A 52,500-nucleotide genomic window follows, 5' to 3' on the forward strand; every position below is an offset into this window, starting at 1 on the left:
TGAAACGCGTACGTTACACGCATCCGGAGCCCCCCACGAACGGTCGAACATCCCCAAATGTCCGGTTCCAAGTGCTCGAGTTCCGCTACTCCGTTCGGTGCGGCGACCCGGGTTCCGGCCGATTCCGGAATTGATCACACGGTGTGAGGATGACCGGCGGGGTGATCAATTCCGGAGCGCCCCGCTCATTCCTTCACGGGAAATACGCGATCACTATGGGAATGGCGTGGGAGTACGGCACCTAAGTGACCCAAGTGACTGGTGAGTCACTTGTGACTCATGAGGCCGGGAGGCTTCTGTCGCGACTCCTGCGTGACTCCCGCCGACCTCCGGGGAGGGAGTGACGCGCGGCCGGGGCAGGCCTTCCCGGGGGAACCACCGGCGTTCTGGGGAGGGTCGGGTGCGGCAGCGCGGGAACGGCTCGGTAACCTGAGGCCGCTGACAGACACTTAAGGCGGCTTTATCCGGGTCGCCCAACGCTCGAGTCAAGGAGTTGCCGCCGCCGTGAGCAGCAGCCTTCGACGCGGCGCCCTCGCCGCCGCCGCCATCACGTTCTCGCTCGCCTCGCTCTCCGCGTGCGCGGCCGGCAACAACGCCCAGACCCTGCAGATCCAGCCGGACAACGCGGCGACCACCGTCGGGGACATCAAGGTCCAGAACGCCGTGGTCATCACCCAGCCCGACCTGGAGTCGACGGGCCCGGCGGTGGTCTCGGCCACGCTGTTCAACGAGGGCCGCACCGACCAGACGCTGGAGTCGGTCACCATCCCCGGCACCGGCAAGTCCGCCGAGCTCAAGCCCGCGGAGGGCGGCAGCCTCACCGTCCCGGCCGGCGGCTCGCTGATCCTCGGCGGCGAGGGCAACGCCGCCGCCGTACTGCCCAGCAGCCGTGAGGCCGTCCGGGACGGCAACGCGCAGAAGGTCACCTTCACCTTCAGCGAGACCGGTGACGTGAGCCTGCGCGCGTTCGTCTACCCGGCCGAGCGCTTCTTCGAGAAGTGGGGCCCGAGCGACGTTCCGTCCGCGCCGGGCGCGGAGCAGTCGGCGGAGCCGTCCGAGGAGCCGTCGGAGGAGAGCTCCGAGGAGCCGGCCGCCGGCACCTCGGAGGACGCCACGCCCGGCGACTCCACGGAGACCCCGTCCGACGCGTCCTCCGCCAGCGCCTCCGCCAACGACTGACGCAGACACAGCCGAAGGGCGGGACCCCTGAGGGGTCCCGCCCTTCGGCACGTCGGGCAGCGCGATCACCCGCCGCCCAGCCCCCGCACGGGCGCACGCCGGCCTACGGCTCGAACTTGTACCCCAGCCCCCGCACCGTCACCAGATACCGCGGCGCCCCCGGATCCGGCTCGATCTTCGCCCGAAGCCGCTTCACATGGACGTCGAGCGTCTTGGTGTCACCGACGTAGTCCGCCCCCCACACCCGGTCGATGAGCTGCATCCGGGTCAGCACCCGCCCGGCGTTCCGCAGCAGCATCTCCAGCAGGTCGAACTCCTTCAGCGGCAGGTCGACCTTGGTGCCGCCCACGGTGACCACGTGCCGGTCGACGTCCATCCGCACCGGCCCGGCCTCGAGAGCCGCCGGAGTGACCTCCTCCGGCTCCCCGCGCCGCCGCAGCACCGCGCGGATACGGGCGACCAGCTCCCGCGAGGAGAACGGCTTGGTGACGTAGTCGTCGGCCCCTATCTCCAGGCCCACCACCTTGTCGATCTCGCTGTCCTTGGCGGTCACCATGATGACGGGGACATTGGAACGGCCGCGCAGCTGGCGGCAGACCTCGGTGCCCGGCAGCCCGGGCAGCATCAGGTCGAGGAGGACGAGGTCGGCGCCGTTGCGCTCGAACTCGTCGAGTCCGTCGGGCCCGGTGGTCGCGACCGCGACCTCGAAGCCCTCCTTGCGGAGCATGTACGACAGGGCGTCGGAGAAGGACTCCTCGTCCTCGACGACGAGCACTCGGGTCACGGAAGGACCTCCGGGGAGGGAATTTCGTACGCGGATGAATCGGAAGAGTGGGGGGATGAGTGGGACGCCCGTGCGGCCTCTCCGTCGAAGCCTCGGGTGTCGTCCCCGTGGGACAGGTCGTCCCCGTGGGACATCTGGGGGGTGCGGTCGCGGGCCGCACGGGCCTCCGGCAGCCGCAGGGTGAAGGTGGATCCCTGGCCCTCGGCGCTCCACACCGTGACCTCCCCGCCGTGCGAGGCGGCCACGTGCTTCACGATCGCGAGGCCCAGCCCCGTACCGCCGGTGGCACGGGAGCGGGCCGGGTCGACCCGGTAGAAGCGCTCGAAGACGCGCTCCTTGTCCTTCTCGGAGATGCCGATGCCCTGGTCGGTCACCGCGATCTCGATGAGGTCCCCGCCGGGCTGGGCGACCGTACGGGCCGCGATGCCCACGCGGGTGCGGGCGGGCGAGTAGTTGACCGCGTTCTCGACGAGGTTGCCGAGCGCGGCGGCGAGCTGGCCGCGGTTGCCCCAGACGCGCAGGTCGGCGGTGCCGCCCGCGGCCATGGTGATCTCCTTGGTGCCCGCCTGGTGCCGGCAGCGGTCGACGGCCTCGGCGACCAGTTCGTCGACGCGGACCGGCTCGGCGTCCTCCAGCGGGTCGTCGTTCTGGACCCGGGAGAGGTCGATGAGTTCCTGCACCAGGTTCGTCAGCCGGGTCGCCTCGATCTGCATACGGCCGGCGAAGCGTTCCACCGCCTCGGGGTCGTCGGAGGCGTCCATCACGGCCTCGGAGAGCAGGGAGAGCGCCCCGACGGGCGTCTTGAGCTCATGGCTGACGTTGGCGACGAAGTCGCGTCGTACGGCTTCTATGCGGCGGGCCTCGGTGAGGTCCTCGACGAGCAGCAGCACGAGCCGGGAGCCGAGCGGCGCCACCCGCGCGGACACCGCGAGGGCCTCGCCGCGTCCGGTCCCCCGGCGGGGCAGGTCCAGCTCGACCTGCCGTATCTCACCGTCGCGCCGGGTGTCGCGGGCCATCTGCATCATGGGTTCCACCGCGAGCTTGCCGCCCCGGACCAGTCCGAGCGCGTACGCGGCGGAGCTGGCCTTGACCACGCCGTCGGCCTCGTCGAGTACGACGGCGGACGAGCGCAGCACGGACAGCACGGTGTCCACACCCGGCGGGAGCACCGGGTCCGTGTGCAGGGAGGTGCGCGTGGGGCGCCGCTGTTCGCGCTCGCTGACGCGGAACGCCAGCATGGCGATGACGCCGGTGAGCACTCCGGCGATCGCTGCCACTGCGGCGACCGCCGCGTTCACGTCCATGCGTCCAGGTTAGGCATGGCGCGGGCGGTGCCCACAGCCGTCGGAGTGCGAGCTCGAACACTCGTCGCCCAGAGTTCACCTTGGAGCCAGGGATGGTTCATTTGGGGTGACGGAACCCGACGCGTACGGGTCGCACCGTGGGAGCGTGGGGAGGAGCCCAGGCCCCTGAAGCCCAGAAACGCACGAGATGAGGAACCCTGATGCGTGACGCGTACCACGAGGAACTTGATTCGATCGGCGACGGTCTGGTGGAGATGGCCCGACTGGTCGGGTCGGCGATCGGACGCGCCACGACCGCGATCCTGGACGCGGACCTGAAGCTGGCGGAGAGCGTCATCGAGGCCGACCAGAGGGTCGACGAACTCCAGCACGACCTGGAGGCGCGGGCCATCGCCCTGCTGGCCCGCCAGCAGCCGGTGGCGACCGACCTGCGGATAGTGGTCACCTCGCTGCGGATGTCGGCCGACCTGGAGCGCTCGGGCGACCTGGCCCAGCACGTCGCCAAGCTGACCCGGCTGCGCTACCCGGAGCGCGCGGTCCCGCACGACCTGCACGCCACCATCCTGGAGATGGGCCAGCTCGCGCAGCGCCTGATGGCGAAGGCCGCGGAGGTGATCACCACCAAGGACGTCGACCTGGCGCTCCAGCTGGAGCAGGACGACGACGCGATGGACCTGCTGCACCGCACGCTGTTCCAGCACCTGATGGACGACCGCTGGAAGCACGGCATCGAGACGGCCGTCGACGTCACCCTCCTGGGCCGCTACTACGAGCGCTTCGCCGACCACGCGGTCTCGGTCGCCAAGCGGGTGGTGTACCTGGTCACCGGCGAGCACGCGGACGAGATCCAGTCGGACCTGCAGGCGGTGCCGGGCGTCGAGGGAGCCTGAGGCGCGGCGCGGGCGGGCGTGCGGACGAACGACGGGCGTGCACACGTCCGACGGGCGTGCGCGCCTCCGCCCCCGGCCCGCGCGAGCCTCGATGCGCCGTTGATGCGCCCGGCCGGGCGGGCGTCCAATGGGGGCAGGTGTGCACTGGCGCCACCCCGAGGAGGGACCCATGGCCGAATCCCCCAGCACGACGCCCGACCCCACGCAGGAGCGCGAGACCGAGCAGCCCGCCGAGGTCAGGAACCTCACCCTGATCGCCGCCTGCGGCTGTGGCTCGGGCTGCGGCTGCGGCTGTCAGTCGGGCAACCCCTGCCAGTGCGGCTGACGCCGTACCCGCACCCGGCCCAGCGCGAGAACGGCGAAGGCCCCGTCGGCACCTGACTGCCGGCGGGGCCTTCGCCGTTCCGGGCGGAGGGTGACGGGGGCGCCTCAGACGGCGCTGGAGGCGCCGGCCTCCGCGGGCCGCTCCACCGCGCTTTGGGCCTTCTCCTCACCGCCTCCGGCCTTCTCCTCCCCGCCCGCCGGCAGCCCCCGCATCAGCAGCGCGTAGCCGAGGCCGGCCACCGTGCCGATGACGGCGCACAGTCCCCACAGCCACACGGACCCGAAGCGGTCGATGACGAACCCCGCCATCAGGGGGGCGACCAGCGCGGCCACGGCCCAGGACATGGTGTACATGCCCTGGTAGCGCCCGCGTCCGTGCACCGGGGAGAGCCGTACGACGAGGCCGGTCTGGGTCGGCGCGTTGACGATCTCGGCGAGGGTCCACACGCACACGGTGAGGGCGAAGACGCCGACCGACCCGGCGAAGGCGGTGAGGCCGAGGCCGTACCCGGCGAGCAGCGCCGAGATCACCAGCAGCCGCCCGGGGTCCCGGTGCTCGATGAACCGGGTGACCGGGATCTGCAGCACGACGATGAGGACGCCGTTGACGGCGATGGCCATGCCGTAGTCGGCGGGCGTGAACCCGGCCTCCCCCATCGCGATGGGCAGTCCGACGGACGCCTGCTGGAAGATCAGCGCGATGAGGAACGACAGCCCGACGACCCCCATGAACCGCCCGTCCCGCAGCACGGTCGTCAGCCTCACGCCGGCCTCCCGCGCGGCGGCCTCCGCGCTCCGCACCGGCTTCGACTCGGGCAGCTTCAGGAAGACGACGACGGCGCACACCAGCGTCATCACGGCCTCGATGAGGAACCCGGCGAGATAGCTGTACTCGGCGATGAAGCCCGCGGCCATGGAGGAGACGGCGAAACCGAGGTTGATGGCCCAGTAGTTGAGGGAGAAGGCGCGGATACGGTCCTCGGGCCGCACGATGTCCGCCATCATCGCCTGCACCGCGGGCCGGGAGGCGTTGGAGGCCATGCCGACGAGGAAGGCGACGCCGGCGATGGCGAGCGGGTCGCGCACGAACCCCAGGGCGGCCACGGAAAGGGCCGTGGCGACCTGCGCGACGAGCAGCGTGGGCCGCCGTCCGAGCCGGTCGGTCATCACTCCCGCGCCCAGCGAGGAGATCACCCCGCCGAGCCCGTGCAGGGCGGCGACGAGACCGGCGTACGTGGCGGAGTACCCGCGGTCGAGGGTCAGATAGAGCGCCATGAAGGTGGCGACGAAGGCACCGAGCCGGTTGACGAGGGTGCTGGTCCACAGCCACCAGAAGGCCGGCGGCAGCCCGGAGACGGTCTCCCGGACAGCGCGCCTCGCACGGACGACGGACGACATGGAAGGACCCCCCGGATGTAAGCGGCCAAAACGGCAGGCACAACTTACGAAGCGGGGGTCCCGGAGGGCCACTCGATTAACAGATCCCGTCAACCGTCCGCCCAGCGGGCAGGGCGCGCGGGCCGTGCGGCGCGTCGATTACGCTCGGGCTCATGGCCGACGCACCGTACAAGCTGATCCTCCTCCGCCACGGCGAGAGCGAGTGGAACGAGAAGAACCTGTTCACCGGCTGGGTGGACGTCAACCTCACCGCGAAGGGCGAGAAGGAGGCGACGCGCGGCGGCGAGCTGCTCAAGGACGCCGGCCTGCTGCCCGACGTGCTCCACACCTCCCTCCAGAAGCGCGCGATCCGCACCGCGCAGCTCGCGCTGGAGGCCGCCGACCGCCTGTGGATCCCGGTGAACCGCAGCTGGCGCCTGAACGAGCGTCACTACGGCGCCCTGCAGGGCAAGGACAAGGCGCAGACCCTCGCGGAGTTCGGCGAGGAGCAGTTCATGCTGTGGCGCCGCTCCTACGACACCCCGCCGCCCCCGCTCGCCAACGACGCCGAGTACTCCCAGTTCTCCGACCCGCGCTACGCGACCCTCCCGCCGGAGGTGCGCCCGCAGACGGAGTGTCTGAAGGACGTCGTCGTCCGGATGCTCCCGTACTGGTTCGACTCGATCGTCCCGGACCTGCTCACCGGCCGCACGGTCCTCGTCGCCGCCCACGGCAACAGCCTGCGCGCGCTGGTCAAGCACCTGGACGGCATCTCGGACGCCGACATCGCGGGCCTGAACATCCCCACGGGCATCCCCCTGTACTACGAACTCGACGCGGACTTCTCCCCGGTCACCCCGGGCGGCAAGTACCTCGACCCGGAGGCCGCCGCGGCAGCGATCGAGGCGGTCAAGAATCAGGGCAAGAAGAAGTAGGGCCCACGAGTAAGCCCCCTGCCTGCGGTTTCTCCGCCGGGAGGGGGCTTTTCGCTGCCTCCGGGCCGTCTCCGGGCGGCTCCGGCTCCTGTCTCCACTCCGCTCCGGCGCCGAAGGGACCTGAGGGGCCTGAGGGACCCCTGAAGAGGTTGCCTGAACAACGATGAGTTCCAGCACGGTTCCAGGTCTTCAGGTACATCCACCTTCCGCGCGTGAATCTGGAGGCACCTTGAAGCTCTTGCTTACGTCAGGCGGCGTCACGAACCCGAGCATCCACTCGGCACTCGTGGAGCTTCTCGGCAAGCCGATCGGCGAGTGCCACGCCCTCTGCGTCCCGACGGCACAGTGGGGCCATCCGATGTGTGGTCCGACATCGGTGCGGGGCTTCGCGGCCGCCGAGCCCACGTGGCAGCACTTGTCGGGCCTGGGCTGGGCGTCGCTCGGTGTCCTCGAGCTCACCGCACTGCCCACCATCGGCGCCGAGCGATACGTCCCCTGGATCCGGGAGGCCGACGTGCTCCTGGTCGACGGCGGCGACGCGACCTATCTGTGCCACTGGATGCGGGAGTCCGGGCTGGCCGATCTGCTGCCTTCGCTGCCCGACACGGTCTGGGTGGGAGTGAGTGCCGGAAGCATGGTGATGACACCCCGGATCGGAGCGTATTTCGTCGAGTGGCCGTCCGCACCGGACGACCGCACCCTGGGAGTCGTCGACTTCTCGATCTTCCCGCACCTGGACGCTTTCCCACAGAACACCCTGGCTGACGCGGAGCGGTGGGCCGCCGACATCGGCGTCCCGGCCTACGCCATCGACGAACAGACGGCCATCAAGGTCGTCGACGGCTCCGTCGAAGTGGTTTCCGAAGGGCAATGGACGAAGTTCGGGTCATAGCCGCCCGGCATTCGAAGGCGTCCCGATGAGCGGAAGGCCGGGCCGTCTCCGGGCCGTCCGAGGCCGCTCAACAGTGGCCGACGACGACCAACGACGTCGCGATATCTACCGTTAACTCTCTTTTAGTTCCCCCGTGCTACCCAACGCACCGAAATACACCCGCCAGTTGATCCCCAACACCATGACGGGGGACACTACCCGGCGGAAGCGTGTTCCCGGCCGAGTGGCACTCTCTTCAATACCCTCGCGTGCAGGCCATCAGGGGCCAATTGCCCGATGTTTACTGGGCAGTTGACCTCAGACTTTCATGATAGCGTCATTGCCCGGAGGGACAGTGCAACCTGAAAGGGAAATCGTGAACACGGAGAAGATTGCCGCTCGCCGCCTCTCGCTGGAAGAGGTGACGAAGCTCGGGGTGAAGGACAGGCTCTTCGTTTCCGCCGACACGGAAGAACTCAAACTTCCCGACTGCTACGTCCCTGCTTTTCTGACCAAGTCCGGTGGGGATTTCGAGGGCGGCTCGATCACGGCGAGGACCGTATTCCAGGAAGAGGTCTCCTGCCTTCCCGACGACGAGAACGAAGCCGGAATCTACCTGGCCGACGAGAACGGCCCGGTGACCATCGAGGTCCTCCAGTCCGCCGGTGTCGTGCTGGACCTGGCGCTCTTCGTCCCCGGTGGGGACAAGGGGGCCCTCTCGGCCCTTTACGCCGCGGCCCGGCAGGCGTTCGGCGCCGACGTCGTGCAGATCTGGCGCCAGGGCCTCAAGGAGGTCCCCGACGTGAAGGTCGACATCTTCGAGGAGCAGATTCCCCGCGGCCGCAAGGGGGGCGACAGCCCCAAGCGTGACCGTCGCGCGATCGACACCTACCCCACCCGTGCGGACTTCATCGAGTTCTCCGCGGGGTGGAAGCCGGTCGTCGAGATTCACAAGCCGGTTGTCGACGACACCCCGACCATCTGAGACGGCTTCACCTCGCGCGGCGAATGCCAATCCGCTTAGCTCGACGGCGTCAGCATTGCCGCCGTCGGGCTCACGGCGGCCTTCCTGTACGAACCCGCAGAACGCTCGCAGTGCGTCCTCGTCCAGTTCCATGGAGTCGAAGGGCAGGGCATACGGCTCCTCTTCGCCGGCCCAGTAGGGCATTTCGCAGACAGAACCGGGGATGCAGCTGCACTACAGAGCTGGGCACCTCGGATGCCGACCGCGCTCGTCCGACGCTAGCCGTGGCCACTGACAACGACCTGCCCACGAGAGGCCAGTGGGCGTCAGCTCCAGATCGTGAGCCGGCTCAGGCGACGGTGTACTCCGCGTCCCCGAAGTCCGCGACTACCCGCAGCCGGCCCCCCAGTGCTTCCACGTAGGCTCGGAGTGTCGCCACCTCGGCCCGGTCAAGTTCGCCGTGCTCGATCGCGGAGACGCGAGGTGCCGAAACACCCATGGATGCCGCTACTTGGCGCTGGGTCAACGCTTGTTCACGTCGGACCTCCGCGAGCTTGTGTGCGCGTACCTCCGCGGTCAGCCTGTCCATGGCTGCCTGCTTCTCCTCGACCGAACGCACCGGCAGCCCGGCGGCCTCGCGCCGCTCGCGTGCCCTGCGCTTGGTCTCCTCCCAGCCGACCGTGCTCATTCGTACTCCCTGGTCTCGGGATCAGTCACATGTGCCTGATAGCGCTTCTCGGCAATCGGGATATTGACGTCGTACCAGCGCTGCCAGTTTCCGGCCTTGTCACCGGCCACCAGCAGTACTGCCCTGCGCACCGGGTCGAAGGCGAAGAGGATCCGGATCTCGCTGCTACCAGTCGAACCCGGTCTCAGCTCCTTCAGGTGATGATTGTCGGCGCCTTTGATCCGGTCGACCAGCGGACGACCAAGCGTCGGTCCCGTGGCCGCCAACATGTCGATGGCGTCTTCCACCTGTTCGGCACTGTCCCAGTCATCCTCGGCCAGCGCCTCGAACCACGCCGCGACCTCGGTGACGAGGACTACTTCCCATTGAGCCACGTCCGCCATGTTAACGCAAGCGTTAACATGGGCCGCTCTGTTCATGTCCGGCTTGTCGACGTGATCTCGTGGGTCAGGGTGCGGACGCGTCGTTCGATCTCGTCGCGGATGGGGCGCACGGCGTCGATGCCCTGTCCGGTCGGGTCGGGGAGGTTCCCGTCGAGGTGGCGCGTGCCGGGGAAGACGGGGCAGGTGTCGCCGCAGCCCATCGTGAGGACCAGGGTTGACAGCAGGCCCGTTCGCTCGTCGAGCCCGGCCGCCGGCGGCTGGCCGGAGCTATCTGCGGCGGTGGACGTACCAGGCCACGGCGAGCACGACCAGGAGTGACAGCACGAACGCCCACACGGTCGTCGCCGTGTCGAGGGACCGGTACACGATGGCCAGCATGCGGGGGCGCATACCCTCAAACCGTCGCGGTGTGCTCGCTCACCGCGATCCGGGCCAGCTTCGTCAGCATCATGCCGTTGCGGACGCCGACGAAGTAGTCCACGGGGAGTCCGTGCATCCGTGTGCCGGGGCCTCGGAGGGGGTGCCAGTCGAGGGTGAAGAGGGTGTGCTCGCCCCAGGGGGTCAGCTTCATGGCGATGCGGGCCGCGCCGAAGGGGTCGGCCTTCGCTTCCAGTTCCAGGCGGCGCCGCGGTTCGCAGACGCGGACGACGCAGGTGTCGTCGAGGGTCAGCGGGCCGGCGCCGACGCGGACCTCCAGCCGGGCGCCCTCGTCCGGCCAGTGCGGGTCCACGGCGAGGACCCGCTGGGTTCCCGTCACCCACTCCCCGTAGCGGTGGCCGTCGGACAGCAGGCGCCAGACCTCGGACGGCGAGCTGAGGATCAGACAGCGGTTCCGGGCCATGGTCACGCTCCTGGAGGGTCGCCCCCGCGGCCGTCGCACGGGCTCGGCTTCCAGCGTCGTGCCGACCGCACCGCCCGCACAGTCCGGAGCAGCCGGACGGGTGAGCCGACGGCAGGGGCGAGCGCCGTTCGCGGGGAGCCCGTTACGGCTGGTGAGCGGTGTCGGGGGCGGCGGCGGTGACGAGGCCGGTCTCGTAGGCGACGATGACGGCCTGGACGCGGTCGCGGAGGCCGAGCTTGGCGAGGATGCGGGCGACGTGGGTCTTGACGGTCGTCTCGGCCAGATGGAGGCGGGCGGCGAGTTCGGCGTTGCTCAGGCCCCGGGCCAGGAGGCCGAGAACCTGGGATCGCCTTCACGGGACTGCCCGGCGACCCGGCGCTGACGGTGGTCGGGGTGGCCCGCTCGGTCACCCGGACCGCCGACGCCTGGGTGGTTCCGTCCCAGATGCCGGCGCTCACCGCGCCCGGCAGCAGCGGCGGCTACCAGATGCTGTACCGCTTCACCGGGGCCGGCACCCCGGCCGGGATCACCGCGGGCGGCGAGGCCGTGACCGCGTCCCTGCCGCCGGGGGCGGCCGTCGGCGAACAGTCCTGGCTCACCGTGCGCAAGTCCGCCGAGCGCGACACCGCCGTCTGTTTCCCGTGGGTTAGATTCGTGCGAGCCGACCCGTGGAGGATGTGCTCATGCCCGGTTACGACAGTTCGAGGTCACGGCTGCGGCTGGCCGACCGTCATGTCCGGGTGATCGCCCGCCTCGCCGCGGGGGAGACGCCGGACCCGGAGCTCTTCCCGTCGCTCGGGGAGCTGCAGGAACTCGGGCTGGTCGGCGAGGAGGGCGAACTGTCGCCGTTGCTGCGTGAGTTGGTGGGAGCCCTGAAGACTCCCGTGCTCAACATCAGCGTCGAGATCACCGGCGAGGCCGGGCCCGTGCACCATGGCGTCCTCGTCGGCGCGGAGACGGTGATCGCGCACGAGGGCTGGCCGGGTGACGAGGAGTCGGAGTACATCCCGATCGAGCCGAGCACGCTCGTCTTCGAGCTCGCCCGCATGGTCCGGCTGCGGCGCGGCGGCGAGGAGCAGCCGGCGGCGCGGCGCGTCGAATCGACCATGAAGGCCCTGGACGGCGCCTTCGCGGTACTGGCCGCTCCGGCCGGAGAGGCCGGAGACGCCGGGGATGCCGGGGAGGACCGGGACACCGTCCGCAAGGCCGTCACCGAGGCCGGCACCACCGGGGACATGGCGGACGCCCTGACGGAGCTGGTGCTCGCCCTGAACTCGTACTGGCGGGTCACCGTCGCCTGGGACGGACAGCACGACGGCGGGCACGCGCCGATGTTCCGCAGCCTCGCCGTCTGGGACTGCGGCTCCCGGGGTTACTGGATCCGGGAGCAGCCGGAGGAGCCGATCCTGCCCGGACAGGTCACGCCGGACAGCCCCCTGCACCTGGTGCGCTCGGACGCCGGGGAGATCTGGCGCGGGCTGACCGCTCTGATCCCGGAGAAGGAGGAGCTGGGCCCGCGCTGAATCGCGTCGGCGGCGTCCGTTACTCCGCCCCGTCCGAGAAGCGCTGCATGAGGGCGAAGGGGGAGGACAGGGCGGCGCCCGTCAGCGTGAGGACGTCGGTGTCCACTTCCTCCAGCAGGATGGCGATGGCGAGGTCGACCGCGTCCACCGGGCCGGTGGCCGTGCCGGCGCTGTAGGTCGTGGCCGGCGGGACGTGCCGGCCAGGTCCGATCGACACCCTGACGCCCTCCCTCGTCAAGGCCCTCACCCTGCCCAGGTCCTCGATGACGTAGACGTACTCCCGTCCCTCGTACCTGATGCGCAGGGCACGGTCCTGTTTGCGCAGGGCTCGAGAGTTGAACTCGAGCTCCGCGCGCCGACCGTCAAGCAAGAGTTCGGCCTTGAAGAGCGACGGCCGTCCTGACCGGCGTTTCCCTGTGAAGATCGCTTCCGGGAAGGCCGGACCGCTCAGCCGGGCATCGTCCATTCCCTTGCGCAGCGGCCGATGGATGGGGCAACGCTCGACGACGACCGGCCCGAAGTGCCCCACATCTCCCTTGACCCCCGCCGTCGGCAGCTGCTTCTTGGGCGCGGTCTTGTACGGCAGCAGCTCGAACTGCAGGCTTTCACTGCTCTTTTCCATGGTGATCAGGCTTTCATCTTCGGCGTTTCGCTAATCGAACGGGTTGAGCGCGCTGCCCAGCTTCTTGGCTCCGTCGGCGATCCCTTCGCCGATGTCGCTCGCCTTGTCGCCCACCCACTCGGCCGCCTTGTCGGCGCCCTCGGTGATGTCGTCCCAGTGCTCGACGACCTTCAGGCCGCCGTAGACGAGGCCGGTGCCCACGGCGAGGCCGATGGTGACCGGGTTGGGGGCGACCATCGCGGCGGTGAGGGAGGCGTTGAAGCCGACCTCCGCGTAGTTGGCCAGATAGCCGGCCTTGCTCTTCTCCCACTCCTTCGCGTGGTCCATGGTGGCGATGTTGGCGACGGAGAACGCCGTGGCGCCCGCCGAGCCGACGATGCCGGCGCCGCGCCACAGTCCCGCCGTCTTCGCCGCCGCGCTGAACCCGCCGGCCTTTCCGACGGTCAACAGGCTCGCCTGACCCGCACGGGTGACCGCCTGGCCGGAGTGGGTCGCCCCGCCGTACAGACGGGCCATGTCGTCCGAGCCGACGAAGAAGTTGATGGCCTGGTTGGGCGTGAAGCCCAGCAGCTTGGCGTTCATGAAGCCGCGCCCGCGCAGCGCGTCCCATCCGCTGCTCCAGCGGTCGCCCAGGAAGCCGGAGCTGAACGGAACGTGTGCGACCCTCTGGTACGTGGGGCTGCGGGAGGCCATGTTGCCGAGCTGCCCGGGGAGCCAGCTGCCGGGGGCGGCCAGCGAGCGAATGGGCGGATCGTATTTCTTGAGAGATTTGCCCGCCCAGTTCAGGATGGGGTTGCTGCCTGCCGCAGTCCAACGGGTCTCAAGGGCAGCCTTCATCGGCCCGAGCCTGCCCGTCTTCACGGCGTTGCCCAGCAGCACCTTGGTGCCCGAGAAACCGCTCACCAGCGAGACCTGTCCGGCGGCCACCACGTTGAACGCGTCGCTGCCGAACTTGATCATCTCGGTGAGGGTCTCCTCGTGCGGCTCCAGGCCGGGGATCTTCGACAGCGCGTGCCCCTCGAGCCGCGCGACCCAGTCGCCGAGCTTCTCCCCCGGCTGGCGTGCCAGGCTCTTCGCGTTCGGATCGCCGCTCGCCGCCACCGAGTTGGCCAGCAGCAGGGTCTCCGGTTTGATGCCCTCGCCCTGGTACTGCTCCAGGTCCTTCGCCGTGAAGCCGGCCCACAGCAGCCCGGCCAGCGGGTCGCCGTTCTCCAGCCTCAGGAGGACCGCGCGTTTGCGCAGGTCCTTCGCCTCGTCACGGGTCCAGGACCGCATCGGCTGCAGCGGCGCCAGATGCCCGCTCGCCCCCAGCCGGGAGGCCCGGGTGAAGGCCTCGTCGAGGCGGTCCTCCACACCACCGCGCCCGTCCAGGAGTTTCGCCAACTGCTCCAGGTCCTCGGGATTGGCCCCCCGAAACGACATGCTCGCCCCGTCCCTCGACAACCGCTCGCGGCTCAGAATAGGCCGCGGGAGGCGGATATGGCCGTCGTGAGCGCATCACGCCGGCCGCGCGGCCTCCGTCCCGCTGCCGGACTGAGGAAGCGGCGCCCTCACCCCGCCGCGGCGGTCAGGCGCAGGTACTGCCGCATGCCGTACGGGTACGGCCAGGGGCTGTGGCCGCCCGCGCGCAGCCGGTCGATCGCGATCAGCGCGTCGGACGCCGTCTTGCACCGTGGGTGCCGGGCGGCGAAGGCGGCGACGCGGGGGCGCTGGGTGGGGAGCCAGGCGGCCACGAGCCCGGGGTCGCCGTCGTACCACCAGGTGAACGTGAAGTCCTCCCAGAGCAGGTCGGTCGCCCAGTCGAAGGCGAGGCGGACCAGGCCGGCGTCGGCCGCCGGGCCGGGGAGGGCGGCCAGGTGGTCCAGCCAGGGCTCCAACTCCCCCGTGGCGTGGGCGATGCCCTCCACCAGGTCGGTGATGCCTCCCGGGAGCCGGTCGCCGGTCAGGGCGAGGGCGAGCAGGGCGCGGAACGCCCCCTCCACGGCGGCCCGTTCGGGCGCGGGCCAGTCGGTAAGACCGGCCCCGTGACGGCCCAGGTGACCGAGTTCCAGGGCCGCGTCGGAGCCCTCGCCGCCCGGGCCCCAGTGGCGCAGCGCGCGGGGCAGCAGACGGCGCCACAGGACGGGGTACTGGTCGCTCTCCCAGTGGGAGGCGGTCTCGCGCAGGAAGTGGCCGAGGACGTCCTCCGGCACGGCGCCGGGGTCGCCGCCGAGCAGGCGCAGGTCCGACTCGGGGGTGCAGTACGTGCAGCCGTCCACGGGACGGCCGAGCGCGGGCGGGTCGGCGAAGACCCGGTCGGCCTCGGCGAGCGCCAGCCGCCACATCTCGCGGGGATCGACGTCACGGGTGTCGGACACGGGGCGACCTGCCGGGGGGGACTCCGCGCGGCGGAACCGGCGAAGAGCGCGACATTACCAGCCGGAAGAGGCACCGGCCCCTCGTCAGTACGATCGCCGTCATGAACTGGGTCGAGCGCGCCGCCGAGTTGAGGCAGTGGAGCAGAGGCGGGGTCCGGGCCCCGCACAAGCCGCTGCTCCTGTTGTACGCCCTCGGCCGGTTCCAGCGGGACGCCGACGACGAGCTGGCGTACAGCGCCGTGGAGGACGACCTCAAGCGGCTGCTGGAGGAGTACGGCCCGACGAACCGGACCTCGCCCGCCTACCCCTTCCACCACCTGGTCGGTGACGGGGTGTGGGAGGTGCGCAGCGACCGCGGCTCCGGCAGTCCGGGGACCGGCGTGCGGGAGCTGCGGACGACCCACGCGGCGGGACGGCTCGCCCCGGAACTGCGGGCGGCGCTGCGGCGGGAGCGGTCGCTGCTCAGCCGTATGGCGCGGGCGCTGCTCGACGCGAACTTCCCGCCCTCGCTGCACGCCGAACTCTGCGAGGCCGTCGGCCTGGAGTCCGCGCCCGCGGAGGTCGCCCTCCGCACGACCGCCGGGCGCCGCCGGGACGGCCGGATGCGGGAGCTGGTGCTGACGGCGTACGAGTACCGGTGCGCGTTCTGCGGCTACGACGGCCGGATCGGGCCGGTGGCCGCCGGGCTGGAGGCCGCGCATGTGCGCTGGTGGGCGTTCGACGGCCCGGACGACGTCGACAACGGGCTGTGCCTGTGCTCCCTGCACCACAAGCTCTTCGACAAGGGCGTCCTCGGTGTCGGCGACGGCCACCGCGTCCTGGTCTCGCAGAGCTTCGTCGGACACAGCGCTGCGGCCCGCGCCCAGGTCACCGACCTCTCCGGCCGCCCCCTCCTCGGCCCCCAACCGGGTACCGCCCCCGTCGCCGCGTCGCACCGCGACTGGCACACCGCGCAGGTGTTCCGCGGCGCGCCCCGCCCGGCCCGCACCGCCCCGTCACCGGCGTGACCGCGCGGGTGCGCTACTGCAGGAAGTCCGACGAGACCGTGTCCTGGACGCCGGACGTGGTGATGCCGCCGGAGTGGCCGCGCAGACGGAGGTAGTCGGTGAAGAGGTCGGCGTGCCCGTCACGGTCGGAGTCGCGCAGCCGCAGGTAGTCGCCGAAGGACTCATTGGCCTCCAGGCCGCCCGGCACGCCCGAGGTGTTGCGGTCGAAGAACTGCGACTTGGCTCCGGTGAGCCCGGAGGGGCCGCCGCGCAGGATGTGCAGGGCGCCGGCGTCGGCGTGTCCGCCGATGTCCTCGCCGGGGGCGGCGACGGCCAGGTCGGGGTAGCCGTCGGCGTTGACGTCGCCCACGGAGATTCTCGCGCCGAAGCGGTCGCCGCTCTCCATGGCACCGGTGACGCCGGTGGTGTTCTGGTTGAGGCGGGTGACGCCGCCGGGCCCGGTGGAGCCGCCGCGCCAGACGAGGACGCCGCCCTTGCCCTGGGCGTTGGGGTGTCCGAGGGCGATGTCCCCGTAGCCGTCCTTGTTGAAGTCGGCGATCTGGGTGTCGACCTCCCAGCTGGTGTCCTCACCGGTGCCCAGCTCGTAGGTAGCGCCCCGGGTGAGCGTGCTGCCCCCGCGGATGAACCAGGCGCCGCTGACGGTGTGCCGGGTGCCGTCCACCCCGCCGACGACCACGAGGTCGGCGGCCGTGTCCTTGGTGACCCGCCCGGCGGCCAGGTGCTCGGCGAACATCTTGTCGTTGGTGAGCTTGGTGACCTTGCCGCTGAAACCGGACTTGGTGAACGAGCCGGCGTACACGTGCGCGGTGTGGTCGTTGATGAGGGCCAGATCGGGCCTGCCGTCGCCGTTGAAGTCCCCGGCGGCGAGGTCGAGACCCATCTGGTGCGACTTCCCCGGTGCCTTGTTGGGGACCGAGGTGGCACCGGACAGTCCCGACGCGGAACCCCAGACGATCATGACGGCGCCCTGTTCCGCGACCGTGCCGACGTCCTCGCCGTAGACGCCGACGGCCAGGTCGGCGTATCCGTCGCGGTTGAAGTCGGCGGCCGCCATCGCGTTGCCGAAACCGTCGTCCCACTCGTTGGCGCCGGGGATGCCCGCGCTGTTCTGCGTGAGGTTCTGCTTGCGCCCGTTCGGCCCGGTGGCCGTGCCGTAGATGACGCCGACGGTTCCGGAGCCGTCGCTGCCCGCGTCGGTGACGCTCCCGCTGTAGGCGTAGTCGCGGTAGCCGTCACCGTTGAAGTCGTCCGCGTACTTGGCGGGCGCGGCCGACGCCGCGGGGGCGGCGAGGAGCGGCGGGCAGAGCGCCACCGCGAGCACGGCGGCGGTGGCGAGGACGGTGCTGCGTGAGGAGGGCATGGTTCTCCGTGGTCCGAGAAACGTCCTGTGAACGGGCGCTTGAACTGTGATCTTGGACGCGCGGGGACCCCGCATGGTTGTACGTACGCCGTCACCGCTCCCTCACCGGATGCGGTGGGTGTCGGCGTATCAGGGGTGCATCCGGGCGCCCTTGAGGACCTTGTCGACCGCGTTCCGCGGGCCGTGGAGCGAGAGGCCGACCAGGTCCAGGCCGGCCGTGCCGACGGCGCGGACCGCTGCGCGGTTCGCCTCGTCGTGACCCGTGGCGAAGAGGTCCGAGGTGAAGACCGCGCGGGGCAGGGCGCGGGAGAGGGCCCGTGCATGGGCCGCCCCCAGGACTTCCTTGGTGCCCTGGAAGACCAGGACGGGCTGGCGGAACATCGGCAGGTACGGGACGCCGTCCGCGTCCTCGTACGGTTCCCCGACGACCTCGGGGACCTGGGTGCCCAGGCCGCTGACCAGGAACGCGGTGACGTTGAGGCGCTGCCAGGGCTCCAGGTCCTCGCGCAGCAGTACGGCGATCTTCGTGTCGAAGCGAGTGCTCATGCACCGAGACTGCCGACCGGGCCCGGCGGCGTCTTGTACGTTGTTTGCATGGCCGCGGAACGCCCCGAGCGGGCCGTTTCCGCCTGGCGGCCCCGCGTCCCGGGTGTCGTCGAGGTGTTCCACGCCCGCTACACCGAGTACGCCTACCCGATGCACGTCCACGACGCCTGGACGCTGCTCATCGTCGACGACGGCGCCGTGCGGTACGACCTGGACCGGCACGAGCACGGCACCCCGCACGACACGGTGTCGCTGCTGCCCCCGCACGTCCCCCACAACGGCGCCCCCGCCACCGCCGACGGCTTCCGCAAGCGGGTGCTCTACCTCGACACCAGCCGGCTCGGGGACGACCTCATCGGGGCCGCCGTCGACCGGCCCGATCTGCGGGACCCCGTGCTGCGGCGCCGCGTCGGGCAGGTCCACTCCGCGCTGGTACGGCCCGGTGACGAGCTGGAGGCCGAGAGCAGGCTGACCCTCGTCGGGGAGCGGCTGCGCGAGCATCTGCGGTCGCGGGACGCCGCCGGGCCGCCCCGGCGCGATCCCGTGCTGGCCCGGCGGCTGCGGGAGCTGCTCGACGCCCGGGTGGTCGACGGACTCACCCTGGAGGAGGCGGGCGCGCTGCTGTCCGCGCACCCCGCCCACCTCGTGCGGGCGTTCAGCGGCGCCTACGGCATCGCGCCGCACCAGTACCTGATGTCCCGCCGGGTGGGGCGCGCGCGCCGGCTGCTGCTGGAGGGGCGGGCGCCGGGCACGGTGGCCGTCGACACCGGGTTCTACGACCAGGCGCACCTCACCCGGCACTTCCGGAGGCTGGTCGGGGTCACGCCGGGGCGTTACCGCGCGGTGGGCCGGTAGCCGCTGCCACCGGCCCCGCGCGGGTCACTGCACGTCGACGTAGTCGCCCGCCGCCGTCGCGCCGCCCGTCGTGGACGTCTCGCCGAACGTCCAGCGCCAGTAGCCGTCGGTGGTGGCCGTCACCGTGGTCTTCAGGGAGCCGGTGGAATTCGCGCGTACGGTCTTGACCGTCGTGTACGTGCTGGTGCCCGCCTTGCGGAACTGGAGCTTGGCGAGCTTGTCGGGGTAGCCGACGTACGCCTCCCTGCCCCAGTCGGCGCGGGTCAGCTTGCCCGTCACGGTGAGGGTCTTGTTCTTGGCGACCGGTTCCGGCGAGGCGTTCACCGTGGCCCGCGCCGCGCGCTTGACCTGGACCGTGCCGAGGCCGGTCAGGGTCTCCTCGGCCTCGAGTTTGGTCTCGGAGCCGTGGGCCCAGCGGCGGACGTTGACCGCGATCTTCCAGGTGGTGGCGTCCTTGGTGGAGTCCAGGGTCCACCGGGGGTCGATGTAGAGCACTCCCTCGACGTTCGCGGAGCGGGGGGTGTCGTCGTAGTAGGTGACGTAGCCCGTGCGGATGCCGGTCTCCGCGCCCTTGGCGGCGGTGGTCTCGTGGTAGAGGTGCGGGAACGCGGTGATGTCGCCGGACGTGTAACCCGCGGGCCAGGTCATGCGGAAGGTGACGGCGGGTTCCTTCTCCTCGGTGATGCCCACGATGATGGGCTTGCCCTTGTTGACGACGATGTCCGACACCGTGACGCCGGTGTCCGCCGCCCGGGCGGGCGTCGCGGTGAACAGCCCCAGGGCGAGCGCCCCGGTGAGCACGGCCGTCAGGGTGGATCTGCCTGTGCGCATGCACGTCCTCTTCATGCACGGGACCCCTGAGAGGCGGGGTCCGGATCGCGGCAGATTAACAGCAGGGCGTCGTACGTCCGTTCGGGGCCCTGACGGTGCTCACTCGCCGGAGGGACGCTGCAGCAGATGGGCGAACGCGTCCAGGTTGCGGGTGGACTCGCCGCGCGACACCCGCCAGTCGTACTCCTTGCGGATCGCGGAGGCGAAACCGAGCTCCAGCAGCGTGTTGAAGCTGCCGTCGGCGGCCTCCAGGACCTGCCCGAGGAGCCGGTCGAGCTCCTCCGGGGTGACGGCGGAAAGGGGCAGGCGGCCGGTGACGTAGATGTCGCCGAGCGGGTCGACGGCGTAACTCACGCCGAACAGCTTGAGGTTGCGCTCCAGGAGCCAGCGGTGGACGGCGCCCTCGTTCTCGTCGGGGTGGCGGACGACGAAGGCGTTCAGGGAGAGCGTGTGCCGGCCGGCGATCAGGGAGACGGTGGTGGACAGCTTGCGGGTGCCGGGGAGCTTCACCACGTAACTGCCGGGTTCGGGACTCTCCCACTCCAGCTCGGCGTCCCTCAGGACGTCCTCGATGACCTGCGCTGCCTCCGCCGCCTTGTCAGCCATGGGTGGAGCGTACGTGACGGCGGTGGGCCTGGGTCGCGGCCGTGTACACGTCGGCGGTGGCCGCGGCCGCGGTGTCCCAGCCGAAGGACTGGGCGTGCCGTGCGGCGGCCTCGCCCATGCGGTCGGCGAGGTGCGGGTGGTCGGCGAAGTCGCGCAGCACCCGAGCGTAGGCGTCGGGGTCGTGGCCCTGCACGAGGAAGCCGGTGTGCCCGTCCCGTACGGCGACGGGGAGGCCGCCGACCGCTGCGGCGAGCACCGGGGTGCCGGCCGCCTGCGCCTCTATGGCGACCAGTCCGAAGGACTCGCTGTAGGAGGGCATGACGAGCACGGACGCCGCGCGGAACCAGTCCGCGAGCTGCTCCTGCCCGACCGGCGGGTGGAAGCGGACGACGTCCGCGACGCCGAGCCGCGCGGCGAGCTTCTGCAGGCCCTCGGGCTTGGCGAGGCCGCTGCCGCTGGGGCCGCCGACCACGGGGACGCAGATCCGTGAGCGCAGTTCGGGACGCTCGCCGAGGAGGGCGGCCACCGCGCGCAGGAGCACGTCGGGCGCCTTGAGGGGCTGGATGCGGCCGGCGAAGAGGGGGATCAGGGCGTCCTGGGGCAGGCCGAGGCGGGCCCGCGCGGCGGCCCGGCCGTCGGCGGGGCGGAAGCGGCCCAGGTTCACCCCGGGGTGGACGACGGCGACCTTGCCGGGGTCGGCGGCGTAGTGCCGGACGAGTTCGTCGGCCTCCTCGGCGGTGTTGGCGATCAGCCGGTCGGCGGCGTCGACGATCTGGGTCTCGCCGATGACGCGGGCGGCCGGCTCGGGGGTGTCGCCGTCGGCCAGGCTGGCGTTCTTGACCTTGGCCATGGTGTGCATGGCGTGCACCAGGGGGACGCCCCAGCGCTGGGCGGCGAGCCAGCCGACGTGGCCGGAGAGCCAGTAGTGCGAGTGGACCAGGTCGTAGTGGCCCGGGCGGTGGCCGGCCCAGGCCTGCATGACGCCGTGGGTGAAGGCGCACAGCTGGGCGGGGAGTTCCTCCTTGGCGAGGCCCTCGTAGGGGCCGGCGTCGACGTGCCGGACGAGGACGCCGGGGGCGAGCTCGACGGCGGGCGGGAGGGCGGCGGCGGTCGCGCGGGTGAAGATCTCGACCTCGATGTTGATCGCGGCGAGGCGCTGCGCGAGCTCCACGATGTAGACGTTCATGCCGCCCGCGTCGCCGGTGCCCGGCTGGTGCAGCGGTGAGGTGTGCACGGAGAGCATCGCCACGCGGCGGGGCCTGCGGTGCAGGCGCAGCCGCGCAGAGGGGGCGGGGGAGCGCCGCCCGAGCCTCGCGATGTACTGGCTCACGTGGCGTTCCTCCTCGCTGCGGGCATGACTGGTGGAGGGTGTGCGGACCCTCGGGGGCATCAACGCCGGAGGATTGCGTTCCCATTTCCGGACGACGTCCCCGGTTCGCGTTTTTGCCGAATCATTACCGGGTTTCGCTCAACCGTTCGAGAGTGGTCCACGTCACCACCGGCGGCGTCGGCCCCGGGTACCCGCATACTCGACCCCATGACAGTGCGCGCCCCCTCCCGCTCCCGCGTCGTGGGCACGGTGACGCGCGGGACGACCAATCCCAACCGGCTGCGCCGCATGGACCGCTGGATCGCGGCCGCGCACGGAGCGGAACTGCGCCGCGCGGGCGACCCCGTCGCCGTCGACCTCGGCTACGGCGCCGCCCCCTGGACGGCGGTCGAACTGCTGCACAGGCTGCGCACCGTGGCGCCCCGCACACGGGTGACGGGCGTCGAGATCGAACCGGTCCGGGTCGAGGCGGCCCGGCCGTACGAGCGCGAGGGGCTGGTCTTCCGGCACGGCGGCTTCGAGCTCCCGGTCGCCGGGCGGCCGGTGCTGGTCCGCGCGGCGAACGTGCTGCGCCAGTACGACGAGGCGGAGGTGGCCGCCGTGTGGCGGCGGCTGTGCGCCCGGCTGGCCCCGGCCGACCCGGCGACGGGCTCGCGCGGCGGACTGCTGGTCGAGGGGACCTGCGACGAGATCGGCCGCCGGCACGTGTGGGTCGCGCTCGGGCCCGAAGGGCCGCGCACCGTCACCTTCGCGACCCGCCTCGGTTCCCTGGAACGCCCCTCCGACCTGGCGGAACGCCTGCCGAAGGCGCTCATCCACCGCAATGTCCCCGGCGAGCCGGTGCACGCCTTCCTGCGCGACTTCGACCGCGCCTGGGCCGCCGCCGCGCCGTACGCCTCGTACGGCGCCCGGCAGCGCTGGATCCGGACGGTGCGGGACCTCACGGCCGACTGGCCGGTGACGGACGCGCCGGGGCGCTGGCGGCAGGGGGAGGTCACGGTGCGGTGGGAGGCGCTGGCGCCGCGGGGGTGACGACGCGCCCGGCGCCCGGTCCGCCGGGAGCGGTGACCCGTCCGGGGGAGGCCGGGCACGCCGGGAACGATCTCCGTGAGCCGTTCGTCACAACGGCGGGATGATCACCGTGCCGGGAATGCCCGGGACGAGGAGACGGGTGAGTACACCCTCTGTCGTTTCGCGCGCCGGCATGGCAGCATCCCCCGGGCGACCAGATGTTACTGGCGGTTAATCAAGCGGGGGTGCGTGACATGGGAACGGGAAAGCGCGGGTTGCTCACGGCGGCCGTGACCGTGGTCTGCGCGGTCACCGTGCTGGCACTGCCCGGCACGGCGTTCGCCGCGCCCACTCCCCCGCCGTCCCCGAACCCCACCACGAGCGCGAGCGTCACCCTGCCGGCCGACGAGGAACTCGAGATCGTGCGCGAGAAGCTCGACAAGCTCTACCGCGCGGCGGCCGTGGCCACCGACCAGTACAACGCCGCCGAGGAGAAGGCGCGGCACCAGTCCGCGGAGATCGTCCGGCTGGCGAAGAAGATCGTCAAGGGCCAGGAGAGGCTCGACGGGCTGAAGGCCCGGGCCGGCGCCGCGGCCGCCGCCCAGTACCGCGGCGGCGGGCTCCCGCCCGAGGCCCGTCTGGTGCTGAGCGACGACCCGCAGGACTTCCTCGACGGCGCGGGCCGGGTGCGCGCCGGCCAGCGCGCGACCCATGGACTGCTCGGGGAACTGACCCGGGCGCAGCAGGACTTGGAGCAGTACGCGCGGGACGCCGAAGCGCAGATGACGAAGCTGGAGGCGGGCCGCAAGGCCAAGGCCAAGGCGCAGAAGAAGATCGAGAAGCAGATCGAGGCGGCCGAGCAGGTCGAGTCCACGCTGGAGAAGGAGGAGAAGGAGCGTCTGGCCCTGCTGGAGCAGCAGGCCGCCGACGAGGCCCAGGCGTCGTGGCTGAGCTCCGGCATCCTCGACGAGATCAGGGGCAAGGCGACGGCGAAGGGCAAGAAGGCCGTCGCGTACGCCACCGCCCAGATCGGCAAGCCGTACCAGTGGGGCGCCGAGGGGCCGAAGTCATACGACTGCTCCGGGCTGACCTCACAGGCCTGGATCTCGGCCGGGCAGGGCATGCCGCGCACCTCGGAGGCGCAGTGGGCGCAGCTGGAGCGGATCGACATCAAGAACATGCGCCCCGGTGACCTGATCATCTACTTCGACGACGCCAGCCACGTGGGCATGTACATCGGGGACGGCACCATGGTGCACGCCCCCCGCCCGGGGCGGACGGTGACGACCGCGGGGGCCGGATCCATGCCGATCCTCGGGGTCGTACGGCCCGACGCGTGAGCGGACCGCGGGGTTTCGCGCGCTCCCTCCGGCCGCTCAACTGCCCCGTGACACAGGCCACGTGACCCAGCGCACGCCGTTCTCCCCGCCGCCTCGCCCGGGGAGTGACGTTCGTCATCCCGGTGGCGGTTCCGGCCTGTCCAACTGCGGTAGCAAACGCGGCATATGACAGCGGTGGATGGCCGAGCGGCGTGGTTCACACCATTCCGCTGCGGCGCCGTCAGCCGCTATCGTCCCCGTTCGAAAGGGGAACAGGGCCCAAGGCCGTCGCCCCCACCGTGCCCTCGGGGGGAGGGAAGGAACCCGGAACAATGCCCGCACCCGTACCGCGGCAGAGAGCGATCCCGGCCGCGGAAGGTGGTCAGGCGCCGGCCGCAGCACCGAACGGCGGCTCCGCCCAGGACTCCCCGGAGACCGGGGTCACCGCCGCACGCCCGGCGGACCCGTCCGAGCACGCCGCGGACCGGCCCGGCGCCGCGCCGGAGCGTACCGAGACGGCCGCCGCCACCAACCTCACCCTGCTGCTGATCGAGGACGATCCCGGCGGCTCACCGATCGTCCCGGACCTGCTCGACCAGTCCGGCAAGCCGATCCGCGTGCGCACCGCCCGCAACCTCACCGAGGCCGGGCGGCTGCTGACCGACGACGTGCACTGCATCCTGCTGGACCTCGCGCTCCCCGCGCCGGGCCGGGCGGGCGGCGGTGACGACGAGCTCGCCGTGCTCAAGCACGTGCTGGAGATCGCGCCCCGGCACGCCGTGCTCGCCCTCACCGGAGCCGACGACGCCGAGCGCGGCGCGGCGGCGGTACGCGTGGGCGCCCAGGACTACCTCGTCCGCGACGAGCTGGACGGGCGGCTGCTGAGCCGGGCGATCCGGTACGCCGTGGAGCGCAAGCGGTCCGACTCCGCCGAGCGGAGGCTCGCCGAGGGCCGGGTCCGCGCACAGGAGAACCGCCGGCTGGAGCGCGGCCTGCTGCCGACGCCGCTGCTGGACGGCTCCCCGCTGCGGTTCGCCGCCCGCTACCGGCCCGGCCGCTCCCGCGCCCTGCTCGGCGGGGACTTCTACGACGTCGTCCGCACCCCGGACGGCACCGTGCACGCCATGATCGGCGACGTCTGCGGACACGGCCCGGACGAGGCCGCGCTCGGCGTGGAGCTGCGCATCGCCTGGCGGGCGCTGACCCTGGCGGGGCTGTGCGGGGACCGGCTGCTGGGCACGCTGCAGGAGGTGCTGGAGCACGAGCGGTCGGACGACGAGATCTTCGCGACGCTGTGCACGGTGGACATCGCGCCGGACGGCCGGCAGGCCGGGCTGTGCCTGGCCGGGCACCCCTCGCCGCTGCTGGTCCGCCCGGGCGCGCCCGCCCGTCTGCTGCCGTACGACGACAACGGCCCCGCGCTCGGCATGCTGCCGGGCGCCCGCTGGCCGCGGATGCAGGTGGACCTGGGCGCCGAGTGGGGCCTGATGCTCTACACCGACGGCCTGATCGAGGGCCGGGTCGGCGACACCGGGGAACGGCTCGGCCAGGACGGCATGGTGGAGATGATCCGCCGCCAGCTCTCCGAGGGGCTGCGCGGGGAGGAACTGCTGCGGGCCGCGGTGCACGAGGTGCGGGCGCTCAACGGCGGCGAGCTGACGGACGACGTGGCGGTGCTGCTGCTGGACCGGGCGGGCTGACCGCGAGCCCGCCGCACGGCGCCGCTCCGGGTCAGCGGCCGCCGTTGTACGGGCCGTAGGGGCCGTCGCTGCTGGAGCCCCTGCGGGGGCGGCCGCCGCCGGGCAGGCCGCGGAGGGCCGGGCGGACGTCGACCATGTACACGATGGTCGCGATCAGGCCGATGACCGGCAGGAACGACAGGATGTTGAAGATCAGGTTCACCACGAAGGCGAGGCCCAGGATGATCAGCCAGAAGGGCTTGGTCTTCTTGTCGGCCGCGCGATAGGCGTCCTCACGGCGCGTGGCGGCGTCGATCAGCGCGAAGCCGCTGAACACAATCAGGGCCATGCTCAGCAACCACATGAACCCCTGGAAGCCCTGCATCAGCACGTACGTCCACCACCAGACTCGGCTCGTCCACTACGCCGTCGTTACGCCGTCACCGTACCCGCATCGGCCGGACGGCTACCCGGACAACGGGCCGGGCACCGCGTAAGTGCCCGGCCCGTCCGGTTCCGTCACCGCTACTTCGCGGGCGGGGTCGTCTTCTTCGCCGCGGGCTTGCGGACCGGGGCCTTCTTGGCGGCGGGCTTCTTCGCGGCGGCCTCCGTGCCGTTCGCGGCGGGCGCGGCGTCCTTGACGGCGACCGGCTCGGGGCGGGGCGCGGGCTTCGGCTCGGCCGCCGGCTCCACCGCGACGGCGATGTCCTCGATGCCCTCGGCGGCCTCGCCGCGCCAGGTCCGCACGGCGTGCTCGCCGTGCTCGGCGACCTTCTCGTAGGCCTCCCGGGCCTTGACCGCGTACTCGGCGGCGATGCCGACCCCGCGCAGGGCGAGGTCCTGGGCGTTCTCACCGAACTTCTTCAGGTCGGTGTCGAGCGAGCCGATGAGCTCCCCGACCTTGCTCTGCAGGTTCTCCTGCGTCTCCCGGACCCGGACGGTCGCCCGCTCCTGGACGGCCTTGGGGTCGGTGTTGCGGACCGCCTCGATACGGGCCGGGGCCTCGGTGCGCAGCTGCTCCACCAGGGCCGGCACCTTCTTGGCCTGCTGCAGCGCGAGGTCGGCGGTGCCGGCGGCGAAGTAGAGCGGGGTCGGGTCGCTGAGGGTCTTGCGCAGGTCGTCGGTGATGGCCATGGTGAGGGTCCTCCCGGATTCGTTTCGGCTGAGGGTTCGTAGGAGATCCGCGGTGGGCGGCCGGCGCCCTGGTCCGGCTCAGCCGGCCGTCCGCCGCGGATCCGTGTCGCTGCCGTCGACCACGCGGGGGCGGGGCTCGGCGGACGGGGCGTCGACGGCTTCGGGAGCCGGGGCACCCCCCGGCGTCGCCTGACCGTCCTCGGCGCCCGCAAACCCGTTCTCCTTGCGGAACGACTCGTAGATCTGGAGCAGCACCTGCTTCTGACGCTCGGTCAGCGTGGGGTCGGCGAGCACGACGGCACGGGTCTCGACCTCGTCCCGGTCCCGCTCGGCGTCGAGGATGCCGGCCCGTACGTACAGCGTCTCGGCGGAGATCCGCAGCGCCTTGGCGACCTGCTGCAGCACCTCCGCGCTCGGCTTGCGCAGCCCGCGCTCGATCTGGCTGAGGTACGGGTTGGACACCCCGGCGGCGTCGGCGAGCTGCCGCAGCGACAACTGCGCACTGCGCCGCTGCTCGCGCAGGTACTCACCGAGATTGCCGACGTTGAGCGATGCCATGCCTCCACCCTGCCGCACTCCGCTAACTATTGCAAGCACCTGCTTGCAAAAGTGCGCCACGCGTCGGGGGCGTTGTCAGTGGCATCGGCGAGGATCCCGGCATGACTGCGACCGCCTCCGACGCACGCGGCCTCCTGGACGACGTGCGCACCAGCGCCACCCGGATCGCCCGGGCCCTCGAACGCTCCGGCTACCGGGCGGACTTCACCCCCGCGAGCCTGCGGGACCTCGAGCGCTTCATGGCCGAGCACAGCGACCGCGGCGTCGCGGTGGCCGGGGGCCTCCTCGCCACGGACCAGGGCTCCCGCCTGTTCGCTCTCGGCGCCTACCTCGGGGAGACCGTCCGGCGCAGCGCCGGCGGCGCCTGGGAGACCGACGGCGCGGATCCCCACAGCGAGCCGGGCCCCGCGCTCCGCCTCTCCGACGGATCACTGGTCTGGCCCGTCCAGCGCATGGTCAAACGCTTCCGCCACGGCCACGAGGACAGCATCGCCGGCTACGCGACGGCCCTCGGCCTGCACCTCTCCACCCGGCCCCGCCGCCGCTCCTGGCGATGGCGCCGCTGACCGGGGAAAAGCCGTCGGCTCGGGGGGCCCAGGGCGGCAGACTGGGCGCATGACCGCATCCGACGGCACGGCCAAGTCCGACCTCCGCCGCTATCTCCAGTCGGCCCGCGACGCCCTGTTGTGGAAGCTCGACGGGCTCCCGGAGTACGACGTGCGCCGGCCGATGACGCCGACCGGCACCAATCTGCTCGGCCTGGTGAAGCACGCGGCCGGCGTGGAGCTGGGGTACCTCGGCGACACCTTCGGCCGGCCGGCCGGTGAGCCGTTGCCCTGGACCGAGGAGTCGGCGGCGGGCAACGCCGACATGTGGGCCACGGCCGAGGAGTCACGGGAGTACATCACCGGCCTGTACCGCCGGGCGTGGGCGCACGCCGACGCGACGCTGGAGGCGCTGCCCCTGGACACCACCGGCAGGGTGCCGTGGTGGCCGGACGGCAGGGACGAGCTGACGCTGCACCACGCCGTGGTCCGGGTGATCGCCGACACGCAGCGGCACGCGGGCCACGCCGACATCCTCCGGGAACTCATCGACGGCGAGGTCGGCATGAGCGAGACCAACACCAGCATGATGTCGGGCGACGCGGCCTGGTGGGAGACCTACCGCGCCCGCCTGGAGCAGGCGGCCCGGCAAGCCGGCCGGCGGGTCTGATCACCCCTTCACCGACCCGGCCGTGAGCCCCTGCACGATGTGGCGGCTGGCGAAGGCGAAGAGGACCATGGTGGGCAGGATGGTGAGCACGGCCGCCGCGGACATCGAGCCCCAGTCGATGTTGAAGCTGGAGATGAAACCGTTCAGGGCCGTCGGCACCGTCTTGTTGCCGTCGCTGTTCATCAGCGTCACCGAGAGGAACAGCTCGTTCCAGCAGTTGACGAAGTTGAAGATGAACGCGGCCACGATCCCGGGGCGCATCACCGGCAGCAGGACCCGGACCAGCGCGCCGAACCGGGAGAGGCCGTCGATCATGGCCGCCTCCTCCAGCGCGTCCGGGATGTTCTCGAAGAACCCGCGGAGCATCACCGTGCAGAACGGGATGCACACCGCGATGTAGACGAGCATCAGCCCGAAGCGGTTGTCGACCAGCCGCAGGTCGGTCATCAGCAGGTACAGCGGGCCCAGCGCGATGAACGACGGGATCATCTGGGTGACCAGGGCCGCCATCAGCAGCGCGGACTTGCTGCGGAACTCGAACCGCGCCAGCACGTACGCCGACAGCGTCGAGATCGCCGTGGCGACCGCGCCCGCGACGGTCGCCACCACCAGGCTGTTGACCAGGTACGTCCCGAAGTCCGCCTTGCCGAACAGGCCCTGGTAGTTCTCCAGTGAGAACCGCTCGGGCCAGTAGGCGATCGGGAAGGTGAAGATGTCGCCGGGCGCCTTGAGCGAGGTGACGACGATCCAGTAGAGCGGGAAGAGGGAGAAGACCAGCCACAGGCCGAGGAAGGTGAACTTGGTGGCCCGGCCGGCCGTGGATTCCTTGCCGATCACGCCCGCACCCCTCGCTTTCCGGTCTGCTTCTTCTCGCGTGTCGCCAGCAGGAAGAACACCGCGAAGACCAGCAGGATGGCGACGACCAGCAGTCCGAGCGCGGACGCCTTGCCGTAGTCGCCCTGCTGCGTGATCTTGATCATCCAGGTGGTCACGATGTGCGTCTCGTCGTTCGGCCCGCCCCCGGTCATGCCGAAGATCAGGTCGGGGAAGTTGAAGATCCAGATGACCCGCAGCAGCACCGTGAGCGCCAGCGTCGTACGGATGTAGGGGATGGTGATCTGGAAGAGGGTGCGCGCCTTGCCCGCGCCGTCCAGCGCCGCCGCCTCGTACAGCTCGTCGGGGATCGACTGGAGCGCGGCCAGGATCATGATCGCGAAGAAGGTGACGCCGTACCAGACGTTGGCGATCAGCACCGCGATCATCGCGGTCTTCGGGTCGGCCAGCCAGGCGATCGGCTCGTCGATCAGCCCCGCCCTCTGCAGCAGGTCGTTGACGACGCCGAACTCGCTGTTGAACAGCCAGCGGAACAGGATGCCGATGAGGAACCCGGAGATCGCCCACGGGAAGAAGATCAGCGCCTGGTAGAGCCCGCGGAACCGGAACCGCCGCCGCAGCCACAGCGCGATCGCGAACCCGATCACCAGCTGCGGCACGATCGAACCGACCACCCACAGCAGGGTGTTGTCCAGCACCGTGCCCCACGCGGGGTCGGTGAAGACCTCACGGAAGTTCCCCAGACCCACCCACGAGGTGTCCGTCAGGTCGGTCAGGTTCCAGTTCCGGAACGCCATCTGACTGCCGGCGATCATCGGGTAGTACGTGAAGATCGCCACGAAGACCGCCGCCGGCGCCATGAAGGCGGCGACGACCAGACCGCGCCGGGTGGTGAACTCCCGCCGCCGCCCCGTCTTCCGGGGCGGGGCGCCCCCCTCCTTCCGCACGGAGGGCGCCTTCCGGACACCGGACGTGGACGTGGTGGACATCGCTACTTCTTCCACTTCTCGGTCCAGTACGCGTCCCAGCCCGCCAGCAGCTCCTTCGGCGACAGCTTGCCGAGGATCAGCTTCTGCACGTCGGTGTCGGCCCGCTGCTGCCACTCCGCCCACCAGGAGACCCCGCGCGGCTGCGTGACGACGAGGTACTTGTCCGGGTTCTCCGTCATGGTGACGTAACTGGCCCACGGGCCCGTCCGGTAGAACTCGTCGTCGGCCGCCGCCTTCAGGATCGGCACCAGGCTGTTCTTCTTGGTGAACGCCGTCGACGCCTCCCCCTCGGAGAGGAACTCGACGAGCTTCACCGCCTCCGCCTTGTGCTTGCTGCCGTCGGCCACGCCCCACCCGGCGGTGGCCAGCGGCTGCACGGTCTTGCCGCTGGGCCCGGCCACCAGCGGGGCGGTGCTCCACTGGTCCTCGCCGATCGACTTGGACTCCGAGACAGTGGCGATGACCTCGGGGTCCTGCAGCAGGAAGGCGGTGGAACCGTTGGAGAAGCCCTCGACCATCTCCGGATAGCCCCAGGCCACCGACGACTTGGGCGAGGCCTCCTTGAACAGCTTCAGATAGGTCTCCATCGCGTCGAGCGCCTCCGGCGCGGAGAAGATCGTGCTGCCGTCCTTCAGCTTGTAGCCGTTGGCCGGGTCGATGTCGTCGGCTACGTACGCCTCGATCGCCGCGGTGGCGTTGCTGTGCGCGTTGGCGCCGCCCCGGAAGGCGTAGCCGTAGCGGCGCTCCGCCGGGTCGTGGATCTTCGACGCCTGCTCCAGTAGCTCCTCCCAGGTGGCCGGCGGCTTGTCGAAGCCGGCCTCCTCGATCAGGTCGGTGCGGTGGAAGAGGCTCAGCCCGTAGAAGCCGTAGGGGACGAAGTACGTCCGGCCCTCGCCGTCCTCGGAGGCCGCGACGGCGTTGTCGGTGAGGGCGTCCCAGCCCTTCCAGCCGGCCAGGTCCTTCTTCATGTCGTACAGCCAGCCGTTGTTCGACCACGGGCCGACCGTGATGTCCCGTACCTCCAGGACGTCCACGCCGCTGCCGGACTGGAGCATCTGCTGGATCTTCTGGTCCGCCTGCTCGGTCGGCGGGGAGACCAGGTTGACCTTGGTCTTGGGGTTCTGCCGCTCGAAGTCCGCTATCAGTTCCTTCAGCAGGTCGCTGCGGGCGGGGTTGGTCAGGCTCTCGACCATGTTGAGGGTGACTGTCCCGCTCTCACCGGGGCTCATGGTGGAACAGCCGGTCAGGAGCATCGCGGCGGCGGTGCCGAGCGCGAGAGCTGCCGTCCTTCTTCTCATCGTGCTGACCTCTTCCTTGGGGGTACGGGGATGACGGCGGCGCGGGCTAGGAGGCGCGGTGCTGCTCGCGTGCCGCGCGGGCCCATTCGCCGAGCACCGGGACGCAGCGTTCGGCGAAGTACTCGTAGTCCTCGGCGGTGTTGTAGACGTGCGCGGACAGCCGCAGATAGCCGAGCCCGCCGAAGCTGGTGAACGCGGCCTCCACGCCCAGTTCGGCGGCGGCGCGGTCGCGCAGCGCGTCGGCGGTGAGCCGGCTGTCGGCCAGGCCCTCGGGCAGCCGCACCAGCCGCATGCCGGGCACCGGCATGCCGACGTCGACGGGGCCCTCGTCCGTGCCGGTCAGCGCGGCGAAGGCGGCGCCGACGACCCGCTCGGCGTAACCGGCCAGTTCGTCCATGTAGCGGCGGGCGGCGGTCCAGCCCCAGGTGCCCTCGATGAAGTCGAGGGCCGAGGAGGCGGCGAGGTAGTGGGTGGCGTCGACCGTGCCCTGCTGGTCGAAGCGGTCGGGGTAGGGGTCGGCGGCGGCCCACGAGTCGATCAGCGGATACAGCCCGTCCCGCAGCGGGCCGCGCGCCACCAGGGCGGCGGTGCCGCGCGGGGCGCAGCCCCACTTGTGCAGGTTGCCGGTCCAGAAGTCGCAGTCCAGCCCGTCGAGCGGGGCGGCGATCAGGCCGGGCGCGTGCGCGGCGTCCACGAGCAGCGGGATCCCGCGCCGCCGTGCCTCCGCGCCGATCCGCTCCACCGGCAGCCGGCGGGCGGTCGCCGAGGTGATCTGGTCGACGACCACCAGGCCGGTGGCCTCGCCCACCTCCGCCATGACCGCCTCGTACGCCTGCTCCTCGTCGGCGTCCAGCGGCACCCTGGCCGTGCGGACCCGGCCGCCCCAGCGCCGGGCCAGCCGCTCGGCGCCCATCGTCACGGCGCCGTAGCCGTGGTCGGTGACGACGATCTCCCCGCCGGGCCGGTGGGCCAGGTTGGCGTAGACGACGCTCACGCCGGCGCTCGCGTTCGGCACCAGGGCGAGGTCGCCGGGGTCCGCGCCGAGGAAGGCCGCGAGGTCGACCCGGGCCGCCGCGATCCGCTGCGGCAGTTCGGGGAACCACACCACCGGGGCGGCCTCCATCCGCGTGCGCAGCTCCCGCTGCCGCTCCTGGGCGGCCAGCGGTACGGCGCCGAACGAGCCGTGGTTGAGGTGGCGCAGGGCGGGGTCCAGCGACCAGGCCCGCGCCGCCGGCCGGCCGTCGGCCAGCAGCAGGGGGCGGGGCGCGGTGGTGACCTCGGTCTCGCTCACATGACTCCCATCCGCGAGGACATCAGATCTCGGCCCTGCGATCCGGGCCAGACGTATGATGAATCGGGATGTTGGCATGCCATTTCCAGCCATGACAAGGCCTCTGCACCAGAAGAAATCAGATGACTCAAGGTCGATACATCCAAGACATCTGATCTCTCGCCTCGCTACAGTGCACTCGGGGCAGGCGCCGCCGGTCCGTCAGGGGGAGGAAAAGGATGTCCGCAGTCGACAAGGCGTTCCACGGCCTACGGCACATGATCGCGACGGGGCGGCTCGGCCCCGGGGAGCGCATGCCCCCCGAGGCGGACCTCTGCGAGGAACTGGGCGTCTCCCGCGGCTCGCTGCGCGAGGCGGTGCGGATGCTCGCCGCCCTGGGAGTGGCCGAGCCGCGGCACGGCTCCGGCACCTATGTCTCCCAGCTGCGCCCCGAGGACCTCATCGGCAGCCTCTCGCTGACCCTGCAACTCCTGCCGCTGCCCGGCCTGTTGGAGGTCTACGAGATCCGGCGCGTGCTGGAGGCCCATGTCGCGGCGAAGGCCGCGGCGCGGGCGACGCCCGAGACCGTCGGGACGCTGTTCTCGCTCATCGCGTCCATGGAGGCCACCGAGGACCCCACCGAGGCCTCGGAGCTCGACCACCGCTTCCACGCCGAGATCGCCCGCGCGGCCGGCAACCCCACCCTCGCCTCCCTGCTCGCGGTCTTCCGCGCCCGCTCCCGCAAGTACCAGGTCTTCACCCTCCCCGAGGGCCCGGAGCTGCGCCGCAAGAGCGACGCGGACCACCGGGTGCTGGCCACGGCCATCGCCGACCGCGACCCGGGCGCGGCGGCGGGCGCGGCCGAGGCCCACGTCGCCCAGACCGAACGCTGGCTGCGCACGCTGATGCCGCCGGTGGAGGAGGACGACACCACCGTCTGACGACGGGACCGCCCGCCCCCTCAGAAGGGCAGCTCCCGCGCCCGCACCACCTCCAGCCGGGACACCGCGCGGGTCAGCACGACGTACAGCCGGTGCAGGCCCCGTTCCTCCGCCTCCGCGATGGCCGCCGGTTCGACGGCCACCACATGGTCGTACTCCAGGCCCTTGACGGCACTCGCCGGCACCACGGCGACCCGCGCGCCCAGCGCCTCCGGACCCGCCGCCGCCACCCCCGCCCCGGCCAGCGCCCGCCGCAGCCGGGGCACGTCCGCGTCCGCCGCCACGACCCCGACGGACCCCTCCCGTTCCAGCGCGTCGCGCACGGCGGCCACGACCGCCTCCGGCACCCCGCCCGGCCCGGCCACCTTCCGGGTGCGCAACTCGCCGTCCCCGCGCAGGGAGCGGGCGGCCGGGACGTCGACGTCCAGCCGCTCCAGCAGCCGGTTGGTGAGCCCGACCACCGCCCGCGGCACCCGGAACCCGGTGGTCAGCGGGACCACGGCCGCGTCCGGCTTCCCCAGCTGCCGCAGCACCGCCTGCCAGGAGCGGGCCGCCCACGGGGTGGTCCCCTGCGCCAGGTCGCCCAGCACCGTGAGGGAGCCGAAGGCGGCCCGGCGGGCGATGGCCCGGCACTCCATCGGGGACAGGTCCTGGGCCTCGTCGACCACCACGTGCCCGTACCCCTCGGGGTGCTCGACCAGCCCGGCGACCTCGTCGAGCAGCACCAGGTCCGCGGCGGACCAGCGCGCCGACTTCCACGACCGCGGCGGCCGCCCCCACAGCACGGCCCGCTGCTCCCCGGCGTCCAGCACCCCCTCGGCGGCGGCGGCCAGCACGCCGGGGTCACCGAGCAGTCCGGCCACGACCTCCTCCGCCCGCGTCCGGGGCCACACGGCGTCGACGTACGCCGACACCGGGCGCGCCCGCTCGATCCGGCGCACCCAGGCGGTGCCGCGGGGCCCGCTGCGCCGCTCGGCCCGTTCCCGCACCGCCGCCACGATCCGGGCCCGCACCCGCTCGCGCCCGACGCCGTACGGGGGTTCCCCGGCCCGTACGTCCGCCACGATCCGGGCCAGTTCGTCCGCGTCGAGCCGCCAGCGGTACAAACCGTCGGGAACGGCGAGGGAGTCGGTCCGGTCGGCGCGCACCCCCGCGTACAGGGCCCGGCGCAGCACCTCGGCCATCCGGACGTCGTGTTTGACGGCGGCGGCCCGCTCGTCGTCGGTCCCGGTGACCGGGTGCCGGGCGATCTCCTCGGTGAGGGTGGACTGCCGTACGCCGGTCTCGCCGAGGGCGGGCAGGACCTCGGAGATGTAGGAGAGGAAGGTGCGGCTGGGGCCGAGGATGAGCATGCCGCCGCGCCGGATGCGCTGCGGGTGGGTGTAGAGCAGATAGGCCGCCCGGTGCAGGCCGACGGCGGTCTTGCCGGTGCCGGGCGCCCCCTGTACGCACACGGAGCCCGCCAGGTCCCCGCGGACGAGGTCGTCCTGCTCGGGCTGGATGGTGGCGGCGATGTCCCGCATGGGCCCGACGCGGGGCCGCTCGATCTCCCGGGCCACGATGCCGCTGACCCGCTCCTCGCCCCGCTCCAGGTGCTCGTCCTCCAGCCCGGTCAGGTCTCCGGAGTCGCCGCGGCTGCCGGGCGCCCAGCCGAACCTCCGGCGCACGGCGACGCCCCGCGGGTCGCGGGCGGAGGCCTGGTAGAAGGCGCGGGAGACGGGCGCCCGCCAGTCGACCACGAGGGGCGGGGCGGCGGGGTGCTCGGTGATCCGCAGCCGGCCGACGTGGTAGCTCTGACCGGAGTGGCCGCCGTCGCCCGGCGCGAAGTCCAGCCGCCCGAAGAACAGCGGCCCCGGGGGCAGTTCCCGCAACTCCTTGGCCCGACTGCGCAGCCGGTGTCCGAGGACCTCGGCGTCGGCGCCGGACGCGGAGACGTCCTCGCCGGTGACGACCTGCTCGTCGGCGCCGGTGAGCATGGCGTCGAGGGCGCGGCGGCAGTGGTCGTGGTGGGCGCGTTCCCGGTCGAGGGCGTGCCGGAGGGCGGGCTCGGGTGACGTCATTCCACCGAGCGTAACAAATAAAGCAACCGAGTCACGTTTTTTACTGAGCTTCACCCAGGAGCGGCGGCAGTGCCCGCGCCAGCACCCCGAACGCCCGCTCGGCCGCCGCCACCGCGTCGCCCCGCACCTCGCCGGCCCGCTCCCCCGCCGCGATCCGCCGCCAGTTCTCCTGCGCGAGGATCCGCCGCACGGCGGTGATCTGCCCCGCCGCCAGCCGCGCGCCGAGGCCGCCCCCGAGCGCCTCGGCCAGCGCCTCCTCGGACCGCTCCAGATGGCCGTGCAGCCGCGCGACCAGCGCCGGCGTGCCGTAGAGCAGCGCGTGGAAGGCGAGCACGTCGGGATCGTCGCTGAGCCCGGTGACCGGATCGCCCCGCCGAAGGCCGTCCAGGAAGTGCCGCCGCAACGCCTCCACGGGCGCCGGACCCTCCGCGGCCACCCTGGCCGCCTCGCCCTCGTGGTCGGCGATCCGGTACAGGACCAGGTCCTCCTTGGCCGGGAAGTACCGGAAGAGCGTCGGCTTGGAGATCTCGGCCGCGGCCGCCACCTCCGCGACGGACACCGCGTCGAAGCCCCGCTCCAGGAAGAGCCTGATGGCGGTGTCCGACACGGTCCGGTACGTCCGCAGCTTCTTCCGCTCCCGCAGCCCGATCTCACCCATACGGCGAGCCTACGCACCCGCCCACCGACGCCGCTCCTCCCTGGGGCGACGGCGGGAAGCCGCTCACGCGGAGAGCTGGTTCCAGACCGAGTCGAACCACTTCCGCATGCCGTCCACGAAGACGGAGCCCGGAGCGGCCGGGTCCTCCGTCTTCTCGTGGTGGGTCAGGGTGGTGCCGAGGCCCAGGGCGTCCAGGGCCGTGATCGTCTCGTCCGGTCCCAGACTCACGGGCCGCTCGACGATCTCGTACATGCCGTGCAGAACCTCGGCATCGTTGAAGAGGTAGAGCTTGAAGGCAGGGGTGAGCGGTGTGTGGCGGATCCGCACGTCGACGGAGGGCACCAGGTTCTCGGTCCGCAGGTAGTCGAGCGTCTCGAGCAGCGACGCGGTGTACAGCTCGGTGATGGTGCGCAGCCGGTCGCGCATGCGGAGGTCCTCCGGGTCGTCCTTGACCCGGGGGTAGGGCAGCGGCCCCGTCAAATCGGGCAGGAGCATGCGCAGTGTGATGCTCCTGGGTGCGATGAGACCGTTCTGGATGCGCTCCATCTGGACCCGGATGTGCTTGTCGAGGGTCTCGGACGTCAGCGTGTAGACGTCCAGGGTGACTTCCTCCTGTTCGAAGGCCCCGCCGATGAACGGGCCCAGGGTCACCACTCCGCCCAGCCTGCCGGCCCTGGCGGCCGAGGTGTGGATGCGCTGGGTCTTGATCACTCGTGATCCGCTGTTCGGCCGCGTCGCGATCCAGCCCTCGTCCTCCAGCTCGCGCAGCGCCCGCTTCACGGTCTCGCGGGAGACTCCCAGCTCGTCGACCAGGTCACGCTGCGACGGCAGGGAGGACTGCAGCGGATACGTGCCGTCGGTCACCCGCCTGCGCAACTCGTCGGCGACCTGCTGAACCTTGTTGCCTCCGCCTCCGCGGGGCTGCTGCCCGTTCACATGGGGACCGTACCGCTTTCAGGCATCCGGGAAACCCAGTTTCACCCAACCGGACTTTTGATACAGGCCAGTTGGTTAAGCGATCAGCCGGTCCGGGCAGACCAGATCCACGATATTCAGTCCAGTTGGACTACTGGCGAGCGTTCCACCGGAAGTGGATGGGAGATGGTCGGACGTGCCCCCGATCCCCGTACTCACGGCACTCGGCGAGTTGTCCGTGGGACTGCTCGCCGAGGCGAAGCTCGGCACCCTGGGCGTGGTGCTCCTGTTCATGGTCGGCGTGTGGGTGAGGGCGCGCCGTGACGGACTCGCCGTCGCGGCGGCCCTGCTGCTCACCGTGCTGATGATTCAGGCCTGAGCCACGGTGCGGACCACGTCGAGGACGGTCGCCAGCGAACCCACGACCGTCGTGGCGCCCGCGTCGCGCAGGAGCCGCTCCTTGCGTTCGTTGCGCGCGTAGCCGAGGAACGGCACGCCGGCCGCCCGCGCGGCGTACAGGTCCGTCGGGGCGTCACCGATCATCAGGGCGGTGGCGGGGGCGGCGGTCATGGCCTCCAGGGCCCGGTTGACGCAGTGGGGGTCGGGCTTGAGGTGGTTCAGCTCCTGGGTGCGGCCGTACACGCGGGTGGCGAAGCAGGCGCCGAGGCCGCGGGAGGCGAGGTACTCGCTCACGGCGCGCGGGGAGTTGTTGGTGGTGACGGCCGGCCGGGAGCCCACCGCGGTCCAGGTGCGGATCAGCGGGTCGGCGTACGGGGTGGGCATCGCCGAGGCGGTGGCGCGCAGCTCCTCCTGGGAGAGCCGTTCCTCCAGCTCCGCGACCAGGTCGCTGCCGGGGTGCCGATGGCCGACGGCGCGCAGCAGGACGTGCGGGTCGGGGGACTCGCGTTCGGAGTCGGTGAGCAGGCCGTGCAGGCCGCGGCTCTCGAGCCAGGACGTCAGGTCGTTCGCCACCCGATCCGCGGAATGCCCCGCGAACAGACGGCAGATGGGGCCGTCGAAGTCCCACAGCACGACACGGGCGCCTTCGACCAGGTCCCGCAGGGCGTCCGGTTCGTTGTCGGTCACGTTCCGCTTCTCGGCTGTCGCCGCACCGGTCTGCTTCGTCTCAGAAGTCACCAGGAAAGTGTCAGGTCCGTGGTGATGGTTTCCCAGAGGGTGTCGAACCACTTCTGGGATTCCTCCACGAACATCCGGTCCCGCTGCCCGTCCCCCTTGACGAAGGGGAAGAGGACGGACAGGGAGCCCAGGACGTCGTACATCTGCAGGGTGTGGCTCTCCCACTGCTCCTCGCGCCTGGTCGGCAGGTAGTAGCCGATCAACGCCTCCTCGCCGTTGAGCAGGTACAGCTTCACCGGCGGAGTGAAGGGCAGTGCGCGAAACGTGACGCGCACCTCCATCCCGTGCGTGGCGCGCAGGGTGAGGAGGTTGTGCTGGAGCACCCGGGCCTGGGCGTTGCGCTGGCCCAGCCACCGCTCGTGGACCGGGTCGTCGGCGCCGTCGCGGCCCTCGACCGAGACCGGGAAGGCCAGGTTGATCTCGCGGGAGGGCAGCAGGACGCGGACGTCGACGGACTCGGGGCGGATGCGGCCCTCGTGGATGTGCCGGACCGGCTCGCTCAGCGCCAGCATCAGGCTCTCCGCGGTCAGGCACGCCGCGTCGACTCGCACATGGGCCGCCGAGAACGCCTCCGTCAGGCGCGGCGCCAGTCCGACCATCGTCGGCCGGGGTTCCTCCCGGGCGTGAGCCGGTTCGGCGATCCGCGGCGGGCTGCCCTTGCTGACGTTGCTGAGCAGCCCGTCCTGCTGGAGCACGCGCAGGGCCTGGCGGACGGTGCCGCGCTCCACGCCGAACTCCTCGGCCAGCTCGGCCTGGGTGGGCAGGCGCTCGCCCGCCCTGAGATCACCGGACCGGATGCGCTCCCGCAGGATGTCGGCGATCTCCTGCGGCGAGTGTCTGCTGCTGCCGTTCACTGCGACGTTCTCCTGGGTCACGACCAAACGTTACAACTGCGATCCATCTAAGGGGAGTTGTTTGAAAGTCGATTGCGATTGGGGACCAAGTGGGCATAACTTAATCAGAGTTGGCTGCCAACTTTACCAAGTTGGCGACGCCGCCGTCCCGCCGCCCCGACCCGCACCCGAAGGAGGAACACGCCATGCCGGTGCTCGCCCTCGTCCCCGCCCTCGTGGTCGTCACCGTCGAGCAGCTGCTCCAGTGGGAGTACGGCGCGGCCGGCATCGTCGGCCTGCTGCTGCTCACGGTGGGCATCCGCTCCAACCGGCCGGGAGTGAGCTCCGCGGGGGCGGTCCTGCTCGCCCTGCTGGTGACGCGGCCCGCCCTGTGAGCGGCCGCCGCGGGCCGGCGCCCTGTCCGAGGGCTGACCACCCGGACGTCGACCTTGGCCGGTTTCAGCCGCTCCGCGTGGATCCACCGCAGCGGCTCCCCGACGGCGAGGGGGAGGGACGTCGAGGTCAGACAGACGGGCGTCGACGTGGACGTGCCACAACTTCTCGCCATCTTGCGGAAGTTCACCGCAGGGTGGTTATAGGAATCATCCAAGTGGAGATAACTTAGAAGAAGTTGGTCGCCAACTCGTACAACCTGGTGAATCCTCAAGGGGGGTTGGCCGCCGGGATGGGGGTTGAGGGCCACCGACACCAAGGGGGACCCGTCATGCCGCTCATCGCCATCGTGCTCGCAGGCCTGGCCATCGGCTTCGAGCAGCTCGTGCAATGGAAGTACGGGCCGATGGGGATCATCGCCTTCGTCGCCCTCACCGTGGGCATCAAGGCGCGGAACACCGTGATCAGCGGCGTCGGCGCGGTCATCCTCGTGATGCTGCTCGCCCAGTCCGGCTGACGGCACACACCACGGACCGCCGGCCGGGTTCCCTTCCGGAGGGGAGCCGGGAGCCCGTCGGCAGGCACCACCCGCACGACAACCACAACTGAACAGCTCGCTACGGATGAGCGCTCACCCGTCGTCGGCGGAAGGAGGAAGGCACGAAGGCGCGAGAGCGACCGCGCTCAGAACACGTCCGGGCACCACGGTCGCCTGGAAGTACGCAGCAGGGCGTCGGCCTGACGGGCGGCGCCCGCTCGTTCTTCCCGGACCCGGCCCAGCGCCGCCAGCCGCACCGCCGACTCGTCCCCCAGCCACAGCGCGGCCAGCTCGGCGACGTCCAGCGTCAGATCGGCGCTCCCGGCGGCCGGCGCACAGACCCCGGCCCCGTCCGCGGACGCCTCCAGCCGGAAACGCCCCCCGGCGAGGCCGGCCCGGTCGGTCACCTCCAGCACCAGCTCCCCGGCCGCCCCGTACGTCCGCGCCTCCAGGGCCCGTACGACGTCCAGGATCCGCACCCACATCCAGTCCGCGTGCGTGGTGACGGCGGCGGCGCGCGGGTCCGGGAGGAAGTGCGGGAGCAGGTCGTCGGGCGCACGCCAGCCGCTCCTCACCTTCACCACCCAGTCGATCGAGCAGAGGAAGTGCCACAGCGCGCGCTCGGCGGCCGGGGTCACCCCGGTCAGCCACTTCACCCGCGCCGTGTTCAACGGCTGCTTGGCGTCACCCCAGTTGTCGTCCGCCGTGTAGGCGGCCATGCCCTCGACCCGGCCGTCCGCCGCCCGGTACACCACGTAGTACGGCTCGTGGAAGGTGGGATGGAAGCGCACGGCGCCGGTGGTGATCCTCCACCACAGCTCGTCCCTGCTGACCGCCCCCGGCTGGCCGCGCCGCAGCCGCTCGTACAGCTCCGGGCCGAGCTTGCGGACGTCCTCCGCGTCCACGAGGTCGATCCGCCCGCCGTCCGCCGGGCCCGCCCACCGAGGGTCGAGTCCGGCGCGCGGCACGTCGACCGTCCACTCGGTCGCCGAGGTGGCCGGGCCGAAGCCGTACCGCCCGTAGATCGGGTACTCGGCGGCGATCAGCGTCGCGACGACGTCCCCGCGTTCCTTCGCCGCGGTGAGGTCCTGCGCCATCATGCGGGTCAGCAGCCCGCGCCGCCGGTGGGTCGCGGTGACGGTGACGTTGGTGACGGCGTCGGCGGGCACGGTCGCCCCGCCGACCACGGTGAGCTCCTGCGCGAACGAACGGAACGTCGCGACGCACCGCCCGGCGTCGAACGCCCCGAGCGACCGGCCGGGCGTGAACTGCGCCCGGCGCGCGTCGAGGATGTCCTGATCCAGACCGGGTTCGCGCAGGAACCCGACGTTCAGTGCGCGTTGCCAGTCGGCGAACTCGGACTCGGTGATCGGGCGTACGTCGACGGCGGTGCGGGAGGTCATGCGCTCACGGTAGGTCGGCAGCGCACCGGGTGTCGAAGAGGTTTTCGCACCACCCCTCGCACGCGCCGCCCCTCACACCAGGAGGTCGTCGACCTGCGCCTCCCCGTCCCGGTACCGGCGGGCGATCTCCGCGCTGCACTCGTCGGCCGTGCGCTGCAGCCGCTGCCGCCGCCGCGACACCTGCTGCTCGTACCGCACGAGCCGCCCCATCGCGGTGTTCAGCTCCCCGTCCGTGCGCGCGCCCAGGTCGGACAGCTCCACCTCGGACAGCGTCTCGGCCGCCAGCCGCCGGTACTCCTCGCCCTGCGGCGTCCCCAGCGTCACATGGCGGGCGGAGGAGCGGTGCCGGGCCGGGGTGTCCCGCAGGATCTCCGGCAGCCGCTCGACGACGGACGCCTCCACCGGCGCGAGGACCGACGGCGGGCCCTGCGGGAGCGGCCGCCGGGCCAGCTCCGCCCGCAGGATGTCGATCCGCCCCTGGAGCAGCCTCCGCACATAGCTCAGGTCCGCCTCGTCGCGCTGCGCGTCCCGCCGCACCGTCCGCAGCTCGGCCAGGCTGAGCACGGTCAGATCACGCGCCGGCCGGTCCTCGGGCAGCACCGGGCTGTCCGTGCGCTGCGTGGGCGGCCGGCAGAACTCCCGCTCCCCGACTCCCGCCTGGGTCGCCGCGACAGCCCCGGAAGGCTGTCCGATCCCCGGTGTGCTCATGTGCCTCAACCGTCCCCTCGACCGGCATGTGCCAGCATCGTGCCACCCCAAGCGGCCACATAGTGAGCGAGTGACCCCGATCCGCCCCAGATGGGCGCTAAGGAGTAAAAATAGCCCGGCCGGGCCTCCTCGTGGGCCGCGGTCGGGCGCCTGTTCCCCGACCGGCATCATGGTCGTATGCGAGCTGTGGTGCAGAGGGTCGACGGTGCGAGCGTCGTGGTGGACGGCGAGACCGTGGGGGCGATCGAGGGCGAGGGGCTGTGCGTCCTCGTCGGCGTCACCCATGAGGACACCAAGGAGAAGGCGGCGCAGCTCGCCCGCAAGCTCTGGTCGGTCCGGATGCTGCAGGACGAGAAGTCGTGCAGCGACATCGACGCCCCGCTGCTGGTGATCAGCCAGTTCACCCTTTACGGCGACGCCCGCAAGGGCCGCCGCCCCACCTGGAACGCCGCGGCCCCCGGCGAGGTGGCCGAGCCGCTGGTCGACGAGGTGGTGGCGCGGCTGCGTGAGCTGGGCGCCACCGTGGCGACGGGCCGCTTCGGCGCGCGGATGAGGGTGTCGCTGACCAACGACGGCCCGTTCACCGTCCTGCTGGAGGTCTGAGCCGTACTCCGGCGGCTCAGGGCTCGACGACGGTCTCCTGCGCCGCCGCCGTCTCCCCGGCGAGCAGCCGGGCGTCCACCGGCACGTTCCGCTTCACCAGCGCCAGCGCGACGGGGCCCAGCTCGTGGTGGCGTACGGACGTGGTGACGAACCCGATCCTGCGCCCCTCCGCCCCGTCGTCCGCGACCCGGATCTCCGTCCCGGCCGGGGGCAGATGGACCTCGCTGCCGTCCAGGTGCAGGAAGACCAGCCGGCGCGGCGGCTTGCCCAGGTTCTGCACCCGGGCGACCGTCTCCTGCCCCCGGTAGCAGCCCTTCTGCAGATGCACCGCCGTGCCGATCCAGCCCAGCTCGTGCGGGATGGTCCGGTGGTCGGTCTCGAAACCGAGCCGCGGCCGGTGCTGCTCGACCCGCAGCGCCTCGTGCGCGAGGAGCCCGGCGGCCGGCCCGGCCTTCTCCGCGTACGCCTCCAGGTCGGCGCGGGGCAGGAACAGGTCCCTGCCGTACGGGGTCTCGCGCACGGCGACCCCCTCGGGGGCCTCCGCGATGGACCCGGCGGGCAGGTGCACCACCGCGATGTCGTCGGTGCGGTCGGCGACCTCGACCCGGTAGAAGAACTTCATCGACTCCAGATAGGCGATCAGCGCCTCCTGGGTGCCCGGCTCGACGTGCGCCCAGACCGTCTCCCCGTCGTCGACCAGGTAGAGCGCGTGCTCGATGTGGCCGTTGGCGGAAAGTATCAGCGCCTCGGTGGCCCGGTGCGGGGGGAGGTCGCTGACGTGCTGGGTGAGCAGCAGATGCAGCCAGGCCAGCCGTTCGGGACCGGAGACGGTGACGACCCCGCGGTGCGACAGGTCGACGAAACCGGTGCCGTCGGCGAGGGCGCGCTGCTCGCGGAACAGGTCGCCGTAGTGGGCGGCCACGCCTTCGTCCACGCCCTCGGCGGGGACGGCGCCGGGCAGGGTCAGCAGGGGGCTCTTCATACGCCCAAGCCTACGACTCGGCAGGTGCGGCCTTCCGCGCGCAGTCCTCGCACCGCCCGAAGATCGCGAAGTGCTTCATGTCGGTGTCGAACCCGAACTGCTCGCGCAGCTTGGCGGTGAACTCGGCGGCCACCGAGACATCGGCCTCGATCACGTCGGTGCAGTCCCGGCAGACCAGATGGATGTGGTGGTGCCGGTCCGCCAGGTGGTACGTCGGCGCCCCGTGCCCCAGATGGGCGTGGCTGACCAGGCCCAGCTCCTCGAGGAGCTCCAGCGTGCGGTACACGGTGGAAATGTTGACCCCCGACGCCGTCTTCCTCACTTCGCCGAGGATGTCGTCGGGGGTCGCGTGTTCCAGGGTGTCGACGGCTTCGAGCACCAGCTGCCGTTGCGGGGTCAGCCGGTAGCCGCGCTGCCTGAGGTCGCTCTTCCAGTCGGTGCTCACCACACCCAAGAGTCTAGGACTACTTGAAGAAAGCGATCCCGTCGTCCGGCATGTCGTCCGGAAGTGCCTTGGCCCAGCGCTCGACGTCCTCCGGGCTGACGACCTTCTTCAGGTGCGCCGACATGTAGGGGCGCAGCTCGACCTCGGGGGTCTGCTTCTCGCCGACCCACATCAGGTCGCTCTTGACGTAGCCGTACAGCCGCTTGCCGCCGTTGTAGGGCCCCGAGGCGGCGGTGCGCGCCACCGCGTCCGTGACCAGGTCGATCTGCGGCTTGCCCTCGGCCATCTCGCCGTACCAGATCTCGATGACGCCGTCGTCGCGGGTCATCGTCACCTCGATCTTGCGGGCGGCGTCGATCCGCCAGAAGCCGTGCTCGGACTCCAGCGGCCGCACCTTGTTGCCGTCGCCGTCCAGCACCCAGGTGTGCGAGGAGTACTCCAGGAAGTCCCGCCCGTCGTGGGCGAAGGTGACCTCCTGGCCGAAGTTGCACTTCTCGGCGCCGGGGAAGTCGTGCACGCCGGCGCCGGCCCAGTCGCCGAGCAGGAAGGCGAGCGGGACGAGGTCCTTGTGCAGGTCGGACGGGATCTCGATCATGAGCGGAACTTCCTGGCGTCGGTGATCAGCGCTGGCCCTGGTACAGCTTCTTCACGGTCAGCCCGGCGAAGGCGAGAACGCCGACGGCAACCAGGACCAACAGGATTTCGAAGAAGAGTTCCACGGGGTGCTCCTTGAGCGGGTGCGGAGGTGTGCACGGGGCCGGGCCCCAGCTTACGCGGCCGGGGCCCGGCCCTGTCGTGCGAGGTCCGCACTCCCCGTCCTAGCCCAGCAGCTGGCTCTGCAGGACCACCGTCTGCCGGAACGGCACGGCGTGCGCGGTGCCCTCGCGGGACTGCACCACCACGGCGAGCACGTCACCGGCCGCGAGGTAGGCGTAACGCTCCTGCTCCTTGCCGTACGGCTTGGCCTCGACGTAGGAGGTGCGCTGGACCCCCGGGACGACGATCTTCTCCGGGAAGCCCTCGTCGTAGCCCACGCTCTCGGCGCCGCGCACCGAGAGCGTGGGGTCGCTGTAGGAGAAGTACGGGTTGAAGAAGGTCTCCTCCACCATGGCCGCGGTGTCGAACTGCAGCAGGTAGACACGGGTCCGGGTGCCGTCCCCGGTGGTCCAGCCGCGTGCCGCGACGTGCCGGAGGCCGGCGTCGGTGAGCTTCTGCCGGAACTCGCCCCGGTCCTCCTTCTCGCCGTACTCCTTCAGGAAGTCGTCCGTCGCGAGCCAGCCGTCCTCGCCGCGCAGCGCCTTGTCCTCCTTCGCCCCCTCGGGGGCGGGCAGCAGCAGGGCGCGCAGGTCGGCGTGGTGGGTGCCGGCCGGGTTGGACTCGGCGGCGGGTCCGGGGCTGCCGGCGGGCAGCGGCGGCCTGGTCAGCGGCGGGTAGTCCCACCGTCCGTCGGACTCCGTCGCGAGTCCGGGTACGTCCGTACGTTCCATCCGGGTGATCCCGTACGCCGTGCCCGCACCGGCCACGGCGAAGACCACGACGGCGGCGGTCCAGCGCAGGGCGGCGCGCAGCACGCGGCGGCCCTCGCGCGCGGGCGGCGCGGCGGGGACGGCCTCGGGGGTGACCTGCTGCTCGCTCATACGGCCTTCCCGGGTTCGTCGATACGGTCCAGCTGCTGACCGAAGAGCGTGGCGACGCTCTTGGTGTCGAGGGGCTTGCCGCCCGCGGCCGTGAGGGTGACCAGGACGTCCCCGACGTAGGCGGAGCACTCCATCGAGTCGATCCCGGACTCCTCGTCCTCGGGCGGCAGGAAGCACCGGGCGTTCTTGTGGCCCTTGATCTCCGGGCCCTCGCGGAAGATGTCGAGGGCCTCGATGAGGCCGTCCTGGTACGTCGCGAGGTCCCGCACGGCCTCCCGGTCCTTCATCCGGGTGAGCACGATGCCCACGGTGTAGACGTCTATCGGGCTGTAGACGCTGGTCGATCCGCTGGTGTAGCTGCGCATCGCCATCCCCTGCACGCGCCAGCCGTCGATCTCCTTCTCCAGCTCCTTGCGCTGGGAGCGCGGGAGACCGCTCAGCGCCCTCTTGTGCAGGACGGTGGCCCTGGCCCCGTCGAACTGTTCGTCCCTGCCGAACTCGGAGAGGTCCGGTCCCGGGAGCAGGTTGTCGTACCCGTACGGCACGAGCATTCCGGCCAGCCCCCGCGCCTCGGGCTGCTCCGCCTCGGCGGCCGGCGCCTTGGGCAGCTTCCAGCGGGGTGCGCCCGCGTCGCGGTCCGCGCCGTTCACGGTCACGACGGTGTAGCCCACTCCGGCGATCACGGCCCCGGCCAGCAGTACGGACCCGGCGACGGCGGCGATCCGCCCCCACCGTACGGGCCGCTTCGCGGCGGGCTCGGGCGTCCGCTCCTCCGGCCGGGTCTCTGTCTCGCTCACAGCCGCTCCATCTGCCGCTCGGCCAGATCCATGATCATTTTCTTGGGGACGGGCTTGGACCCGTACACCCAGATCTCCACGGCGATGTCCCCGCGCCAGATGTGCGCCTCCGCGCCGTACACGGGCTCGTAGCCGGTCTCCCGGTCGGGGCTGTTGTGGACGTACACCCGGCCCTCCCCGGTGCCGGGCACGAGCCAGCTGTCGGTGTCGTCCTCGTCGTCCGCCCAGTACTGGCTGTTGTCGACCGTCTCGGCGGCGGCCAGAGTCTCCTCCTGGCGGAACTGGATGAGCCGGATCTCCACGCTGTGGTCGTTGCCGGACCACCCGGTGACGGCGGCACGGCGGAACCCGTCCATGACGAGCCCCCCGAACATGTCCCCGGGCTCCTCGTAGTACCCGGCGAACCCGGCGAGCTCCAGCCAGCCGTCACCGCCCATCGGCCAGTCGGCCTCCTTGGCCCCGCGCGGCTTCTTGATCAGCAGCTTGCGCAGATCACCGTCGGTCTTCACCCGCCGGTCCTCGTCGGCCGACAACGGCTCGGGCGCCCCGCCCTTCGCCTGCGGGAGCACGGGCTGCGACAGCGGGGGCAGCTCGGTGGGCTCCCGGTCGGCCTGCACGAGGTACCCGGCACAGGTGCCGGCGACCACACCGAGCACGGCGGCGACGGCGACGAGGGCGGCGGTCCGCCCGCGCCGCCGCTCCGGTGTGACCGGTGGTCTGTCCGCTGGTTCTTCGGGCTGTTCCAAGACGTTCCCCCCACAGATGTGAAGCGCGCGTTCCGTCCACGCGCGCACAGGAGACCCACAGCCGCCGGCCGAAGTTGTAGCGATCATGATTACGATTCGGTCATGGCGAAGAAACTTGTGATCAAGGTGACCGCGGGAGCCGACGCGCCCGAGCGCTGCTCGCAGGCGTTCACGGTGGCCGCGGTGGCCGCCGCCAGCGGTGTCGAGGTGTCGCTGTGGCTCACCGGGGAGTCCTCGTGGTTCGCCCTGCCGGGCCGCGCCGCCGAGTTCGAGCTGCCGCACGCCGCCCCGCTGCCCGACCTGCTGGACTCGGTCCTGGCCGCCGGCCGGATCACCCTGTGCACCCAGTGCGCGGCCCGCCGCGACATCACGGAGAAGGACGTCCTCGAGGGCGTGCGGATCGCCGGCGCGCAGGTCTTCGTGCAGGAGGCCGTGGCGGACGGGGCCCAGGCACTCGTCTACTGACGGGGCCGCTTCTTGCCGTCCAGCTCGTCCCACCACTCGTCGGACTGCGGATCGCCGGACGGGTCGTCCCACCAGCGGTCCTCCGGACCCCGCCGGTTGGCGACCATCGCGGCGACCGGCGGGATGACCATGGCCACCAGGCACATGCCCACGGCCGCGGGCACCGACCACAGCCGCACCACACCCCAGGCCAGGACGAACAGCCCGATGCAGGTGCCCATCATGGCGAAGTAGACGTGCCGCCTGCGCGCGTACATACCTCCAGCGTAGGGCGGTAACGGCCGGAGGGCCGCACCCCGGGCGTCCAACCCGTGGGGTGCGGCCCTCCGGCCGTTGCCGTGTCCTCAGACCGCGATCGCGACCTCGGCCAGACCGCCCTGCTGGGCGACGACCGTGCGGTCGGCGGTGCCGCCGGGCACCAGGGCGCGGACGGTCCAGGTGCCCTCCGCCGCGTAGAAGCGGAACTGTCCGGTGGCGGAGGTGGGGACCTCCGCGGTGAACTCGCCGGTCGAGTCCAGCAGACGGACGTAGCCCGTCACCGGCTCTCCGTCGCGGGTCACCGAACCCTGGATGGTGGTCTCACCGGGCTTGATCGTCGAGGCGTCCGGGCCGCCGGCCTTCGCACCGCACATGTCTTACTCCTGAAGGGGTCTGGAAAGGTCTACTTGGCGGGGCCGAGCTCGATCGGCACGCCGACGAGGGAGCCGTACTCGGTCCAGGAGCCGTCGTAGTTCCTGACGTTCTCGACGCCGAGCAGCTCGTGCAGCACGAACCAAGTCAGCGCGGAGCGCTCACCGATGCGGCACAGGGCGATGGTGTCCTTGGAGAGGTCGACCTGCTCGTCCTCGTAGAGCGCCTTGAGCTCTTCGTCGGACTTGAAGGTGCCGTCGTCGTTGGCGTTCTTGGACCACGGGATGTTGCGCGAGGACGGCACGTGGCCGGGGCGCTGCGACTGCTCCTGCGGCAGGTGGGCCGGGGCGAGCAGCTTGCCGGAGAACTCGTCGGGGGAACGCACGTCGACGATGTTCTGGTTGCCGATCGCGGCCACGACGTCGTCGCGGAAGGCGCGGATCGACGTGTCCTGCGGCTTGGCCTTGTAGTCGGTCTTCGGGCGCTCCGGCACCTCGTCGCCGGGGACCAGCTCGCGGGCGTCGAGCTCCCACTTCTTGCGGCCGCCGTCGAGCAGCTTGACGTTCTCGTGGCCGTACAGCTTGAAGTACCAGTACGCGTACGAGGCGAACCAGTTGTTGTTGCCGCCGTAGAGGACGACCGTGTGGTCGTTGCCGATGCCCTTGTCGGACAGGAGCTTCTCGAAGCCCGCCTGGTCGACGAAGTCACGGCGGACCGGGTCCTGCAGGTCCTTCGTCCAGTCGATCCGGATGGCGTTCTTGATGTGGTTCTTCTCGTAGGCGGACGTGTCCTCGTCCACCTCGACGATGGCGATGGCCGGGTCGTCCAGGTGCTCCTGGACCCAGTCGGCGTCGACCAGGACGTCGCTGCGACTCATGCTTTCTCCTCCGGGGCAGTTGCGGCGGGGCGTGCGTGCGAGAGGTGCGCGAGCCCTCGACGGGGTCGGCGCACGGGTGCCCTCAGCGGGGCGGGGGAATGCGGACGGAACGCGTCCGCTCAGAAGGGGCGACAGAGCATGGCGGCGACACGGCACAGGTCTACTGCCCGCCGCTTCGTGAGATCCGCCTGTCGCTTCATGCCCCCGATCGTAAGGACGGACAGGCGGGCATGTCACCGGCGTGTCGCATCCTGAGACGCGACCGTCCGCCATATAAGACATGAAGCCCCGGAAGCCCGCCCTCCCCCACCCCCGACACGCCGGGCGCCCCTCCCTCCGGACACCCCCGTCTCGCCAGTCGGACACCCCTCGCCGCAAACCGCCCCTTACTGGTCCAGACGGACGTCGGAACCCTTCACGGTGATGTCCACGCCGTCCTCCGCCGCCTCGACCTTGTCCAGCCGGATGCCTCCGGGCAGTCCGTCGATCTTCTGCTCGAAGTCGGTGATCCCCCGCACCGCGGACTCGATGATCGGCACCCCGCCGAACTCGGGCACCGCGTCGGCGTTGACGCGCACGGTGTCGCCGTCCACGACCGTCACCGAGCTGAGCACGCCGACCGGCTCGGGCAGCTTGGCACCGAGCACGGTGGCCTCCACCTCGACCTTGATCTTCCCCTTGCCGCCGTCGGACAGGCCGACGACCTTGGCGGTGACTCCGGGCGCCACCCGGCTGGGCTCGGACTTGGCGTTCTCGAGCAGCTCGTCGTAGGCGATGGTGGCCGTGCCGGTGGCGCTGTCGGCGACGGCGGAGCCGAAGTCGCCGGAGAAGGCGACGCCCCTGAGGTCGGCGCGGAGGTCGGCGATGCGGATGGTGCGGGTGCCGTCGCCGGTGCCGGCCTCGTAGTCCCGGATGCCGACCTGGACCTCGTCGAAGGTGCCGTCGGCGAGCTGGGTGAGGAACGGGAAGCCGTTGATGGACACGTCGGGGGTGTCCTTGAGGTTCTCGGTGGCCTTGATGCGGTCGGCGGCCTCGCCCTCGGCGATGTTGACGGCTACGCGGTCGATGACGACGAGGATGCCGCCGAGTATCGCTGTGACGACGAGCAGTATTCGCAGTGCGCGCATGCGGTGTCCCCCACCTGGCGGTTTTCTCCGACGTCGGTCTCCGACGACCTCGCTGTCGTCCTGCGCGAGGGTAACGCCGTGGGCGGCGGGGTCCGGGGGATTGTGGATCAGCTGTGACAGGGGGTGCCGTGCGGGTTGTGGTCCGGGGGTGCCTTATCGCCAGGCGCGTCTGCAGGGTGCCCGGCGTGGGTGCGGGCCGGGGCGGAGTGTGCGCAGCCCGGCGACAGCGGGGTGCCGTCGCGCCCACCCGTGCCGCCCCAGCGGCACGACTGCCCGCGGAGAGCGGAGGGCGGAGCGCGGGTGCCCGCGGAGGGTGCCGGCACGACTGCCCGCGGAGGGCGGAGGTGCGGGCTGGCCGCGGAGAGTGGCGGTGCGGGTGTCCGCGGAGGGCGGAGGGCAGAGCGCGGGTGCCCGCGGAGGGTGCCGGCACGACTGCCCGCGGAGGGCGGAGGTGCGGGCTGGCCGCGGAGAGTGGCGGTGCGGGTGTCCGCGGAGGGCGGAGGGCAGAGCGCGGGTGCCCGCGGAGGGTGCCGGCACGACTGCCCGCGGAGGGCGGAGGTGCGGGCTGGCCGCGGAGAGTGGCGGTGCGGGTGTCCGCGGAGGGCGGAGGGCGGAGCGCGGGTGCCCGCGGAGGGTGCCGGCACGACTGGCCGCGGAGAGTGGCGGTGCGGGTGTCCGCGGAGGGCGGAGGGGCGAGGTGTGGCTGCCTGCGGAGGGCGGCGGGGACGGCGGACAGCCGCCCGCGGCGCGGAGGGGACGGGGCGGGGGTGGTCGCCCGCAGTGGCTGGCGCGTCCGCGCCCCCGACGTATTCCAGCTGGGGCAGTCGCGCCAGTCCGAGGACGGCCACCCCCGACCCGGCCCCGCCCCACCCACCACCCCTGGGCGTCAGTCCAGCAGACGGGCCAGGGCGTAGACCGCCGGAGCCGCGACGGCCAGCGGCAACGCCACGCCCGCCGTGAAGTGCACGAAGCGCGACGGATAGTCGTAACTGGCCACCCTGTGCCCGATCAGCGCACAGACGGCCGCCCCCGCCCCCAGCCCCGCACCCGCCGCCGAACCGTCGAGGGCGAACCCCGCCCCCGCCGCCACCAGCAGCGCCACCACGACCGACACCGGCGTCGGCAACGGCAGCGCCCGCGCCACCATCCCCGCCGCCACGGCAACCGCCCCCACGGTCACCGCATCCGCGTCCGCCGCCAGATACCCGCCCGCCACGATCGCCAGCGCCGCCGCCACGACCGTCGCCGTCAGGCCGTACATCCGCTCGTCGGGATCCGCGTGCGACCGCAGCTGCAGCACCAGCGACAGCAGCACCCACACCCCCAGCGTCCCCAGGATCGCCGCCGGCGACCGGTCCGACACCAGCAGCGCCGCGTCCGCGGCCAGCGCGCCGAGGAACCCCAGCGCGATCCCCTGCCGCGCCGGCCACATCCCGTTGAGCCGGAACCAGCCCGCGGCCGTGAGCCCCTGCAGCACCACCAACGGCACCAGCAGCGCATACGTCCCCAGCGCCGCCCCACCCGCCAGCAGCAGCCCGAGCAGCGCGGTGAGCGCCGCCGGCTGCATCCCCGGCTCGATGATCGGCGACCGCCCCTCGGCCCGCGCCCGCTGCGCGTCCGTCACACGCGAGTTCCCACCCAGCGTGGCCGGCCCGTACTCGGGCCCGTCAGCGCCCACCGGATCGGGAGCCGGAGCGACCGGCGGCTGCAGCTGCGTCTCC

The 52,500-nt window shown here is 71.7% G+C and carries 62 protein-coding genes and 4 pseudogenes (1 of these 66 cut by a window edge); 22 read left to right on the plus strand and 44 right to left on the minus strand.

Annotation, left to right across the window (positions count from 1 at the left end):
• The first annotated feature begins 504 nt into the window (after positions 1-504).
• Complete coding sequence (locus CNQ36_RS15835) at positions 505-1,179, plus strand: copper chaperone PCu(A)C domain-containing protein (RefSeq protein ID WP_121546495.1); 675 nt, start codon at positions 505-507, stop codon at positions 1,177-1,179.
• Positions 1,180-1,282: 103 nt separating this feature from the next.
• Here the strand turns inward: CNQ36_RS15835 and phoP are convergent, their stop codons facing one another.
• Together phoP and phoR are read right to left on the minus strand one after the other, a co-directional pair.
• The gene (gene phoP / locus CNQ36_RS15840; protein ID WP_004929857.1) at positions 1,283-1,963 is read right to left on the minus strand and encodes a two-component system response regulator PhoP; all 681 of its coding nucleotides are present in this window, start codon (positions 1,961-1,963) and stop codon (positions 1,283-1,285) included.
• A complete protein-coding gene (gene phoR, locus CNQ36_RS15845) occupies positions 1,960-3,267 on the minus strand; it encodes a two-component system sensor histidine kinase PhoR (protein WP_121546496.1) in 1,308 nt (435 codons plus the stop codon). Before phoR ends, phoP begins: the two co-directional genes overlap by 4 nt.
• A gap of 200 nt (positions 3,268-3,467) precedes the next feature.
• Here phoR and phoU point away from each other — a divergent pair, with 200 nt between their 5' ends.
• Positions 3,468-4,157 (plus strand): phosphate signaling complex protein PhoU, encoded by a 690-nt coding sequence (phoU, locus tag CNQ36_RS15850; protein ID WP_004929852.1) that lies wholly within the window; start codon positions 3,468-3,470, stop codon positions 4,155-4,157.
• Between the two features lie 169 nt (positions 4,158-4,326).
• Positions 4,327-4,482: a hypothetical protein gene (locus CNQ36_RS34710; RefSeq protein WP_163013276.1), complete on the plus strand. Its 156-nt coding sequence runs from the start codon at positions 4,327-4,329 to the stop codon at positions 4,480-4,482.
• Between the two features lie 104 nt (positions 4,483-4,586).
• Here CNQ36_RS34710 and CNQ36_RS15855 read toward each other — a convergent pair whose 3' ends face one another.
• Positions 4,587-5,879, minus strand: a complete 1,293-nt coding sequence (locus tag CNQ36_RS15855; RefSeq protein WP_121546497.1) for an MDR family MFS transporter — start codon at positions 5,877-5,879, stop codon at positions 4,587-4,589.
• Positions 5,880-6,031: 152 nt separating this feature from the next.
• Between CNQ36_RS15855 and CNQ36_RS15860 the strand changes: the two genes are divergently transcribed.
• From CNQ36_RS15860 to CNQ36_RS15870, 3 genes are all read left to right on the plus strand, one after another.
• On the plus strand, positions 6,032-6,793 hold the full coding sequence (locus tag CNQ36_RS15860) for a phosphoglyceromutase (RefSeq protein ID WP_004929850.1): 762 nt from the start codon (positions 6,032-6,034) through the stop codon (positions 6,791-6,793).
• A gap of 229 nt (positions 6,794-7,022) precedes the next feature.
• Complete coding sequence (locus CNQ36_RS15865; RefSeq protein WP_121546498.1) at positions 7,023-7,685, plus strand: Type 1 glutamine amidotransferase-like domain-containing protein; 663 nt, start codon at positions 7,023-7,025, stop codon at positions 7,683-7,685.
• Between the two features lie 355 nt (positions 7,686-8,040).
• Entirely contained in the window at positions 8,041-8,649 is a 609-nt protein-coding gene (locus CNQ36_RS15870) for a hypothetical protein (RefSeq protein WP_040906831.1), read from the plus strand.
• Positions 8,650-8,691: 42 nt separating this feature from the next.
• Here the strand turns inward: CNQ36_RS15870 and CNQ36_RS35850 are convergent.
• The 6 genes and pseudogenes from CNQ36_RS35850 to CNQ36_RS15895 form a co-directional block, all read right to left on the minus strand.
• Positions 8,692-8,832: pseudogene (locus CNQ36_RS35850) on the minus strand (DUF6928 family protein); the annotation flags it as partial.
• Positions 8,833-8,977: 145 nt separating this feature from the next.
• A complete protein-coding gene (locus tag CNQ36_RS15875; RefSeq protein WP_004929845.1) occupies positions 8,978-9,316 on the minus strand; it encodes an XRE family transcriptional regulator in 339 nt (112 codons plus the stop codon).
• Positions 9,313-9,699, minus strand: a complete 387-nt coding sequence (locus CNQ36_RS15880; RefSeq protein WP_121546499.1) for a type II toxin-antitoxin system RelE/ParE family toxin — start codon at positions 9,697-9,699, stop codon at positions 9,313-9,315. The genes CNQ36_RS15875 and CNQ36_RS15880 overlap by 4 nt, the downstream gene beginning before the upstream one ends.
• A 32-nt stretch (positions 9,700-9,731) precedes the next feature.
• Positions 9,732-9,917 (minus strand): annotated as a pseudogene (locus tag CNQ36_RS15885) (low molecular weight phosphatase family protein); the annotation flags it as partial.
• Between the two features lie 176 nt (positions 9,918-10,093).
• Complete coding sequence (locus tag CNQ36_RS15890) at positions 10,094-10,540, minus strand: SRPBCC family protein (RefSeq protein WP_121546500.1); 447 nt, start codon at positions 10,538-10,540, stop codon at positions 10,094-10,096.
• A 142-nt stretch (positions 10,541-10,682) separates the two neighbouring features.
• A pseudogene (locus CNQ36_RS15895) lies at positions 10,683-10,892 on the minus strand (response regulator transcription factor); the annotation flags it as partial.
• 41 nt (positions 10,893-10,933) lie between these two features.
• Here CNQ36_RS15895 and CNQ36_RS15900 point away from each other — a divergent pair.
• Together CNQ36_RS15900 and CNQ36_RS15905 are read left to right on the plus strand one after the other, a co-directional pair.
• Complete coding sequence (locus CNQ36_RS15900) at positions 10,934-11,284, plus strand: hypothetical protein (RefSeq protein ID WP_228312979.1); 351 nt, start codon at positions 10,934-10,936, stop codon at positions 11,282-11,284.
• Positions 11,224-12,063, plus strand: a complete 840-nt coding sequence (locus CNQ36_RS15905; protein WP_121546501.1) for a hypothetical protein — start codon at positions 11,224-11,226, stop codon at positions 12,061-12,063. The genes CNQ36_RS15900 and CNQ36_RS15905 overlap by 61 nt, the downstream gene beginning before the upstream one ends.
• 19 nt (positions 12,064-12,082) lie before the next feature.
• On the opposite strand, the gene CNQ36_RS15910 is transcribed toward CNQ36_RS15905, so the two are convergent.
• The 3 genes from CNQ36_RS15910 to CNQ36_RS15920 form a co-directional block, all read right to left on the minus strand.
• Positions 12,083-12,685, minus strand: coding sequence for a hypothetical protein (locus CNQ36_RS15910; protein ID WP_121546502.1), 603 nt, complete (start codon positions 12,683-12,685; stop codon positions 12,083-12,085).
• 30 nt (positions 12,686-12,715) lie between these two features.
• Positions 12,716-14,107: a PE-PGRS family protein gene (locus CNQ36_RS15915; protein ID WP_121546503.1), complete on the minus strand. Its 1,392-nt coding sequence runs from the start codon at positions 14,105-14,107 to the stop codon at positions 12,716-12,718.
• Positions 14,108-14,235: 128 nt separating this feature from the next.
• On the minus strand, positions 14,236-15,042 hold the full coding sequence (locus CNQ36_RS15920; RefSeq protein WP_228312980.1) for a hypothetical protein: 807 nt from the start codon (positions 15,040-15,042) through the stop codon (positions 14,236-14,238).
• Between the two features lie 101 nt (positions 15,043-15,143).
• Here CNQ36_RS15920 and CNQ36_RS15925 point away from each other — a divergent pair, with 101 nt between their 5' ends.
• Positions 15,144-16,049, plus strand: a complete 906-nt coding sequence (locus tag CNQ36_RS15925; RefSeq protein WP_121546504.1) for a phosphorothioated DNA-binding restriction endonuclease — start codon at positions 15,144-15,146, stop codon at positions 16,047-16,049.
• Positions 16,050-16,062: 13 nt separating this feature from the next.
• Here CNQ36_RS15925 and CNQ36_RS15930 read toward each other — a convergent pair whose 3' ends face one another.
• Together CNQ36_RS15930 and CNQ36_RS15935 are read right to left on the minus strand one after the other, a co-directional pair.
• On the minus strand, positions 16,063-17,409 hold the full coding sequence (locus tag CNQ36_RS15930; RefSeq protein WP_121546505.1) for an FG-GAP-like repeat-containing protein: 1,347 nt from the start codon (positions 17,407-17,409) through the stop codon (positions 16,063-16,065).
• A gap of 129 nt (positions 17,410-17,538) precedes the next feature.
• The gene (locus CNQ36_RS15935) at positions 17,539-17,955 is read right to left on the minus strand and encodes a DUF2000 domain-containing protein (protein WP_040906828.1); all 417 of its coding nucleotides are present in this window, start codon (positions 17,953-17,955) and stop codon (positions 17,539-17,541) included.
• A 48-nt stretch (positions 17,956-18,003) separates the two neighbouring features.
• On the opposite strand from CNQ36_RS15935, the gene CNQ36_RS15940 reads away from it, so the two are divergent.
• Positions 18,004-18,810, plus strand: coding sequence for an AraC family transcriptional regulator (locus CNQ36_RS15940; protein WP_121546506.1), 807 nt, complete (start codon positions 18,004-18,006; stop codon positions 18,808-18,810).
• 24 nt (positions 18,811-18,834) lie between these two features.
• Here the strand turns inward: CNQ36_RS15940 and CNQ36_RS15945 are convergent, their stop codons facing one another.
• The 3 genes from CNQ36_RS15945 to mshA form a co-directional block, all read right to left on the minus strand.
• Positions 18,835-19,641: a hypothetical protein gene (locus CNQ36_RS15945; protein ID WP_228312981.1), complete on the minus strand. Its 807-nt coding sequence runs from the start codon at positions 19,639-19,641 to the stop codon at positions 18,835-18,837.
• Between the two features lie 99 nt (positions 19,642-19,740).
• Positions 19,741-20,247 (minus strand): type III secretion system chaperone family protein, encoded by a 507-nt coding sequence (locus CNQ36_RS15950; RefSeq protein WP_121546508.1) that lies wholly within the window; start codon positions 20,245-20,247, stop codon positions 19,741-19,743.
• A complete protein-coding gene (gene mshA / locus CNQ36_RS15955; protein ID WP_121546509.1) occupies positions 20,240-21,577 on the minus strand; it encodes a D-inositol-3-phosphate glycosyltransferase in 1,338 nt (445 codons plus the stop codon). The genes CNQ36_RS15950 and mshA overlap by 8 nt, the downstream gene beginning before the upstream one ends.
• A gap of 207 nt (positions 21,578-21,784) precedes the next feature.
• Between mshA and CNQ36_RS15960 the strand changes: the two genes are divergently transcribed.
• From CNQ36_RS15960 to CNQ36_RS15970, 3 genes are all read left to right on the plus strand, one after another.
• A complete protein-coding gene (locus CNQ36_RS15960; protein WP_206278463.1) occupies positions 21,785-22,609 on the plus strand; it encodes a class I SAM-dependent methyltransferase in 825 nt (274 codons plus the stop codon).
• Between the two features lie 233 nt (positions 22,610-22,842).
• Entirely contained in the window at positions 22,843-23,928 is a 1,086-nt protein-coding gene (locus CNQ36_RS15965) for a C40 family peptidase (RefSeq protein ID WP_121546511.1), read from the plus strand.
• Positions 23,929-24,239: 311 nt separating this feature from the next.
• A complete protein-coding gene (locus CNQ36_RS15970; RefSeq protein ID WP_040906821.1) occupies positions 24,240-25,607 on the plus strand; it encodes a PP2C family protein-serine/threonine phosphatase in 1,368 nt (455 codons plus the stop codon).
• Between the two features lie 31 nt (positions 25,608-25,638).
• Here CNQ36_RS15970 and CNQ36_RS15975 read toward each other — a convergent pair whose 3' ends face one another.
• The gene (locus CNQ36_RS15975) at positions 25,639-25,971 is read right to left on the minus strand and encodes a DUF2516 family protein (protein WP_084828358.1); all 333 of its coding nucleotides are present in this window, start codon (positions 25,969-25,971) and stop codon (positions 25,639-25,641) included.
• On the opposite strand from CNQ36_RS15975, the gene CNQ36_RS34715 reads away from it, so the two are divergent.
• Entirely contained in the window at positions 25,934-26,083 is a 150-nt protein-coding gene (locus CNQ36_RS34715; RefSeq protein WP_163013149.1) for a hypothetical protein, read from the plus strand. The genes CNQ36_RS15975 and CNQ36_RS34715 overlap by 38 nt on opposite strands.
• A 28-nt stretch (positions 26,084-26,111) precedes the next feature.
• Here the strand turns inward: CNQ36_RS34715 and CNQ36_RS15980 are convergent, their stop codons facing one another.
• Both CNQ36_RS15980 and CNQ36_RS15985 read right to left on the minus strand, forming a co-directional pair.
• Entirely contained in the window at positions 26,112-26,720 is a 609-nt protein-coding gene (locus CNQ36_RS15980; RefSeq protein ID WP_121546512.1) for a hypothetical protein, read from the minus strand.
• Between the two features lie 78 nt (positions 26,721-26,798).
• Positions 26,799-27,278, minus strand: coding sequence for a helix-turn-helix domain-containing protein (locus CNQ36_RS15985; RefSeq protein WP_121546513.1), 480 nt, complete (start codon positions 27,276-27,278; stop codon positions 26,799-26,801).
• A gap of 101 nt (positions 27,279-27,379) precedes the next feature.
• On the opposite strand from CNQ36_RS15985, the gene CNQ36_RS15990 reads away from it, so the two are divergent.
• Together CNQ36_RS15990 and CNQ36_RS15995 are read left to right on the plus strand one after the other, a co-directional pair.
• Positions 27,380-27,844 carry a hypothetical protein gene (locus tag CNQ36_RS15990; protein ID WP_121546514.1) on the plus strand — a complete coding sequence of 155 codons (465 nt, stop codon included), beginning with the start codon at positions 27,380-27,382 and terminating at the stop codon, positions 27,842-27,844.
• Between the two features lie 49 nt (positions 27,845-27,893).
• Complete coding sequence (locus tag CNQ36_RS15995; RefSeq protein ID WP_121546515.1) at positions 27,894-28,493, plus strand: DinB family protein; 600 nt, start codon at positions 27,894-27,896, stop codon at positions 28,491-28,493.
• Here CNQ36_RS15995 and CNQ36_RS16000 read toward each other — a convergent pair whose 3' ends face one another.
• From CNQ36_RS16000 to CNQ36_RS16015, 4 genes are read right to left on the minus strand one after another with little or no spacing between them, the layout of a single operon-like run.
• Positions 28,494-29,330 (minus strand): carbohydrate ABC transporter permease, encoded by an 837-nt coding sequence (locus tag CNQ36_RS16000; RefSeq protein ID WP_004929809.1) that lies wholly within the window; start codon positions 29,328-29,330, stop codon positions 28,494-28,496.
• Positions 29,327-30,316: a carbohydrate ABC transporter permease gene (locus tag CNQ36_RS16005; RefSeq protein WP_040906818.1), complete on the minus strand. Its 990-nt coding sequence runs from the start codon at positions 30,314-30,316 to the stop codon at positions 29,327-29,329. The genes CNQ36_RS16000 and CNQ36_RS16005 overlap by 4 nt, the downstream gene beginning before the upstream one ends.
• A gap of 2 nt (positions 30,317-30,318) precedes the next feature.
• A complete protein-coding gene (locus CNQ36_RS16010) occupies positions 30,319-31,614 on the minus strand; it encodes an ABC transporter substrate-binding protein (protein WP_004929805.1) in 1,296 nt (431 codons plus the stop codon).
• Positions 31,615-31,660: 46 nt separating this feature from the next.
• On the minus strand, positions 31,661-32,905 hold the full coding sequence (locus CNQ36_RS16015; protein ID WP_121546516.1) for an aminotransferase class V-fold PLP-dependent enzyme: 1,245 nt from the start codon (positions 32,903-32,905) through the stop codon (positions 31,661-31,663).
• Between the two features lie 218 nt (positions 32,906-33,123).
• On the opposite strand from CNQ36_RS16015, the gene CNQ36_RS16020 reads away from it, so the two are divergent.
• Complete coding sequence (locus CNQ36_RS16020) at positions 33,124-33,825, plus strand: FadR/GntR family transcriptional regulator (protein WP_121546517.1); 702 nt, start codon at positions 33,124-33,126, stop codon at positions 33,823-33,825.
• A 20-nt stretch (positions 33,826-33,845) separates the two neighbouring features.
• Here the strand turns inward: CNQ36_RS16020 and CNQ36_RS16025 are convergent, their stop codons facing one another.
• From CNQ36_RS16025 to CNQ36_RS16035, 3 genes are all read right to left on the minus strand, one after another.
• Positions 33,846-35,885 (minus strand): HelD family protein, encoded by a 2,040-nt coding sequence (locus tag CNQ36_RS16025; protein WP_121546518.1) that lies wholly within the window; start codon positions 35,883-35,885, stop codon positions 33,846-33,848.
• 40 nt (positions 35,886-35,925) lie between these two features.
• Positions 35,926-36,543: a TetR family transcriptional regulator gene (locus CNQ36_RS16030; protein ID WP_121546519.1), complete on the minus strand. Its 618-nt coding sequence runs from the start codon at positions 36,541-36,543 to the stop codon at positions 35,926-35,928.
• A 63-nt stretch (positions 36,544-36,606) separates the two neighbouring features.
• A complete protein-coding gene (locus CNQ36_RS16035) occupies positions 36,607-37,479 on the minus strand; it encodes a winged helix-turn-helix domain-containing protein (RefSeq protein WP_121546520.1) in 873 nt (290 codons plus the stop codon).
• A 175-nt stretch (positions 37,480-37,654) separates the two neighbouring features.
• Between CNQ36_RS16035 and CNQ36_RS16040 the strand changes: the two genes are divergently transcribed.
• Positions 37,655-37,837 carry a hypothetical protein gene (locus tag CNQ36_RS16040; RefSeq protein ID WP_121546521.1) on the plus strand — a complete coding sequence of 61 codons (183 nt, stop codon included), beginning with the start codon at positions 37,655-37,657 and terminating at the stop codon, positions 37,835-37,837.
• Here CNQ36_RS16040 and CNQ36_RS16045 read toward each other — a convergent pair.
• Together CNQ36_RS16045 and CNQ36_RS16050 are read right to left on the minus strand one after the other, a co-directional pair.
• Entirely contained in the window at positions 37,828-38,595 is a 768-nt protein-coding gene (locus CNQ36_RS16045) for an HAD family hydrolase (RefSeq protein WP_228312982.1), read from the minus strand. The two genes, CNQ36_RS16040 and CNQ36_RS16045, sit on opposite strands and share 10 nt — an antisense overlap.
• Positions 38,592-39,476, minus strand: coding sequence for a GntR family transcriptional regulator (locus CNQ36_RS16050; protein ID WP_121546523.1), 885 nt, complete (start codon positions 39,474-39,476; stop codon positions 38,592-38,594). Before CNQ36_RS16050 ends, CNQ36_RS16045 begins: the two co-directional genes overlap by 4 nt.
• Before the next feature lie 158 nt (positions 39,477-39,634).
• Between CNQ36_RS16050 and CNQ36_RS16055 the strand changes: the two genes are divergently transcribed.
• Positions 39,635-39,823: a hypothetical protein gene (locus tag CNQ36_RS16055; protein WP_040906814.1), complete on the plus strand. Its 189-nt coding sequence runs from the start codon at positions 39,635-39,637 to the stop codon at positions 39,821-39,823.
• 29 nt (positions 39,824-39,852) lie between these two features.
• On the opposite strand, the pseudogene CNQ36_RS35270 reads toward CNQ36_RS16055, so the two are convergent.
• A pseudogene (locus tag CNQ36_RS35270) lies at positions 39,853-39,979 on the minus strand (GntR family transcriptional regulator); the annotation flags it as partial.
• 173 nt (positions 39,980-40,152) lie between these two features.
• On the opposite strand from CNQ36_RS35270, the gene CNQ36_RS16065 reads away from it, so the two are divergent.
• On the plus strand, positions 40,153-40,338 hold the full coding sequence (locus CNQ36_RS16065) for a hypothetical protein (protein ID WP_004929794.1): 186 nt from the start codon (positions 40,153-40,155) through the stop codon (positions 40,336-40,338).
• A gap of 167 nt (positions 40,339-40,505) precedes the next feature.
• Here CNQ36_RS16065 and CNQ36_RS16070 read toward each other — a convergent pair whose 3' ends face one another.
• Together CNQ36_RS16070 and CNQ36_RS16075 are read right to left on the minus strand one after the other, a co-directional pair.
• Entirely contained in the window at positions 40,506-41,762 is a 1,257-nt protein-coding gene (locus CNQ36_RS16070) for a GNAT family N-acetyltransferase (protein WP_121546524.1), read from the minus strand.
• 72 nt (positions 41,763-41,834) lie between these two features.
• Complete coding sequence (locus CNQ36_RS16075; protein WP_121546525.1) at positions 41,835-42,470, minus strand: RsiG family protein; 636 nt, start codon at positions 42,468-42,470, stop codon at positions 41,835-41,837.
• 177 nt (positions 42,471-42,647) lie between these two features.
• Between CNQ36_RS16075 and dtd the strand changes: the two genes are divergently transcribed.
• A complete protein-coding gene (gene dtd, locus CNQ36_RS16080; RefSeq protein ID WP_004929790.1) occupies positions 42,648-43,073 on the plus strand; it encodes a D-aminoacyl-tRNA deacylase in 426 nt (141 codons plus the stop codon).
• Positions 43,074-43,089: 16 nt separating this feature from the next.
• On the opposite strand, the gene ygfZ is transcribed toward dtd, so the two are convergent.
• The 6 genes from ygfZ to CNQ36_RS16115 all read right to left on the minus strand — a co-directional run bounded on the left by ygfZ (position 43,090) and on the right by CNQ36_RS16115 (position 47,767).
• Entirely contained in the window at positions 43,090-44,055 is a 966-nt protein-coding gene (gene ygfZ / locus CNQ36_RS16085; protein WP_004929788.1) for a CAF17-like 4Fe-4S cluster assembly/insertion protein YgfZ, read from the minus strand.
• 10 nt (positions 44,056-44,065) lie between these two features.
• The gene (locus tag CNQ36_RS16090; protein ID WP_004929787.1) at positions 44,066-44,503 is read right to left on the minus strand and encodes a Fur family transcriptional regulator; all 438 of its coding nucleotides are present in this window, start codon (positions 44,501-44,503) and stop codon (positions 44,066-44,068) included.
• 16 nt (positions 44,504-44,519) lie between these two features.
• Entirely contained in the window at positions 44,520-45,095 is a 576-nt protein-coding gene (locus CNQ36_RS16095; protein WP_004929786.1) for a heme-binding beta-barrel domain-containing protein, read from the minus strand.
• A 223-nt stretch (positions 45,096-45,318) separates the two neighbouring features.
• Positions 45,319-46,137, minus strand: a complete 819-nt coding sequence (locus tag CNQ36_RS16105) for a hypothetical protein (RefSeq protein WP_121546526.1) — start codon at positions 46,135-46,137, stop codon at positions 45,319-45,321.
• Positions 46,134-46,934, minus strand: coding sequence for a hypothetical protein (locus CNQ36_RS16110; RefSeq protein ID WP_121546527.1), 801 nt, complete (start codon positions 46,932-46,934; stop codon positions 46,134-46,136). The genes CNQ36_RS16105 and CNQ36_RS16110 overlap by 4 nt, the downstream gene beginning before the upstream one ends.
• Complete coding sequence (locus tag CNQ36_RS16115) at positions 46,931-47,767, minus strand: hypothetical protein (protein ID WP_121546528.1); 837 nt, start codon at positions 47,765-47,767, stop codon at positions 46,931-46,933. Before CNQ36_RS16115 ends, CNQ36_RS16110 begins: the two co-directional genes overlap by 4 nt.
• A 15-nt stretch (positions 47,768-47,782) precedes the next feature.
• On the opposite strand from CNQ36_RS16115, the gene CNQ36_RS16120 reads away from it, so the two are divergent.
• Positions 47,783-48,145: a DsrE family protein gene (locus tag CNQ36_RS16120; RefSeq protein ID WP_121546529.1), complete on the plus strand. Its 363-nt coding sequence runs from the start codon at positions 47,783-47,785 to the stop codon at positions 48,143-48,145.
• Here the strand turns inward: CNQ36_RS16120 and CNQ36_RS16125 are convergent.
• The 6 genes from CNQ36_RS16125 to CNQ36_RS16145 form a co-directional block, all read right to left on the minus strand.
• Positions 48,139-48,402 (minus strand): DUF3099 domain-containing protein, encoded by a 264-nt coding sequence (locus CNQ36_RS16125; protein ID WP_040906810.1) that lies wholly within the window; start codon positions 48,400-48,402, stop codon positions 48,139-48,141. The genes CNQ36_RS16120 and CNQ36_RS16125 overlap by 7 nt on opposite strands.
• An 87-nt stretch (positions 48,403-48,489) precedes the next feature.
• On the minus strand, positions 48,490-48,777 hold the full coding sequence (locus tag CNQ36_RS16130; protein ID WP_040908647.1) for a DUF1416 domain-containing protein: 288 nt from the start codon (positions 48,775-48,777) through the stop codon (positions 48,490-48,492).
• A gap of 29 nt (positions 48,778-48,806) precedes the next feature.
• Positions 48,807-49,652, minus strand: coding sequence for a sulfurtransferase (locus CNQ36_RS16135; protein WP_004929774.1), 846 nt, complete (start codon positions 49,650-49,652; stop codon positions 48,807-48,809).
• Between the two features lie 119 nt (positions 49,653-49,771).
• Positions 49,772-49,852, minus strand: a complete 81-nt coding sequence (locus tag CNQ36_RS35855; RefSeq protein ID WP_350751515.1) for an Ms5788A family Cys-rich leader peptide — start codon at positions 49,850-49,852, stop codon at positions 49,772-49,774.
• A gap of 186 nt (positions 49,853-50,038) precedes the next feature.
• Positions 50,039-50,779 (minus strand): LmeA family phospholipid-binding protein, encoded by a 741-nt coding sequence (locus tag CNQ36_RS16140; RefSeq protein WP_121546530.1) that lies wholly within the window; start codon positions 50,777-50,779, stop codon positions 50,039-50,041.
• 886 nt (positions 50,780-51,665) lie between these two features.
• A protein-coding gene (locus tag CNQ36_RS16145) for a hypothetical protein (RefSeq protein ID WP_121546531.1) crosses the window boundary here: on the minus strand, positions 51,666-52,500 show its 3' portion. The gene runs 170 nt beyond the window's last position; 835 of the gene's 1,005 nt are visible here — the last part of the coding sequence; its start codon lies off the right edge, out of view; its stop codon occupies positions 51,666-51,668.

This window comes from Streptomyces fungicidicus (genome assembly GCF_003665435.1).
GTDB lineage: Bacteria > Actinomycetota > Actinomycetes > Streptomycetales > Streptomycetaceae > Streptomyces > Streptomyces fungicidicus.

Bases quoted from the DNA above. Each gene is read 5' to 3' on its own strand.
- phoR (WP_121546496.1), bottom strand. From the start codon at position 3,267: ATGGACGTGAACGCGGCGGTCGCCGCAGTGGCAGCGATCGCCGGAGTG.
- phoU (WP_004929852.1), top strand. From the start codon at position 3,468: ATGCGTGACGCGTACCACGAGGAACTTGATTCGATCGGCGACGGTCTG.
- CNQ36_RS34710 (WP_163013276.1), top strand. From the start codon at position 4,327: ATGGCCGAATCCCCCAGCACGACGCCCGACCCCACGCAGGAGCGCGAG.
- CNQ36_RS15855 (WP_121546497.1), bottom strand. From the start codon at position 5,879: ATGTCGTCCGTCGTCCGTGCGAGGCGCGCTGTCCGGGAGACCGTCTCC.
- CNQ36_RS15860 (WP_004929850.1), top strand. From the start codon at position 6,032: ATGGCCGACGCACCGTACAAGCTGATCCTCCTCCGCCACGGCGAGAGC.
- CNQ36_RS15875 (WP_004929845.1), bottom strand. From the start codon at position 9,316: ATGAGCACGGTCGGCTGGGAGGAGACCAAGCGCAGGGCACGCGAGCGG.
- CNQ36_RS15880 (WP_121546499.1), bottom strand. From the start codon at position 9,699: ATGGCGGACGTGGCTCAATGGGAAGTAGTCCTCGTCACCGAGGTCGCG.
- CNQ36_RS15890 (WP_121546500.1), bottom strand. From the start codon at position 10,540: ATGGCCCGGAACCGCTGTCTGATCCTCAGCTCGCCGTCCGAGGTCTGG.
- CNQ36_RS15905 (WP_121546501.1), top strand. From the start codon at position 11,224: ATGCCCGGTTACGACAGTTCGAGGTCACGGCTGCGGCTGGCCGACCGT.
- CNQ36_RS15910 (WP_121546502.1), bottom strand. From the start codon at position 12,685: ATGGAAAAGAGCAGTGAAAGCCTGCAGTTCGAGCTGCTGCCGTACAAG.
- CNQ36_RS15915 (WP_121546503.1), bottom strand. From the start codon at position 14,107: ATGTCGTTTCGGGGGGCCAATCCCGAGGACCTGGAGCAGTTGGCGAAA.
- CNQ36_RS15925 (WP_121546504.1), top strand. From the start codon at position 15,144: ATGAACTGGGTCGAGCGCGCCGCCGAGTTGAGGCAGTGGAGCAGAGGC.
- CNQ36_RS15930 (WP_121546505.1), bottom strand. From the start codon at position 17,409: ATGCCCTCCTCACGCAGCACCGTCCTCGCCACCGCCGCCGTGCTCGCG.
- CNQ36_RS15935 (WP_040906828.1), bottom strand. From the start codon at position 17,955: ATGAGCACTCGCTTCGACACGAAGATCGCCGTACTGCTGCGCGAGGAC.
- CNQ36_RS15940 (WP_121546506.1), top strand. From the start codon at position 18,004: ATGGCCGCGGAACGCCCCGAGCGGGCCGTTTCCGCCTGGCGGCCCCGC.
- CNQ36_RS15945 (WP_228312981.1), bottom strand. From the start codon at position 19,641: ATGCGCACAGGCAGATCCACCCTGACGGCCGTGCTCACCGGGGCGCTC.
- CNQ36_RS15950 (WP_121546508.1), bottom strand. From the start codon at position 20,247: ATGGCTGACAAGGCGGCGGAGGCAGCGCAGGTCATCGAGGACGTCCTG.
- CNQ36_RS15960 (WP_206278463.1), top strand. From the start codon at position 21,785: ATGACAGTGCGCGCCCCCTCCCGCTCCCGCGTCGTGGGCACGGTGACG.
- CNQ36_RS15965 (WP_121546511.1), top strand. From the start codon at position 22,843: ATGGGAACGGGAAAGCGCGGGTTGCTCACGGCGGCCGTGACCGTGGTC.
- CNQ36_RS15970 (WP_040906821.1), top strand. From the start codon at position 24,240: ATGCCCGCACCCGTACCGCGGCAGAGAGCGATCCCGGCCGCGGAAGGT.
- CNQ36_RS34715 (WP_163013149.1), top strand. From the start codon at position 25,934: ATGCTCAGCAACCACATGAACCCCTGGAAGCCCTGCATCAGCACGTAC.
- CNQ36_RS15975 (WP_084828358.1), bottom strand. From the start codon at position 25,971: ATGCAGGGCTTCCAGGGGTTCATGTGGTTGCTGAGCATGGCCCTGATT.
- CNQ36_RS15980 (WP_121546512.1), bottom strand. From the start codon at position 26,720: ATGGCCATCACCGACGACCTGCGCAAGACCCTCAGCGACCCGACCCCG.
- CNQ36_RS15985 (WP_121546513.1), bottom strand. From the start codon at position 27,278: ATGGCATCGCTCAACGTCGGCAATCTCGGTGAGTACCTGCGCGAGCAG.
- CNQ36_RS15990 (WP_121546514.1), top strand. From the start codon at position 27,380: ATGACTGCGACCGCCTCCGACGCACGCGGCCTCCTGGACGACGTGCGC.
- CNQ36_RS15995 (WP_121546515.1), top strand. From the start codon at position 27,894: ATGACCGCATCCGACGGCACGGCCAAGTCCGACCTCCGCCGCTATCTC.
- CNQ36_RS16005 (WP_040906818.1), bottom strand. From the start codon at position 30,316: ATGTCCACCACGTCCACGTCCGGTGTCCGGAAGGCGCCCTCCGTGCGG.
- CNQ36_RS16010 (WP_004929805.1), bottom strand. From the start codon at position 31,614: ATGAGAAGAAGGACGGCAGCTCTCGCGCTCGGCACCGCCGCCGCGATG.
- CNQ36_RS16020 (WP_121546517.1), top strand. From the start codon at position 33,124: ATGTCCGCAGTCGACAAGGCGTTCCACGGCCTACGGCACATGATCGCG.
- CNQ36_RS16025 (WP_121546518.1), bottom strand. From the start codon at position 35,885: ATGACGTCACCCGAGCCCGCCCTCCGGCACGCCCTCGACCGGGAACGC.
- CNQ36_RS16030 (WP_121546519.1), bottom strand. From the start codon at position 36,543: ATGGGTGAGATCGGGCTGCGGGAGCGGAAGAAGCTGCGGACGTACCGG.
- CNQ36_RS16055 (WP_040906814.1), top strand. From the start codon at position 39,635: ATGCCGGTGCTCGCCCTCGTCCCCGCCCTCGTGGTCGTCACCGTCGAG.
- CNQ36_RS16065 (WP_004929794.1), top strand. From the start codon at position 40,153: ATGCCGCTCATCGCCATCGTGCTCGCAGGCCTGGCCATCGGCTTCGAG.
- CNQ36_RS16070 (WP_121546524.1), bottom strand. From the start codon at position 41,762: ATGACCTCCCGCACCGCCGTCGACGTACGCCCGATCACCGAGTCCGAG.
- CNQ36_RS16075 (WP_121546525.1), bottom strand. From the start codon at position 42,470: ATGAGCACACCGGGGATCGGACAGCCTTCCGGGGCTGTCGCGGCGACC.
- dtd (WP_004929790.1), top strand. From the start codon at position 42,648: ATGCGAGCTGTGGTGCAGAGGGTCGACGGTGCGAGCGTCGTGGTGGAC.
- ygfZ (WP_004929788.1), bottom strand. From the start codon at position 44,055: ATGAAGAGCCCCCTGCTGACCCTGCCCGGCGCCGTCCCCGCCGAGGGC.
- CNQ36_RS16095 (WP_004929786.1), bottom strand. From the start codon at position 45,095: ATGATCGAGATCCCGTCCGACCTGCACAAGGACCTCGTCCCGCTCGCC.
- CNQ36_RS16105 (WP_121546526.1), bottom strand. From the start codon at position 46,137: ATGAGCGAGCAGCAGGTCACCCCCGAGGCCGTCCCCGCCGCGCCGCCC.
- CNQ36_RS16115 (WP_121546528.1), bottom strand. From the start codon at position 47,767: ATGATCGCTACAACTTCGGCCGGCGGCTGTGGGTCTCCTGTGCGCGCG.
- CNQ36_RS16120 (WP_121546529.1), top strand. From the start codon at position 47,783: ATGGCGAAGAAACTTGTGATCAAGGTGACCGCGGGAGCCGACGCGCCC.
- CNQ36_RS16125 (WP_040906810.1), bottom strand. From the start codon at position 48,402: ATGTACGCGCGCAGGCGGCACGTCTACTTCGCCATGATGGGCACCTGC.
- CNQ36_RS16130 (WP_040908647.1), bottom strand. From the start codon at position 48,777: ATGTGCGGTGCGAAGGCCGGCGGCCCGGACGCCTCGACGATCAAGCCC.
- CNQ36_RS16135 (WP_004929774.1), bottom strand. From the start codon at position 49,652: ATGAGTCGCAGCGACGTCCTGGTCGACGCCGACTGGGTCCAGGAGCAC.
- CNQ36_RS35855 (WP_350751515.1), bottom strand. From the start codon at position 49,852: ATGAAGCGACAGGCGGATCTCACGAAGCGGCGGGCAGTAGACCTGTGC.
- CNQ36_RS16140 (WP_121546530.1), bottom strand. From the start codon at position 50,779: ATGCGCGCACTGCGAATACTGCTCGTCGTCACAGCGATACTCGGCGGC.